Here is a 43,625-nt window from a genome sequence, read left to right on the forward strand (position 1 = left end):
TCATGAGATGCCTGTGTATCGCTTGAACTGAGGATCAGAAAGCTTGTTTGAATCGATGTATTTCATCCGCAGATTATGCACGAATGCTAAGAAATCCGGAGTGCAAATATTAACCAAAAAGAAGATCGTTTTTTGATTTATGAAAGAGATCTAATAGATACCTCTTTCAAACATAAAAAATTAAATTTAATTTATAAAAGCTACTAAGTAAATTAAATTTCTAAAAAGACTTTAATATCTTCTGCGGACTCTGTGTAAAAAATTTCAGTGTAGCCTTCTTTATTTGTTCTACCTTTTTTTGTTCGCCCATTTTTAAACTTTGCCAGATAACCTACATTTTTATATGGCTGACCATTATCATCAGTAAATTTAAATTGTGCATTATATCTTGAACTATCAGGCATGAATGGGAAGTTAGAAATATCAACTCTCTCCCCTCCCACAAACTTATGCTGCCCTGCCTTCACTTCAAACTTACCGCTAGTTGTCGGTAATACACCCGCACTACTAATTTCAATCTGGCTACCACCAGCAGTTAGCACGATTTTTTTGCTCGCTTTAATTTCGACTGTATCTTCAGTGGAAATAATTTGAATACCCTTTCGTGCAATCAGATCCGCCCCATCTCCTTGCGCTTGGATTTCAACTTTGCCTTTACCAGCATAAGCTCTTAAGCCTTCTTGTGCTGCAAATAGACTGATCTTGTTTTGTGCATGGGCAATCAAGGATTTTTGGCTACTGAGGTTGATGCTATCGCCTGCACTTTGGCTGATCTGCCCATCCGCTGAAAGATGAATATCTTCCTGACTACTCACAGCAATGGAGTTTGGTGCAGATAAAATCATTAAGGCTTGTTTAAAGGCATCAGCTTTTTCTTTACTGCCTTTTTCGATTTGGCCAAGGAAGTTTTTCAGATTATCTAAGACTTCAAGCGGGTCAGTTTGCTGGTTTTTCGCCACTTCACTTAAGGCTTTACTGCTGTTTAAGTTGGCTTCGATTTGATCTTTTGCAGCTTGTGCGTCGAGGTGCATTGCTGCTGCTTGTTGTTGTGGGTGTGTGCTGACAAGTAGCCCTTGTCCTGCTCGTACTGCGCCCCATTGGTCGGTTCTCAGTTCAAAGCCTTCCCCTCGTCCTGCACTTGCTGCGGTTTTTTTGGGATGACTGAGGTTACCGAGGTTGAGCTGGGTGGCACCATGGGTACTTTGTAATTGTGTCGAAATTTGTCCTGTGGTGTCATCAAAGCGCAGTTGTCCAAAGCCTTCCCCTTGTACTTCCTTACTTTTTATTCCAGCCAATTTTTTGGTGTCTGGCAGTTTGCCTTTACTATCAAATTGGGTTGGACTGCGCTGTGCTTCATGGATGCGCCCCACCACAAATGGTCGGTCGATATTGCCGTCAAAGAAATCGATGACCACGATTTCATTAATGCGCGGTAAGAAGCGTGCGCCATAGCCTTCACCTGCCCATGGAGTCAGTACATCGACCCATGCAGAATCCATATCATTGTCATTACTGCCTGCACCACCATCATGGCTGTGGTCATCACCACGGGTAAATAAGAAGCGGACTTTGATACGCCCCCATTCATCGACATGTATTTCTTCACCACTTGGCCCGACAACTTTAGCCCGTTGCGGATGCGTGCTTGGACGGTGTTCGAGTGGGTTATATTCAGGAACCGTCGCAATATTGCGGCGTTGCAATGTGAGCTGATTGGCCTGACGCTCGGCCTGTTCATGGATCGGTTTAATGTTCCACTGGCTTTGTTCAATCAGTTGATTGACCTGTTCAATGAGATCTTTGGGTAAGTTATTTTGGTTATAGAATTTCTTTTCTGTGATTAAAAATTGTTTGTCTGCACCACTGTGTTGATCAATTTCTGGGTGTTCATTCAATTCAAACCAATAACCCACTTGTGTATCACGCACGGTCGATTGTGCATTGAATTTTTTAGATTGCAGCTCGTGGTAGCGCGTTAGGTTTTGATTCAGTTTTTCAATTTGGCTATTGGATGAAGCGGTAGCTTGGTCTTCGCCTTTTAAGTCTTGCATCCATGCAGGGCTGATATGCCATGCTTGTTCCAAACTTAAGCTGGCATTGTCTTGGCTTTGGCTATGCTGATGTTTGCTTTGAACTGAACCTGCGCCTTCTTCTTGACTAAGTCCATCGGCTTGCCAGCGCTGCACATGGACCGCAGTCGGTTGAATGCTACGCTCACCGATCAAGCTGGTGATGCTGTCTTGTTTTTCTGTGGCGCTAGAGCGATGAAAGCGGATACTACGACGGCTGAGTGCTTGATATTGGCTATTGTCATCAATCAGGCGGAGTTTTTGTTTTTCAATTGGCGCTGAGGAATGTGACACTTTCAGCTGTGCTTCATCGATGAGCCAATTGATACCCTCACTGCGCCAAAGTCGCGTTAAAAAGTCATAATCGCTTTCATTCGACTGCATGATGAAGGGCCGAACATCATAGTTCTGACTTAAACCGCTTAAATCAAGCATTAGACTGGCAGCAAAGAGCGGACTTTTGCTTTGCCATTCTTTAAAAAGAGTCTCACTGACATCACGCACCGATTTGTTCATAAACACACGGCTGTTGCGGCGCTTATGCCACAGCGATGTTGCATCTTCTAAAGTGAGTTTATACAGCGTGAGTGAACCGTCACTCTGCCCTTGGGTGGCTTCGGTAATAATACCCGTGGTGCGGAAGAGTTCGCCCTGATCGGTTACTTGATCAACGGCAACTTGTGCGCCAATAAATTGTTTTAGCGGAATAAGGGCATTAGTAGATAGGCAAATCAAAGTCGCTTGCACGCCTTGGTTTAAGACATGCTCCCCATCAATACGTTGAATAAAAAGCTCATCATTCAACGCAGGGTTGGAAAATTGCACATGAATGGCACGTTTTTGGGCGGATAAGCCTAATTTTTCAAGTATAAGAGCAATCGAATTTAACATTTTAAAAGTCTGTTTTTTAAACTTTGTATAATTATGCTGCGAATGATATAGGCTAGCCATCAGACTTGACCAGCCTATTTTATTAATAAAAATGTAACATCTTAATAATTATTATTTTTTACAATCTCTTAAATTAACCTTTCTGAACCAAATAATGAAATTCTTTATTTCCATTTTCATCAAGACGTTCTTCTTGAAGCAAAAGCTCATGACCTAAATGCATACAAAATTTCGGAATATCCCAAGAGGTCGAATTATCTGTTGCAAAAACCTCAACAATATCGCCCGATTTTGATTTACGAATGGCTTGATGCAACATCATCACAGGCTCAGGGCAACGTAAGCCACGGGTGTTTAATTGAATTGATGGGGATACAGAAGGCTCAGACATTAGAAAACTCAGTATTAAAATCTAGGGCTATTTTAGCATAATCCTGACGACCGAATGTTAGCTTGAAAAATGCAAACGATAGCGTCTTAAAATGACTTGATCGCTCATCATCTAGATCAACATTAACAATAGACAACTGTATTTTCTACGGTATGATAAAATCATCATTTATTAGATATTAAGAGTCTTTAGGAAAGATCATGCAAGAGGAATCCGGCCCGTCGTGGGGCATGCGCGGCTTACGTAAATGGCTGGGCACTGCACCAGAAACCCGTGACGAACTGTTGAAATTAGTACAAGATTCACGTCGCTTCTTAGAACCCGATACAGTTGCCATGCTCGAAGGGGTACTCGACTTACCTGCAACTAAAATCCGCGAGGTCATGACCCCCCGTACTGCGATGATCAGCTTACAAGAAGATGATGAGCTATTAGATATTTTGCATGTACTTGTTGAATCTGCACACTCACGTTTCCCAGTCTTTTCCTCAGACCAGCCAGACAATGTTGTCGGTATTTTGTTGGCCAAAGATTTGTTGCCATTTTTGACAGAACCGACCACCAAAGTCGATATTCGTGCATTAATGCGTCAACCCTTATTTGTACCCGAGAGCGCGCGTTCTGACCAAGTTTTACGTATGTTGAAAAATACCCAAACCCATATCGCTGTAGTGATTGATGAATATGGCACAACTTCAGGCTTAGTCACTTTAGAGGACATTCTTGAAGAAATTGTGGGTGAAATTGAAGACGAACACGACAAAGTCGATGAAGAAGCTCAATTTATCATTCCAGATGAAGATCCACTAAGTGCAAATACATGGTTGGTTCAAGCACTTACACCAATTGAACACTTTAACAATCTTTTAGATGCTGATTTTTCAGATGATGAAGTAGAAACTGTGGGCGGCTTACTGCTACAAGAAATGGGCTTGGTCAGTGATTTACAAGGTCAAGTGATTGAACTTGAAAACTGGGAGTTTACCATTTTGGAGGCAGATGCACGTACCATTCATCTGATCCGAGCTGTCCATAAATGAGAACCTACTTTGATAAGCTGCTAAACCACTCACAACAAAAAAAACAGCTACCTTTCATCTATCCTTTGCTGATTGCATTATTTTCAGGTGCCATCTTCAGCTTCTCGCTGGCACCTTATCATTATTGGTGGTTGGCAATTTTATCTCCAGCCCTGTTGTATGCCTGCCTAAGTCAACGTGCACCTAAACAATCGTTTTTCATTGGTCTAGCTTATGGCTTCGGCTTATGGTTTGTCGGGGCTTTTTGGCTATATACCTCAATCCATGTCTATGGTGATACCAATTCAGCACTCAGTGTTTTGATGATTGCCATTATGGCGATTGTGATGGGGCTGTTTACCGCAGTTCAGAGTTGGCTCTACCGCCACTTCTTTCCAGAAACACCACTGACCTTTGCGCCACTGTGGGTGTTTTTCGAGTGGAGTAAAACTTGGGTCTTTACCGGTTTTCCATGGCTGTTTGCAGGTTATGCCTTTACTGAACGATTTCTCGATGGCTATGCGCCATTATTCGGGATCTTTGGGGTATCTTTTGCGGTCATTGTATTGGCCTGTGCATTGGTTGAAATCCTGCGTAAACGCATCTTCTGGATTGTTCCCTCTGCCCTTGTTTTGCTCGGTGCATGGGGTGCAGGGCAAGTGCAATTTGTTCAGCCTAAAAATGAAAAACCGCTGAGTGTTTCCTTAATTCAAGGCAATATTCCACAAGATTTAAAATGGTTAACAGAATACCAAGCTCAAACCTTAATGAAATATGCGTCATTAAGTCGGACCGAATGGGGGCGTGATGTCATTGTTTGGCCGGAATCCTCCATTCCTATGTTCCAAACCGATATTGAGCCGTTTCTGGATGCGATGAAAGTCCAAGCCAATAAAACAGGGACGGCTTGGGTGACAGGTATTCCCTATTGGGATTTAGCGGAATCACAGCAAAACCAACACCCTATGTATTACAACACCATCATGGCAACTGGTGATGAATCTTCTGGTCTATACAAGAAGCAACGTCTAGTCCCCTTTGGTGAATACATTCCGCTTTCAGGGATGTTAAGTTGGGTACTACCTGCCCTACAAAATGACCCGTCGATGAGTGGCTTTTCACGTGGCGCAAACAACCAAAAGCCTTTGAATGTTAAAGGTCATGATTTAGGCGCAGCGATTTGCTATGAAGTGGCTTATCCCAACTTAACCCGTCGTAATGCCAGTCAAAGTGACTACCTAGTGACTATTTCCAATGATGCATGGTTTACTGGAACAGCGAGCCCACATCAGCACCTACAAATGGTTCAAATGCGTGCCAAAGAAAATGGCCGTTGGTTTATCCGTGCAACCAATACCGGCATTACCGCCTTTATTGATCATAATGGTCACATTGTGAAACAAGCACCGATGGATAAAGATGCGGTACTTCGTGGTGATTTACCTGCCATGCAAGGCGAGACACTTTACACACGCTTAAGTGATTGGCCTGTGTTGATTTTCTCATTCTTGTTATTGGTTCTCGGTTGGATTTATCGCCCGCGTAAAGTTGATATTTCTTTTAAATCACGCCGTTAATTCCGCTACAAAAGATCAAAAAAACCGAGCCAAAACTCGGTTTTTTATTGATAAACTTTCAGGGTGCCAGTTCACCCTACTTTTTCAAAGTAACTTGGTGCCTAGGGGAATCTCTGCATCAGGCACACAAAGAGCAACATGCCCCTCTGCATTATGAAAACCTGTGACCAAACACTCTGACTGGATCGGACCAATTTGTTTTTTTGGAAAATTTACGACGGCAACGACCAATTTTCCCACTAGATTTTCCGGCTGATATAGCTGTGTAATTTGTGCACTGGACTTTTTAATGCCCAGTTCCTCTCCAAAATCCACATGAAGAATGTACGCGGGTTTACGTGCTTGCTCAAAGACTTCAGCCTGCACAATTTTCCCCACACGTAATTCAACTTTCAAAAAATCTTGCCAATCGATCTGTTGCATTTTTCCCTCTTTCTTTTCTTTGTTGTACTTCATCCAACTATCTAAGATCTGATATCTAAAGATTATAAAAATTTCATTCAGGCTGACCATATGTGAAACAGACATTCGATGCGTCAAAACGGACAAAGCAAGGTTATGTTAGAGCGCGTACCATGTAGAAGTATGCACTGATGTACGCTACGAACTGTTCATTAACACGAGACATAAAAAAACTGGAGCAAGCTCCAGTTTTGAAGGTTTAATTTTGGGGTTATAACTGCGTAACTAAATAGGAAAGCATGGCAGCTAAAGACACCATTGGAATATATCGATAAAGACGAACAACCATTTGTTCGATGGCAGATGCATGTTCTTGTTTTAAATTTGCCACAGTCGCTTTTAATGCAGACCAAAAACTTAAAGCCAGTAATGAACTCATTAAGCTCATGGCAAAGAAGCCCACCATAATTTGGCTACTGCCCTCAGTGCTTTGCCATAAATACACAATGCCTTGACTGATCGGCAGAATACTTAAAATCAAAAGAACAGATTTCAGCATAGACCAATGAAATTGGTTAATTTCATCCGTTAATAATAATGCTTTCATACTATCCTCCATGGCTAAAAAAGTACCATAAAAGATATTATGCGCGGTTTTATTTAAATGAAAAGCCTATATTTATTCATATTTTGCGATTATTGTAATCAATAAAATTGGGAATAATTCTTATTATAAATATCACATATTTCATATTATGTTATTTAAAGTAAATTCAACAACTTAATATTAATTTTATAATTAAGATTTATTATCACTTCACTCAATATTGAAACATCCTATTAAGTGAAGTGATTAATTCCATTAAAACTGAATTTATAATTATTCTCAGTTAGTGTTTATAGTAAATATCGGCATCATTTTCTTCACCGCCAGACTGACCATCCGCACCAAATGAATAAAGATCATAAGGACGGCCTTCAGAACCAGGAATCACATATTGGATGTCATTGTCCCAACTGTCTTTTGGATAGCCACCTTTGATATAGCCACCCGGCAACCAGTTTTTAGCAGACTCAGGTTTAGTGACCAAAGCATTTAATCCACCGTCTTGCATTGAAGGGAATTTACCATTGTCCATTTTGTATTGATCTAATGAGCCAGCGACACTTTTTAAAGTAATCGCTGTGGTATCAACTTTGGCTTTTTCACCACGGCCCATCACGTTCGGTACAATCAGCGCAGCCAAAACACCTAAAATGACAATGACCACCATCACTTCAATTAAAGTAAAACCTTGTTGCTTCATATTTTTTGTCTTCACTTGCATGTTACAAATCTCTGTTCACATCATTGTTCGAATGTCTTAAATCATATTATTCATATTCACGATTGGCAGCATCACAGCAATCACGATCACCAGTACAATGCTCGCCATAAATACCAACATCAGCGGTTCAAGCAACGCCAATAAAGTTGAAATTAAAGTCGTCACTTCTCGGTCTTGCATCGTCGACGCACGTTCTAGCATCCGGTCTAATTCGCCTGAACTTTCACCACTTTTGATCATTTGTACCATCATCGGTGGGAAATAACCACTTCGCTCAAGCTGTGTTGCTAAATTACCACCTTCTGTTACTTTTTCTGCCGCAAGGTTGACCGAATCTCGAATCACCCAATTATTACTGACCGCTGCGCCAATTTTTAAAGCATCGACCAATGGCACGCCAGACTTGGTTAAAATCGACAAGGTACTGGCAAAACGAGCGGCATTAATGCCTTTAGACAGTTTGGAAAATAACGGTAATTTCAAGGTCAATCGGTCAAAGGTATAATGTCCCGCCGCTGTTCTGAGGAATCGAACCAAGAGAAAAATCGAGACTACGCTACCGACCAATAAAAATGGCCAGGCCATTCGAATAAAATCACTGGCTTTCATTAAAGCAATCGTTATCCACGGCAAGGCATCTTTGCTTTGGTCAAAGGTTTTGACAATATCTGGGACCACATAGGTCATGAGTCCCATCACAATACCGAAAGACATTAACATCAGGATGATGGGATAAATCATCGCACCCTGCACTTTTTTTTGCATGGCGAAGCGGTTTTCGGTGTAATCGGCAAGTTGGTCGAGAATGAGATCAAGATGACCTGAACGCTCACCTGCTGCAATCGTGGCAATATACAGTTCAGGAAAGCGTCCCGCTTGTTGTAGTGCGTTGGCTAAAGAATGCCCTTCCAAAACTTTAGAACGCACCGACATCAACAGGTTTTGCACATGGGCTTTTTCGTTTTGTTTTCCCACAGCACGAATCGCTTCTTCTAATGGAATCGCAGCGGCAACCAAAACTGAAAGTTGGCGAGTCAATAAAGCCAAGTCATAGGCATTCAGCCCTTTTTGAAACAAGCGCTGCTGCGCGTGTTTGTCTTTTTGCTCTATCGGATCGACAGCAACTGGAATAAGTGACTGATCTCTGAGCTGTTGACGAATTTGACGCGCAGAATCACCCTCAAGTACACCCTTCTGCTGCTTCCCTGAAGCGTCTATGGCAGTAAACTGATATGCAGGCATTGTAATGCTCTAATTTTCCAAAATTTCTATCAGCGCAGTTGCGTCTGACCATCAAAATCATTCATATTCTTAGATATAAAATATGAGCTCACTCTAACACAACTCCTTTACGATCACGACGAAATTTAATCAGGAACTTATCCACGTTTTATGGCAAATTCAGCGAGCATTGCAACACCTATTTACCGCGTTCGAGTCGCCGTTCCGGTATATTTATACGACTGCTTCGATTACAGCTTAAACCAAGAGCAATACCAACAAGCTGAAGTAGGTGCACGCGTTGCTGTATCTTTTGGTCGGCAAAATTTGACCGGTATCATCGTGGAAAAAATTGCTCCCGATGCACCACTCGATTCAAGCTTTAAACTCAAGGCCATTACCGAACTTCTTGATGATCGTGCCATTTTAGATGAGAAAGTTTTAAATTTATTGACATGGTCTGCACAGTATTACCAATTTCCGATTGGTGAAGTGATGCAAAGTGCCCTTCCGACGCTGTTACGCCAAGGAAAGCCCTATAATTTACTGGCACGGACATGGAATCTGATCGACCATAATGCTGAAGCCAAAATTAAACGTTCAGAGCGTCAGCAAGAAGCGTATAAAATACTAAAATTACATCCTACAGGCACAGGTGAAAATCTTTTAAATTTGTCAGGTGTGGAAACAGCAACACTCAAAGCCTTAGAGAAAAAAGGCATCTGCGAATGTGTGTTAGCAGAACAAGACTTTAGCCCGATGCCGATGAGCATGGCGCAAATGCCTCTTACGGCAAACCCTGACCAAAAAAAAGCGATCGATAGCGTATTAAAAGCACGTAAAAAATATCAGGCCTTCCTGCTCGATGGCTTAACTGGCAGTGGTAAAACTGAAGTCTATTTACAAATCATGCAAGAGGTTCTCAAGCATGGCAAACAGGTCTTGGTTTTAGTTCCTGAGATTGGGCTCACCCCACAGACCATCAGCCGTTTCCAATCACGTTTTCATTGCAATATTGCCCTATTACATTCGGGGTTAAACGATTCAAAACGTATGCAAGCTTGGCAAGCTGCGCAAACGGGCAAGGCTTCAATTATCTTAGGCACACGTTCTGCGATTTATACGCCACTGCCTAATCTAGGTTTAATTGTGATTGATGAAGAGCATGATCTGTCCTTTAAACAACAAGAAGGCTTTCGCTATCACGCTCGGGATGTCGCACTTTACCGTGGGCATCTGGAACAATGCCCTGTAATTTTAGGTTCTGCCACGCCTAGTATCGAGTGCTATGCACTGGCGAAACAAGGCAAAATGACCGTACTGGAATTGAACCAACGTGCGGGCACCGCGGTCATGCCGAAAATGCACATCCTTGATTTAAAAGTGGCACAGAAACAGCATGGAATTAGCCAATTATTAATTGGTGAAATCCGTAAGCGCCTAGAAAAAAAAGAACAGGTGTTAGTGTTCTTAAACCGTCGAGGATATGCCCCAGTTTTAATTTGTGAAAGCTGTGCATGGCAGGCCAAATGTCCGCACTGTGATGCCAATTTCACGGTTCATCGCACACCTTATCAACATTTACATTGTCATCACTGCGGCACCATTCACCGTATGCCAGAGCATTGCCCGCAGTGTAATCACCAAGAACTGAAGTCCGTGGGCATGGGCACAGCGAAGGTTGAAGAAAGCCTGAATGAGCTATTTCCGCAGCATGACGTTATACGCGTCGATCGTGATTCCACCAGTCGCGTCGGCAGCTGGCAAAAAATCTATGACAAGATTCAAAAAAGTGAGCCTGCTATTTTGCTTGGTACGCAAATGCTGGCCAAAGGTCATCATTTCCCTTACGTCACCTTGGTGGCGATTTTAGATATCGATTCAGGTCTGCTGAGTGTGGACTTCCGTGCCATTGAACGTACCGCTCAACTCATTGTGCAAGTCACAGGGCGTGCCGGCCGTGGCGAACGTAAAGGCGATGTGTTTTTACAAACCCTAAGACCCGACCATCCGCTTTTGAATATCTTGGTCAATGAGGACTATCGAAAATTTGCCAAAGAAACCATGAAAGAACGGGAAATGGCACAAATGCCACCGTTTCGCTATGCCGCATTGGTACGCTGTGAGTCAAAAAACCAAGAACTCAATACTGAATTTTTACAGCAACATGCCCAATTGCTGCGTCAGGACTCTGCTGGAATTATTGATATTTGGGGGCCGATTCCTGCCCCGATGGAGCGCAAAGCAGGGCGTTACCAATCCCACATGGTTTTACTGTCTACAGATCGTGCGCGCTTACATTATTATCTGCGTTATTGGTGGCAAAACATCTTGCATAACAAGCCATCAAATATGAAATTGAGCCTCGATATAGACCCACAGGAACTCAGTTAAACGCGTACAATTCAGTCTGAAAATATCAGTCATACTGAATTGCAACTTTCGACCAAAAACACAACTCTAGGACGAGTAAATGTCACTACTGTTACAGATCACAATTTTCCTTGGCGCATCCTTATTGCTTGTCCCTTTGCTCAAGCGCTTTGGTATTGCAACGGTATTGGGATATCTGTTCACTGGTATTTTGCTCGGCCCCGATGTCTTTAACATTGCCAGTGATCCCCAAGCGATCCAAGATCTCGCTGAGTTTGGCGTGATCTTACTGATGTTCCTGATCGGCCTCGAACTGCGTCCACAGCGTCTATGGAGTATGCGTAGTTCTATTTTCGGCATGGGGAGTTTACAAGTCGGTCTGACCGGTCTTGTTTTAGCGCTAGGCAGTTTTTTTGCCTTACAACAAGGCATTGCAGCCAGTATCGTTATCGGTTTCGCTCTCGCTCTTTCTTCTACTGCCTTTGTCTTGCAGATGCTGAGTGAGAAGCAGCAATTAAACACAACCTATGGGCAACAATCCTTTTCGATTTTGCTGTTTCAAGATATGGCCGCGATTCCCCTGATTGCAGTCATCCCCCTGCTCGCAGGGACAGAATCATCACATCACGGAATCGCCTATTTCGCTGCAATCATTGCGACTTTTTCAGGCTTATTTTTATTTAGTCGTTACTTAATGCGACCTTTTTTCCGCTTCGTCGCGAAAAGTGGCGCGCATGAACTGATCACCGCTGTCGGCTTATTTATAGTGCTGGGTGTCGTGGTGTTGATGGATGTACTTGGCATCAGTACCACACTCGGAGCATTTTTGACTGGCGTACTATTGGCAGACTCGGAATTCCGCCATGAACTCGAAGCCAGTATTGCTCCATTTAAGGGGCTTTTACTTGGTCTGTTCTTTATGACCGTGGGCATGACCACGGAACTGTCGTTGTTTGTTGAAATGCCATGGTTCATTATCGGTGGTGCGTTGGCACTGATGCTCATCAAAATGGCGTCACTTACCGCGATTGCGCGTTATCTCAAAAATTCATGGCGCAACAGTATTTTACTGGCGACCTGTTTGGCTCAAGGCGGTGAATTTGCCTTTGTGGTCTTTAGTGTGGCGAAAAGTGAAAATGTCGTACAACAAGCCATTTTGGAGCCATTAACCCTCATCGTCACCTTGTCGATGGTGTTGACCCCTATGTTGTATTGGTTAATACAATCACAAATTTTGCCACGTTTTAATCCAAAAACCATTCCCGAATATGACGACATTCCGGATGAACATAATCCTGTGATTATTGCGGGCTTTGGACGTTTTGGACAAATCATTGCTCGTGTGGCGCATTTACAGCATTTGTCTTTTACCGCCATTGATAGCAACTTAGACAAAGTCGATTTCGTACGTAATTATGGTGGTCATCTGTATTATGGCGATGCCACACAACCAGATATTTTACGCGCTGCGGGCATTGAACATGCCAAAGTGTTTGTCCTTGCCATAGATGATATTGAAGACTCGATGAACGTGGCGCGTCATATTCGTCTGAATTACCCTCAGTTAAAATTATTGGTCCGCGCGCGTGACCGTCATCAGGTGCATTTGCTGCGTGATTTAGGAATTGAGCATATTTGGCGTGAAACCTATTTATCCTCTTTAGGAATGGCCTATCACATGCTGTGCGACTTAGGCATCAGCGATGAAGATGCATATAAAAGTATCGAATTGTTCCGTGATTATGATGAAAAACTGCTGACTCAACAGCAGCAAATCTATACCGATGAACAAAAGATTTATGAAACGCATCGTAACGCTTTAGCTGAACTGGAACATTTGTTTGAAAGCGATGCGCAAGCCCGTGAAAAACCTACAGGTGTTGATTTACAACGCAGCTTACAACGTCATCGTATTGATGTCACAAGAGATGATAATGAATGACTTGTGTTTTACAATATCGTCACCATTAAAGCAGGGTTATGGAGAATTTTATGTCAGATTTACGCCAACGCTTTTTTATTGAAGATAGCCCTGTTCGTGGAGAAGTGGTTCATCTTGAAGAAGCCCTACAAACAATTCTTGCACAGCGTGACTATGCACCTGCTGTACAAATTCTCTTGGGTGAAATGCTCAGCGCGACTGCCTTGTTGGCCAGTACCTTAAAAATTAAAGGTCGTATTAGCTTACAAATTCAGGCAGCTGGCACATTTAAATGGGCAATGGCGGAATGTAATCATCTCGGTGAAGTTCGCGCACTTGCCGATTATGAAGAAGACCCGCACTTTCAAGCCGCTGAAGACAGCAGCACGGTACTGAAAGCCTTGGTAAACCCAGTGCTTTTCATTAATATCGAGCCTGAATTTGGTGAGCGTTATCAAGGGATTGTACCTTTAGACAAACCGACATTAGCGGGTTGCTTGATGCAATATTATGATCTATCTGCACAGATCCCAACACGTATCGTCTTAGCAAGCAGCAACAGCCGTTCAGGTGGTTTGCTGATCCAGTTATTACCACGTAACAACGAAGAAGAACAACGCCGTGTCGATGAAGATCTATGGCCACGTTTAACCATGCTGACTGAGACATTAAAAGCAGAAGAGTTAACGTCTTTATCCGCAAATGAAATCTTATATCGTTTATACAACGAAGAAGAAGTTCGTCTTCCTGAAACTGAGGCCTTAAAATTTGGCTGTACATGTTCAAAAGAACGCTGTGCGACAGCACTTGAACAAATCGGTGTTGCTGCAGTTCGTGAAACCCTAGAGTTTCAAAACCCAATTGAAATGGATTGCCAATTCTGTAATACAAAATATACCTTTACTGCAGAAGAAGCTTTATCCCTTTTTGGTCAACACCTCAGCTAAATCATCGTGATGATTGAAAGCCTAAATCTAAGCATCCTTCGGGGTGCTTTTTTATTATTCCCATTAAATTTAGAACAGTTACTTTCATCCGCTTAGTCGAATGGTTGCGAACTTTATAACCTCAAGATGATCAGCTGTATTTGCGATCAATTTTTTTTCGAGTAGAATCGCGCCAGAAATAAAGTCAAAAAATCAACAGAGCTTTATTTTTAATAGAAAAATAATGTAAAAAAAACTGGATAAAATATGAAACTCAAAATACTCGCTATTCTTTTAGCCATGTTCTGCTTTGGCCTAATAACAGCACATGCAGCAGACCTCGTCGGGACATGGAAAACCATAGATGACAAAACAGGCTATGCCCGTGCAGAGGTCCAAATCACCAAATTAAAAGACGGTAGCTATAGCGGTAAAATCACCAAAGTACATGCCATCCCCAACCGCCCTGTCACCACCATTTGTGAAAAATGCGAAGGTAAACTCAAAAATGCACCTTTAATTGGTTTACCGATCTTCTCTGGCTTTAAACATAATGCAAAAGAGAATGCCTATACCGATGGCAAGGTGATCGACCCACTTTCAGGCAATACTTATCAAGGTAAAGGGCAATTGAATGCACGCGGCAATGTGCTGACACTTCGAGGTTATGTTGGAACCACGCTCCTCGGCCGGACGGTATCTTGGATCCGCGTCAACTAAAGCGGCCTTTTGGCTTTCATTGGCATGATGAAATCAACTCCAGACGAGTTCATCATGCCAATAATAATCTACTTTGAGATGAATTCCGACTATTTTACTAGTGCGTAGACGTTCAGCATAAACCTCATTTAGCGCCAACACGTTCATGTTTTGGCTCAAAATATAAATACCAATCCTTAAAAAATCACTAGAATATTCATATTATTTCAGGCTACATTAAACCCATAATATTTTTATGCCTTTAAGTTTTAGGCATCCGCTTTTTGTGTAATGTGGGTAATTATATGGCTGTTAAATTCCTCCCTTCTATCCTGTGCGGCATGTTCTCCATCTGCAGTTTATCCTCTGCTTTTGCAGCGATTGATCCCTTAGTGGGGACATGGAAAACCATTGATGATCGAACAGGATATTCCCTTGCCGATGTGGTGATTCGCAAAGATAAGCATGACCTGTATTCGGCCACTATTATCCAAAGCCGAAGCGTACCCGGAACAGCAAATGTTTCGACATGCACGCAATGCACCGGTGCTCAGAAAAATAAACCCATGGTCGGTTTAACCACTTTAAGCGGCTTAAGCGCTGATCCAGAAAAGCCCAATGAATTTGTGGGTGGAGTGATGCTCGATCCCAAATCAGGCAAGCACTACAATGCACGCGCTCGTTTGATGAATAATGGCAAGCATTTGATCATCAATGGTCGTACTGAAGGCTCTGCAATTGGACGCAATGTCACTTGGGTCAAAAACTAAGCACGAGGCCTTTAAATCATTAAAGGCCTTTTTTAACTTAAAAATTAGAGTAAAAACTCCATATTAAAGCAGCGTTTTAAGAAATTCTGCCAAATACATCACAAACTATCACATTGATTTTGTAGGGCTTTATATATAAATTAGGCAACTTACTCTAAAAACACAATTCTGAATTTTCAGGGGATGAAATGAAAAAAATATATCAACAATTATTTGCCGGAATACTACTTAGCACTTTGTCAGGATTGTCAATCGCTGCGGAAACCGATCCGCTAGTGGGTAAGTGGAAAACCGTCGATGACCGTACAGGATATTCGCGTGCAGACGTTGAAATTCGCAAAAAAGCCGATGGTAGCTATGAAGGCATCATTGTCACCACTCGTAATGTCCCAGGCACTGAAAAAATGGGCGTCTGCTCGAACTGCCCAGGTGAATTGAAAAATAAACCTTTTATCGGCTTGCCATTTATTTGGGACTTTAAACAAGATCCAAAAAATCCACGTGAATTCCAAAACGGTAAAGTTCTGGACCCGATTGGTGGAAAAATCTATAAAGGCAAAGCAAGACTTAGTGCTTCAGGAAAACATTTAACTATACGTGGGTATGTTGGTGTATCTGTGATTGGTCGTAGTGTCACTTGGATAAAATATTAATTTTAAATGTGTTTTTAAAAGCCTCCTCGTGAGGCTTTTTTATTGTCATGTTTTGAAACAATAAGCTGCAGTTTGCCCCTATGACAGTTTGATGAACCATTCTATATTGATTTAAACATGATCAATATTTATACAGAGAGTATGCCAGACAATCACTATCAAACTTTAGGGATCGCCCGAGATGCTTCGGCAGATCAAATTAAAAAAGCCTATCGAAAATTGGCGCGTAAATATCACCCTGACGTCAGCAAAGAAGCTGATGCTGAAGCGCGTATGCAAGCGATTAATGTTGCATACGACACCTTGAGTGATGCCGAAAAGAAAAAACAATACGATTTTGAACTCGATCATCCTCAAGGATTTGCTGGGTTTAATGCTGGCAACCAAGGTGGTTTTGACCAATCTCAGTTTTATCGCCAATCGACGAGTGATGGTCAGCATGCGGACTTTAGTGGATTTGAAGACTTGTTTGGTCGTTTTGGGCAAGGCTTTGGTGGCGGTGACTATCAGTATCAACGTGCAAACCGCCAAACCAAGAGCTTCCGTGGTGAAGACCAACACGCCAGCTTAGAAGTGGATTTAGATATTGCCTTTCATGGTGCAACGCAGAATATCACCTTACAGATTCCAAGCCTCAATGCCCATGGTGAGCCTGAAGTCCAACGTAAAACCCTGCAAGTCAAAATTCCCGCAGGTATGAAATCAGGTCAACAAATTCGACTCTCCGGCCAAGGGCAAGCTGGCTATAACGGTGGAGCCGCTGGTGATTTATACATTGAAATTTTGTATAAACAAACCGAGCAAACCCGTGTAGAAGGCGTTGATATTTTCCAACAACTGAATATCAGTCCATGGGAAGCCGCATTGGGTCAAAAAATTGCATTTACCAGTCCTGATGGCAAAACATTAGAACTACAAATTCCTAAAAATGCACGTACTGGTCAACAGCTACGATTAAAGGACAAAGGGATACCAAATAAAACACCCGGACACCTTTACCTGATTTTAAATATACAGATACCAGCTGCACAAACCGAACAAGAGCAACAAGCATATGCGGCTTTTGCTCAAGCTTTTCCGTCATTTAATCCACGACAGTCTTAAGGAGAGCACCATGACAACAATTCATTATCGTGAAATTGTCTGTGACGGATGTAAACAGACTGAAATCGTAGACGAAAAAAGTAGTTTTGATCTACAACACTTTGCCTCTGCCTGTGGGCAAAGTCCAGAATGGGTTCTGCAACTACTCGAATACGATATTCTGCCTAGCCGTTCAGAAGACAGGATTCATCAATTTTTTGGCGATGATATATCTCGCGCACGGCGTGCGTATCGGCTTCAACGAGATTTCGATGCCAGTTTTACTGCGGTCGCTATGATGCTTGATTTAATTGACGAAGTTCAACAACTACGTCGCCAAGTCAAACACCAACAGTTTCATTCACATTAAATGTAATCATGAACGCTCTGCCTCGCAGGGCGTTTTTCTTTTCTTGTAGAGTTTGTCTTGTAGAGGAAGTGATCGACAACCATGAAAACACGAGATTGCAATAAAAAAGTCAAAAACATGTTTCCTGAGTACCGTGATTTGGTCTCTCAGTTACGTGATGAAAATCCATATTTTGCACGGATCTTTGAAGAACATGATGAGTTAGATCGTGAAATTATTCAATTGGAATTAAATCCTGTCAATCATCATAACACGGATATTGAGACCATTAAGCGTAAGAAATTAAAGCTAAAAGATGAAATTTATCGCTTGCTGAAAAGTAACGAAAATGATGATATCTCTTGAGATATCGATTCATGTATAGGGGGATTTTTCATGATGCATGTCGTTCGCAGTACAACCCACGAGGCTACGCAATTGAATTACCAAGACCATAAGGATCGGTCAAATCGCGTTGTACTGCAGATTTTTAAAAAACAATAAAATCATGACAAAGGATTCATCATGCAAATACATCATGTGCTATTTGGAGCATTACTCAGTTTCAGCGGTCTGTTGCATGCCAATGATATGACCAGTGTTTGGAAAACAATTGATGACCAAACAGGATATTCACGCGGCGATGTCACCGTCGTTAAAAATGCCGACGGGACGTATAGTGGAACACTCACTGCAATATGCCCATTGCCGTACAAACCCTTGGTTGAAGTATGCTTAAAATGTAATGGCAAACTCAAAAATGGGTTTTGATAGGTTCCGAAATTATCAAAGAATTTAAACCAGACCCACAACATCCAAATCAATATAGCAATGGAACCGTGCTGGATCCCCTCTCGGGCAATGTCTATAAAGGCAAAGCCAAGCTGAGTGCGAATGGCAAACGTTTAACCATGCGCGGCTATATTGGCGTGTCTGCACTCGGACGTAGTACCACATGGATTCGTAATGATTAGCAACTAAACCCACCCATCAGAGAAGCTGACACGAATTATTTGAGTTTCGTCAGCTTCTCAATTTCTTTCATGGTTTTAACCGTACCTTTGACTGTGCCCTTCACCGTCTGTTTGATTGGTTCATAATCCATAAACCAAAACAGATTCATGTGTTGATCGCCGTGCTGCTGTGCCAACATATCAATCACACTTTTTTCACCGCGCCCGACCAAATGCCGTCGATAAAAATAATACAGTAGTAAAATCGTGGTCATCAGCATGATGCCGAGCATGATCCAAAAACCGGTTGGTGACTTAAGTCCAGGAATAAACTCAAAGTTCATACCGTATATACCGGTTAATAAGGTTAATGGTGCGAAAATCGCCGTAATAATCGCCAGAATCCGCATATTTTCATTGGTTTGGTTGGCGACAGCTGAAAAATGCAGATCAATCGCGGCCTGCACAGCACTGCGTAATCGTGTGGTATGTTTTTGAATGCGTTCGATATGGCTGGTTAAATCATCTACCCGAACCAGCATGATATCCTGCTTTTCACTGCGCTTTTTGCCTTTCAAATGTGGGTAATTATCCACAACTTCATCACGCAGTTCTTGCAAAGCTTCAATTTGCTCTTCACACAAATTTTCCACTTGCTGAAAGGCCATATTTTCCTGCAACAACTGATGCCACTTGGTAAAACGCCGATGCCCTTGCAGCAATTCTCGCTGCCAAAACTCGACACGGCGGGTCAATGGAACACGTAAATCGAGGTATCCATCCACCATATTATTCAGTAAACGCAATGCCAAATCTAAGGGTGTAAGGGCTAATTTTCGTGGTTTATTTTGTTCATCAATCGGCCGAGAAATTAAGGTTTCAATTCGTTGGATATAACTTTCAATGGCTTTGTTGCCTTTTTCGCGCACCGTGATCAGCACTTGGGGCGTGAGCAAAAAACTGATCGGGGTGGTCGCCAAACCAAAGACCCGCTCATGCTTTTCAAGCGCATCTGCACCTGCAACAATTTGGTCATCGGGTGTAACCATTTTTCTAAAAATTAATAAATCATAATCATCGAGTGTGTCAAAAGCACACGGATGCTCTAAATTTAAAATATCCCGCAGATGGTATTCATTGACCCGCAAGTCTGATGCCTGAAAAATATCACTCTGCCACTGCTCTGGACGGTTGACGACATCTTCACGGGTACAATCAATCCAAATAAACTCAGGCTCAAGTTCAGGATGATGCTCACATTGCACTTGGTCTTGCACATAGATTTGCGCCGCTGTTGGATGCTGAAAAAAATAATAGGTTTGCATATCTCATTTATTATTGTGTTTACTTTTTGCATGATGCCATAAAAAAAGCCTTGAGCAAGTCAAAGTTCATACTCTGACTGCACTCAAGGCTTTTTAGAATCCATTCACAGAGCCGAAACCCTGTGAATCAACAAACCATTAAGCTTGTTCGATGTCTTTCATGGTTAATTTGATACGACCGCGGTTGTCGACATCAGCAACTTGTACTTTGATCTCTTGACCTTCAGACAATACGTCTGAAACGTTCGCAATGCGTTCGTTAGAAATTTGAGAGATGTGAAGTAAACCATCAGTACCTGGAAGGATGTTTACAAACGCACCAAATTCAACGATACGAATCACTTTACCAGTGTAGATTGTACCTGGTTCGATTTCAGCAGTAAGCGCTTGGATTTTCGCAACAGCAGCAGATGCAGCCGCTTTAGTTTCACCAAATACGCGAACTGTACCGTTGTCTTCGATATCAATTGCCGCTTTAGTTTCTTCAGTGATTTGACGGATTGTTGCACCGCCTTTACCAATCACGTCACGGATCTTATCAGGGTTGATGTTGATCACTTGGAATGTAGGTGCATGCATTGAAATTTCAGGACGAGCACGTGAAATCACTTGGTTCATTGCATTTAAGATGTGCATACGACCTGCATACGCTTGGTTTAATGCAACTTCCATGATTTCTTCAGTGATACCTTCGATTTTGATATCCATTTGAAGTGCAGTAATACCGTTTGCAGAACCGGCTACTTTAAAGTCCATATCACCAAGGTGGTCTTCATCACCCAAGATGTCAGAAAGCACTGCGAAACGTTCGCCTTCTTTCACAAGACCCATCGCGATACCAGCAACTGGTGCTTTAATTGGCACACCTGCATCCATAAGTGATAGTGAAGCACCACATACAGACGCCATTGAAGATGAACCGTTTGATTCAGTAATATCAGATACGATACGAATCACGTACGGGAAGCGGTCAGCTGCAGGAAGAACAGCTTGTACACCACGACGCGCTAGACGACCATGACCGATTTCACGACGTTTAGGACCAGATTCACGACCAGTTTCACCTACAGAGTATGCAGGGAAGTTGTAGTGCAACATGAAGTTGTCAGTTTTCGTACCTGCTAATGTATCCACCATTAACGCATCACGTGTATTACCCAAAGTTGTTGTTACCAACGCCTGAGTTTCACCACGTGTAAATAATGCAGAACCGTGAGCACGGTCTAATACACCAACTTGTACGTCAAGCGCACGAACTGTTTTGGTATCACGGCCATCAATACGTGGCTTACCTGACAAGATGTTGTCACGTACTGTACGGTATTTAAGGTCTTCGAATAATTCAGCTAAGTCGTCAGCGATACCATCAACGTCTTCTTCTGGAACGAATTGAGCAACAGCTTCAGCTTGAAGCGCATCAAGTGCTGCATAACGATCGTGTTTAACAGCGATTGTGTATGCTTCAGAGATTTTCGCTTCAAACGCTTCTTTTAATTTCGCACGAAGCTCTTCGTTTTTCGCAGGTGCAGTCCAAGTAGACTCTGTTGCACCAGCAGCTGCAGCAAATTCTTTAATCGCTTGGATCGCGATTTGCATTTCGTCATGACCGAACAATACAGCGCCAAGCATTTGGTCTTCAGAAAGCTCTTTCGCTTCTGATTCAACCATCAATACCGCAGATTCTGTACCTGCAACCACAAGGTCAAGGTCAGATTCTTTTAGCTGTTCGTGATTCGGGTTAAGGATGTATTCACCGTTGATTAAACCAACGCGAGCACCACCGATTGGACCACGGAAAGGTGTACCCGCAATTGCAAGTGCAGCTGAAGTACCTAACATTGCAGCAATGTCAGCTTCCATTGTCTTATCAGAAGAAATAACAGTCGCAGTCACTTGGATTTCGTTGTAGTAACCTTCTGGGAACAATGGACGAATTGGACGGTCAATTAAGCGTGAAATAAGCGTTTCAGCTTCAGATGCACGGCCTTCACGTTTACCATAACCACCCGGAATACGACCTGCAGCATATTGTTTTTCTTGGTAGTTAACAGTCAATGGGAAGAAGTCTTGACCTGCTTTCGCTGTTGGCTGAGCAACAACAGCAACAAGAACTTGTACACCACCCATAGTGATGATCACAGTATTCGCTTGACGCGCAATACGACCTGTTTCTAGGACAACTTGATGCTGACCATATTGGAATTCTTTACGAATAATATTAAACATCGACATGTTTTATTTTTTCCTGATTTTATTCTAGTGGAGACCCCTAAGGTTTGGCATTCATTCAACGCCCCAAACGCTGTAACATAAATGACAAAGCTTAGAAGCCGACCTCACTAGAGATTAAAAACATTAATTTAAAATACTAATTTAAGACACAAAGAAGGAGCGAATCATCGCCCCTTCCCCATTATCCAACCAAGGTTGGATAGACTTTAATTTTCAGTAATACGGCACTTAGCATGCAATAGTCCGAAAATAAAAGCTTAAATCGAATTAACGACGTAAACCTAAAGCAGCAATCAATGCGCTGTAACGAGTAGCGTCTTTACCTTTAAGGTAGTCAAGAAGCTTACGACGTTGGTTAACCATACGAATAAGACCGCGACGGCTATGGTGGTCGTGTTTGTGCTCTTTGAAGTGACCTTGTAAATCATTGATTTGAGCAGTTAAAAGAGCTACTTGAACTTCTGGTGAACCAGTGTCGTTTTCAGCGCGAGCGAATTTTGCAATGATCTCTGCGCGATCTGCGTTTGTTAAAGCCATTCGATTTCTCCGAGATGCTTATAAAGTTAACTTTTGATACGAATCAACCAATAAATCAGCTGACTGCCGTGCATCACTACAGCAAGTGCATTATATTAAGGGAAAATCGTCTTAATTGCAAAAAGAGATAGCCGACTTCGTCAGGTTTTCTTAATGACAATAACGCCTTATTTTTCCTCTCGATTCCATTATAAATTTTTTATATGCTTCGACACCCTATACGACATAAAACTGCATATTTCCAACACATTGAATTCCAGATTATTGAATGAATTTTAAACTTATTTTTGATACATTTTGCCACTCGATGTTTAGGATACAAAACTCGAACTGGAATAATTAAAAAAAAGCCCGAGCTGGGCTCGGGCTTTTTTGCGCTGTAGTTTCTTCTTTTTTAGTTATTGTTTTATTATTTATTGTTTTATGTGGCGCTTTTCCGCGTCCTTATGTTAAACATTCCATGTTTTAACTTGCACTTCCTTATGTGGTAGATTTTGCCACAACGGCTGTTAGATAAAAGTCGTATTTTTCGTATCTATATGTAAGCTTTTTCGTACATCGGTTAAGCTCTATTTCTTTTCTGTTACAGCATATAGGCATTTCTTATTTTCTATACATAAAAAAGCCTTGTAGTCTCTCCCAAAACTACAAGGCTTAGCGGCTGTAAGTTTCCTATTTCCTTACTTCACTGTAAGTTCGCTGTCTTTTGACGTTATTCTTATACTTTTGCGATTTTACTCAACCATCCGTGTTGAGTTCTTTTTCTGTGAAGTCATCTTCTCAAAAAGCTCTAAGAAGCTCTATGCGCAAATCTCCTGAATCAATGTAAGCTATTTCTTACAAAATACGGCACATTTAGCCCAGGCTTTACAAAGACAGGTGATTGTTAATTTTTTCTAACAAACCACTAACTCGTGCTGTTCTTTTTATAAGCGCTTTTGCCAATGCATCTTTTGCAACAAGTAAACTCACCACTTTTTTTGCACGAGTGATAGCAGTATAAATCAGCTCTTTACTCATCATTTCAGTTGCATGATTTTCCAAAACTACCGCCGTATGGGTAAATTCAGAACCTTGAGACTTATGTATGGTCAAGGCATAGGCGGTTTCTATACTTTTAGGTAGCCGTGTTGCCACAACCCATTTATCCAAACTTGGAAAATAAACCTCAAACTGCGACTTTTCCGTCATCGGTCGTTTTAAGCAAATCCCGATATCACCATTTGATAGTCCAAGTTGATAATCGTTATAGGTCATCATGACTGGACGACCGACATACCAATCCCCTTGTTTCAACACACCCAAGGCATTTAAGACCCGTAGTTCAATCTGCTGATTGAGTTCGTGTAAGCCTAATTTTCCATGTCGAATGGCCGATAGAATCCGATAATCATCAAAATAGCGAATCAATTGGGCTAACCAATCTGTATATTCAGCGGGTTGCTCTGGCCATTGTTTTAACCATGCCACATAGGGCTGAAAACCATACATCAGTTGATCATAATATTTTGCCCAATGTGCCGCACTGTTCGTGGCTTCGGGGAGATATTGCAACTGAATCACATCGCTCATATTCGGTGTCAGTTGAATCGGCTGAAGTTCGGATGCAGATACCACCTGATGTTCGAATTTCACCAGAACTTCTGTGGTTGTCTGCTGTTGTTCTTGTTGTTGAATAAAACGAGCAAACTCACCAATGGCTGCACCCTGTACAAAACGGCGGCTGGTCTGTAAATGGGTACGGTTGGCTTGTAAGGCATCGACATCCTGAAGATTGGCCAAAACAGCGCCAACATCGACCGAAGCCAACTGTTCTGCATCCCCTAAGAGAATCAGCTTACTGTTCTGAGGGATTGCCGCGAATAGCATCTGCGCCAAACTTAAGTCCAACATAGAGGCTTCATCGACCACAATGACGTCATAGGGTAAGCGTTGACGTTCATTAAACCGCGGGATAGCGCGCGTCCCTAATCCCAATAGACGATGCAAAGTCACGGGTTTCAAATGTTTGTGAATAATCGAATAATGCTGCAATGCAGGATCTTTAAACGCTGCTTGTAAGGCTTCTTCCATGCGCTGCGCCGCTTTTCCTGTCGGCGCTGCCATGGCAATTCTTAAATTTGGATTTTGCTCATTCAACACGGCAATAATCCGAGCCAAGGTATAGGTTTTACCTGTCCCAGGCCCACCGGTAATGATATTAAAATTGTGCTGACACACCATGTGCAGTGCTTGGATCTGATGAGGATCGGTCAGTAAATCCTTTTCAATATTAAGCATCTGCGTTTGATTGAGATTTTGCTCTGTTTGCTGTTTTAAACGTGCAACTTGCTTGGCTAAAGCATTTTCTAGTGCCCAATAGCGATAAAGATAAAGTCGCTGTGAATCAAAAATAAAAGGCGCAACAGGTGTTTTTTCAGCTTGCTCGTGCTGAACCATCTGAGCCAAACATTGAATCTGCGCATCTTCGGCCAAAATACAACTATCGCCTTTTTCCACGGCTTGCATCAATTGTTGAATTAACTGATTTGCAGCAGGATGACTGGCCTGATTGGGTAAATAATGTTGGATTAAATAGTCAATCCAATCCGGCAAAACCGCATCTAAATCAGCTTTTTCTTGGGTATTTTGGGGAACTAAAACCTGCGTTTCTACAGTATTTTCTTGTCCCGCGTGCAAAGGCTGGGCTGATAAGGCTTTTTGATCATTTTCCACACAGTTATCCTCAAACTTATCCACAATGCAACTTGTTGTTTCAGCGTGAATATTTTTATCTTTTTCGTGCTTATTCACGTTTTAGCCACAACCTTTTCGCTCAATATTGCATCGAGGTTTTGAATGAATGTATCCGCCGGCTTCCAGTGATATACCCCACGATCGGACTGTCCATCCATACCGCGAAGATACAAATAACTCGCCCCACCCAAATGCTGCTTCATGTCATAGTCTTTCATCACGGCTTTCAAATAACGATGTAGGGCCACCAAATATAAAGCCGCCTGCAACCAGTAACTAGAATGACTCATACTTTCTCGAATATAGGCATGATTATAATGTGCGGTCTGATCGCCTAAGAAATTACTTTTATAATCGGCAATGTGATAACGCTGACCATCAAAATATACCAAGTCAATCGACCCCGTCAGATAGCGTGCCGTAAACACATCATTCAAATCTTGTATCTGTAAATCTGGCTCATTTAGGCTTTCAAATAGCATGCGTATTTTACGTATTGCCAATGCACGATCCGCCATACTTAAATGAAAGTCCATTTCTGAACGGTATTCACCATCGTTTAACTGATGCAGCCTAAAACCATCATGCAACGGTGTATGAATGATTTGACTGTACCATTCCTGCATTTCTTCAATCAGTTCAGCTTCGTCTTGTTCAGGGTTCGCCGTTTGCCCAAACTGTTTAATCAAATTTTGCAATATTTGCGGCGAATCAAACTCAACATCACTATGAAAGCGCGATGCGATGGCTTTGGCCAACTTATCTTCTGGGGTGCTAAATCGAACTTTTTCCATCAACTTGTGCAAGAAACTTCCGGGCTTGGTTCCCTTTGGAAAATGCCGTTTAATCCAGCTAATTTTCTCTGCAGTTTCTGCTTCAATAATTTCAAGCTGTTCCACTTCATCGGCAGCACTGGCTTCTGGCTCGGTCATTGCCGCCGCCAATTGGTCACGTTGTATGTGCGCCTTATGTGCCGTGCGCGTGAGCGCGGTAAAACTGGTGGTTTCCCGTGGATAAAAATGGCTGTTGGGAATTTCTTCCGCGTCTAATACAACAGCTTCAACCTGAGTCTGGGTCAAAATCGGTGGTGCTGCACGCAGGACATCGGCATCCACACTTTCTGCATGTTGGAACAGATCAGGTGCGCTTCCACGCCAAAAAGTCAGTCCTGAACGCGCTTCTGCCATTTGTTTCTTTTCTACTTCATGATGACGCAGCACGGCATAGACACGATAACTGGCACGGGTCAACGCCACGTACCACAAACGATGGTGCTCTGCTTCATTGCGTGCTTCATTTTGTTGAATATCATCTTCGGGTAAGTCCGAAGACTTCACAGCAATCACACGTTCTAACCCAAGGCTTTTTTGCTGATTGTCTTTAAGGGAAAAATTCAAATTGCCTTTTTCACTTAAGCCGGCATTTGCTCCCAATAAAAATACACAACCAAACTCTAAGCCTTTGGATGCATGGATCGTCATCAATTGCACCCCCAATTGCCCAGTCAATTTTCGCTCTTGGGTGCTTTCATTATTGATGCCTAAATTGATTTGGCGAATAAACCATTGATAAAGCTTATGTGCACCTGTGTAATGTTCACTTTGCTGACTTAATAATTCTGCGATATGGCGTAAATTCACCACTGTGCGTTCATTATCTCGACTTTGCCCAGCCACCAAACGCGTCCACACCTGAAAGACCGTCATGCAGCTATTCCACGCGCTGCGGAATCCTTGCTCATTCCAAATTTGTCGGATCTGTTCGAGTTTTTCGATAATTTCGCTCAGTCCATCTGCCTGCTGTTCGAGTGCGACCAGTTGTTTCAGATCAAAACCCAATAAACGGCTCAGCAGCGCACGTTTCACCTTGGCTTCTTGATAAGGATTTAAAATTGCGGTCAGCAAAGCGGCAACGTCTTGTGCGACGGAACTTTTATAGACGCTGTCCCGTGATGCTTTATAACAAGGAACACCCAGTTGCAATAAACATTGTTGCACTTGCTCTAAGTCGAAATGGTTTTGCCCTAAGACCGCAATATCGTTTGCTGTCAGTGCTCGCTGGATATTGTTGTCTTGAAAATATAAATGTCCTTGCTGAGCTTGGTTGAGTAATGACTGAATCTGCCAAGCCACTTGCTCTGCTTCATTCAGCGTTTCATCCAAAGCCAACCAACGCAGCGGTTGTGGATTGACTTGATCATGATCAATCAACGGTGGATGCTCACGCTCACCTGCTTGAATCGGGGTGTATTCAACTTGCTCACCAAAGTCCATTTGCCGATGAAACAAGGCATCCACCACTTCAACCAAGTTTTTGACTGAACGATGGTTTTTGTTCAAGGTATAACAACGCCCTCCCTTGGCATGAATGTCATGACGCGCTTTACGATAGGTCAGCATGTCACCGCCACGGAACCCATAAATCGCCTGTTTGGGGTCGCCGACCATAATCATACAACCCTGATGTAAGCGCTCCTTGACCCGCCAAATGCTAGAAAGCATGTCATCTTGATCTTGGTTGGTGTCTTGAAATTCATCGACTAAAATCAGCGGATATCGTGCCAAAACATGAGCGGCAAAACTGTCTTTCCCTGCTGCTGAGCTTTGCTGTAAGGCTTCCGATAAGGTCCTAATTTGTTGTGAAAAGGTGGTTTCGCCAGCGTGGGACAACACTTGAGGCAAACGCTTTTTAACTTCCTGCGCCAAATAAAAATTTAGATATTGTTCTGCTTGATTGATATGTTCATAAGCGCTGAGTACCGCTCGGAGTTGTTGAATAAAAGCATGTTGATAAAATTCTTTTGAGACATCCGGCTGTTCCTCAACGATTTTGTCTTTAAAGACACGTGGCTTAAATTCAGTTTTATTCGGATCATAAAACAATGAACGAATGGCTTTCATCGTCGGTTGTAACACGTCGGACTGAGTCAAAACCCCTTGGCTACCCGCAGCTTCAAAGTGCTGTAAAAACTCGGGAATGCGTGTGTTAAAGGTGACAAAGAATGCCCCTTTATTAAAACGTCGAGCGTCGACAAGGTTCTTATAATGACTTGCGGCATCAAAACACGCTGCAAGTTCTACACGAGCAGCAGGCAGCATCTGCGCAAGCTGATGAATCATCGCCTCAAAATGTGCCAAAGCATTTTCGGGTAATTCAGGGACGCGTAAATCCACCGATGGGAAATTTAGACTTTCCTTTACCACGCCCAGATAGTATTCAGGACCTTTCAACAGATGATTCAACATCAAATATTCAATCAAATGTGCAGGCTGCTGCTGAATCCAATCTCTTAATAAATCATGAATAATACGTTCAATATGTAGATCTTCATCTTCACTGATTTGCACCTGTTCGATACGACCACTTTCAAAGGCAAATTCACGTAATAACTTTTGACTAAAGCTGTCTAAAGTTCCGACAAAGAGTTCTTCATATTGTTGTAAGACCATGTTCAGCCGATTGTAGGCATAATCTAAATGATGCCCATGATCTTTCAACACCTGCTGATATAAAGGGTCACTCAAACTCTGCTGAAGTTCGGCCAGCTCATCTTGAGGTGCCGCGAGCAGGCCATAAATAAAGTCACGGGTTTCTTCAATCCGCAGTCGTACCCGCGCTTTGAGTTCCGCTGTGGCTTTACGAGTAAAAGTGGTGGCAATGACCTGATTCGGCATATAGCGATCGAGAAAAATCCGCACCATTAGACTGGAAAGCGTATAGGTTTTCCCTGTACCCGCAGAAGCCTCTATCCAATGCAGTCCCGTAAAGCTCATGTCTGCAATCGGGTTGGTGGACATATTCATCGTTTGCTGTGGCATATTCATTTTTTGACCTCAGGCTTGATGACATTAAGTTTTTTTAGGCCGTCATATGCCTCGGTATCCATCACATGATATAAACGTTCTGCATAATAACGACAGGACAATGCCAGAAGCTCATCTGCCGCTTGTTGCTGTAAAATAAAGCTCCAATCACGATGGTGGCTATTGGCTTCATTCGACTCCAACTCCACACCACCAAAACTATGATTTTTCAACCATTCCTCTTGAAGCTTTGCAAAATTATCTGGCATGAGTTGGCCTGTTTCATTTTCCACCCAAGTGCATTTTTCTTGGCGAATTAAAGCAGCAGGCAGCACCACAGGACGTTTTTGTGCATGTTTCCACATCGCCAGCCATTCACTGAGCTGCAGCTTGGCTTGTGCAGAGCTTAAACCACAACAAACTATACTTTTATCATTACAAATTACTTCACGACGATACGTCGCGCCCTCATCGCCTAAGTCTAAATAGCTCAACCACAGTAGATATTCGAGCCACGTTTGCGTCTGACGTTTAGGCTTTGCCCCAGACGCCATACAGCTTAACCAATGCATACTCTGAGAGTCTTCAGGCACAGTGATACTCAGTATCAAATGTGGTTCAAGCTGTAGATTTTGTAAGGTGGTCGCGGTTACACGGCGTCCATCCAAACGCTCTAATAACTGTGTCTGCTCTTGCAAACTAAGCTTCCACGTTGCTATTTGGCTATGTCCTACAGGCAGTACATCTTGGAATAATGCTATATCTGGTTCAGTTGGAGTCGTAGAGTTCTGATCCTCAGCTTGATTGACACGAGATGCAGGCTGCACATAATGCTTTTGCAATAATTCACGGACATGGTATTGCTGTAAACGGTCAAGTAATAAAGGCTCTTTCTGTGGTAACTGATCACCGGTATACACACTGGCCACACCAAGCGTTTTCAAATATGCCCGAGCTGGGAATACCACATCTTTAATCCATTCCTGACCATCTAACACCCTTACTTCTTGTGCATCATGCACTGGATAATCAAGGTTAATCCAGGGTTGGCGTTGTCCAGACTGATTTAAAATATGTTCCGCCACAGCAAACCATTGATCTTTATATCGTACGTTTTTCGACTGCTGAAATCCTGTCGGGTCAAATGGCTGCAAAGGATAAATATGATAGAGCGGTTCGAGTTGCTCTGGAATTCGTAACCCATCCAAATCCAACATGGCATCATGTGGCTGATCTAACTGCTGGGGTTGAATCATTCGAGCGAGGAATTGGCTAAACTCATAAATGACAGATGATGGTTCACGACTTTCACCTCCATTGACATCAAAGCCATTATAGAAAATCCATAAGGACTTTCGGGCAAATAACAAGGCATCTAAAAATGCACCTTTATCATCTTCCAAACGTGAGCGATCACCCAATACTGGCTTAAACACATCCATTAAATCAAAAGGTACTTTCTGATCACGACGTGGGAATTTTCCACTATCCATGTTCAACAACACCACCAGTGAAAATGGGACTTGACGGATTTTACCCATGTCTGCAAAGGTCACTGAACCAGTTGGTTCGATCTGATCAACAGAACCATCGATGCCTTGTTGTATCTCCTTGAGCAATAAAGATAGCGGTAAATTAAAGCTATTTGGTAGCGACTCAACTTTTTCACTTTGGGCATTTTTCAGTCGTTGTGTCATTGCGCGCATCACACCGCGTATGGTTTCAAATGCTCGACCACTGGCTTCAACAAAAGGTTTTAAATCTGCATCTAGCTGTTGCAACCACGCTTTGACAGTCTGTGCACTGAGGTTCGGATTAAGCCAATCTCGACGCGCACTGATATCTTGATAGATCAGAATTAAGGTTTGCACCAACTCAAAATCACTACTCTGCACCCCTGCGAAACTTAAGGTATTCTCAAATACGGCATGCTGTGGAATCGCAATCCCTAACGCCAAACGGTCTAAAGCAAATTTAAAGGTATAACGATAATCTCGGTCTTGCTCAGACAAATAAGCCAACATGTGCTGTTCATCTAAACCACGACGGAAACCGGCTTGAATTAGCAGTTCCATCATACGTTCCATTTGTACATGGTCGAGCTGATACAGTTCTTGCACCGCATTCAAATTCAACCAATCGTGAAAATCTTCTGCGGTAAAACGACCTTGGCTAATTTCAATGCGTCCAACAAAGGCTTTCCATGCATTTTGAATATCTTGACTAACCACTCCTGCAATTTTTACTGGGATATAAGGTAAATCCACAGCACTGCGACCCATGCCTCGAGTCGTCGAAAAGACCGTCCGAATATGCGGTTCCAGTTCTTTTAAATTTGGCACCAATACCAAGATATCACTCGGATGGCGTGGCTCTTGTTCCGAGCCTTCGGCCAACCAATGTACCAACTGCTCACGTAAAACTTCTAACTGACGCAGGCTAGAATGACAGACATGAAATTGAATCGATTCATCTGAACCCGCGAGTGCATATTGATGCTGTTCGGGCTCTTCTAGAGTCATGATGTCATATTGAATTTGAGCGAGCAGCGTTGTCGGCTCAGTATCTGGAAAAATATCTTCCCAGCCTTCGCCACCAGACATATTCACCAATAATGCAAAGTTATCCCGCGCACGTTTGCCTAAACGAGTCAATAATGAATGCTGTGATTCACGAAATTCCGCATTGGTCGTACTCAGATAGGCCTGAATTTGCGCTGTGCTGACATTAGGATTTCGTTCAATATAACGCTGTTGCAATTTTAGGTTATAACGATCTTTCCAAACAGGATCGACCATGTCTGCCCAATACTCACGCGATGGGTTGAAATACAACAAATGTACTTCGGTATACGCCGCCAAACGATATAAAAATTTGAGTTGTGCAGGTGGTAGTTCTAAGGTAGTAAAGACGAAAATCTGTTCAGGTAAACCGTTATAGGTTTGATGACGCTCATCATCATCGCGTTCATCATCCTCAGCATCCAAATCAAACTGCTGCTGCCGATTTTGCTCAGCATGCGCCAAGGCAAACCAAAATTTATTGTCTATTTCCTGACGGTCATTAAAATCTTTTTTGAATACTTGATGCCACAGCCAACGCTGCCACTGCTCTAGTTGTCGAGCCTGCGTCGGTAAATATTCATCAGCTTGTTCAGGTTTCAGACCTATGAGTTGCATAATATTTAATGGCTGGTTATGACTCCACGCTTTTAGCCAGTCGGTATCGCAATGTGGACAAATCCATTGCTCAACACCTTCATCCGGGGTATGAATACAACTGCCACGAAAGGCCATGTAGTTGGTAAAAAGCCGGGTGACTTGAGCAGCGATCCAGTACAACATTTCTTGGCGCTTTTGCTCACGTTTTTTTCGATCTGAGAGTTGTGCTGTGCTATCAAAAATACGCTGAACTAAGGGCTGCACGTCTGTCGGAATCTGAGCAGCATCAAACTTATCAGCCGCAATAAAACCGGCTAGAGCATTATAAATACGCCATTGCATAATCAATGGCGGCATGTTGATACCTTTAATTCGCTCACGGTCTTGTTTGTTCGGCAAGGCCCAATCGTAGGCTTTCCACTGCAACCCTAAAATTTTACGATGATGCTTAATATTGGCACTAATACTGATTTTTTCAGCAACTTGTTTTTCTAACCATGCTGCAATGGCTTGATCGGGTACCACGATATGCCGTTCTTGCAAGACAGATAATGCATTAGTCGACTGATTTGATTTTAATTTTTTGATTAGACAATCCACCAAAACTTCGATTCTTTGACTCTGAATTACATGTATTGCCATGGATTACCTTTACAGCCTGAGTGACCAACTACTACAAAACAACAATGATTATTTACTATACATCTTGGGCTGTCTATGCGACTTTGACAAGAGAATAGATTGCAAAAAATGCTTTTAAACAAGTATCTTAATGATACTTTATGAGAAAAAAACCAATCCAGTATCAAGGGTATCTGCTTATGAAAATTGATAACATTCCTGATTCCATCGACCCTAACTTAAATCTGGACATTATTCGCGCTGAATGCTTAGAGCTCGTTAAAAAACGTGCTTATTTTTCAGCAGGTGCAGCCATTATTCCTGTGCCATTTTTGGATGTGGTGATTGACGTCGGAATTTTGTCACAGCTCATTCCAGAAATTAATGCGCGTTTTGGTTTAGCACCAGATCAAATTAGTGTGTATGATCCAAAAACCAAACAAATTCATTGGACAGAACTGCGTAAACGTGGTGTCGAATTTTCTGGTTTAGTGGTTGCACGAACCGCGATGAAAAAATCGCTAAATAACATTGCTGCAAAATATATTACCAAACAAGTCACTAAATTTATTCCATTAGGTGGACAATTGGTGGCAGCCAGTTTGGGTTATATTGTGATGAAAAAAGTCGCTGAAACCCATGTAGAAGAAAGCTACCAATTGGCGAAGCGTATTCAACAGAAATTTCCGAACCAACCTGTCCCGACACCAAACAATGCTTAATGCAGCGACGTTTAGTTTATGAACAGGTTTAAAACATTAAAGCGCTCTAAATCATAGGCCTGAAGATCCAGTAAATTTGAAAATGAGCGAGTTTTGAAAATGAAGAAAAAAGCCACGAATTGCGTGGCTTTTTTCATAAAGTCAATCTGCTTTCAACTGCGCTAAAATCGTTTTTAGCACTTGTAAACGAGCACTATGCTTATCATTGGTCGCAATCACATGCCACGGCGCATATTCTGTATTCGTGCGTTGCAACATATCTGCAGCAGCTTTGAGATAGTCATCCCAACGGTCACGATTCCGCCAGTCATCTGGAGTGATTTTAAAACGTTTATGCGCGGTTTCTTCGCGGGCTTTAAACCGCGCAGCTTGCTCATCCTTATCTATGGCTAACCAGAACTTGATGACAACCGTTTGACTGTTATATAGGTCCTTTTCAAAGCGATTAATTTCATCATATGCCCTCTGCCATTCAACGGTATTAGCAAATCCTTCAATCCGCTCAACCAAAACACGACCATACCAACTGCGATCAAAAATCGTGATTTTCTCTTCAGGGACAATTTTATTCCAAAAGCGCCATAAGTAAGGACGGCGTAGTTCATATTTTTCAGGTGCTGCTATGGTATGAATTTCATATTCGCGTGGGTCTAACTTTTTAACAATACGTTTAATTGCTCCGCCTTTCCCTGCGGCATCCATCCCTTCAAACACGATCACCACGTTGCGTGAATCAAAACGTAAAGCTTCAGCCACCTTACGGCTTAATTTTTTTAATTCTTTTTTATAATCGGCTTCATCAGCGACGGCTGTACTTGGCTCCAATAAAGCCTGTGGTGTTTTGGCTTGTTTCCAACGCCCTACCGCTTTAGTTTCATGTGTTGGACAATGTTTTAAAGTGCGTAAAATATACTGTGCAAATTGCTGATCACGGACTTGCTCATCTTCACAGTCGATAATGATCCAGTCATGACTAAAACGCTGACGTAAACGTTGCAAGTTGTCATATTGTTTTTTATTGCGCCAATCTAAACCATGCAATTTATGCCAACGCGCTTCACTCGGGTCCATTTCATCCAAACGTTTTTGTAAAGATTTCCAAGATAAATCGAACCAGACCTTAATCACATCGACATGATTATTTTTTAGGTCTCGTTCATAAGCCCGCATGTTCTCGACATATTCATCAAATAAGGTTTCATCCAAAGGCTTTGACACATGCATGGCGGTACTCAGTAAGTCACTGTACCAGTTTCCAAACATCACCATGATTTGCCCTTCGGCAGGAATAAACCGTGCATAAGACTGCCAAAAGGTTTGTTTTGGATTAAATATGATCGGGGCATCCGCTTTCACCCTTAAGTAACGTGGATCAACCCATTCACGGAGCTGTTTGACGGCCTCCCCCTTACCCGCAAGCTCTATTCCGCTGACTAAAATCAACACGCTTTTGGCATTGGGCTGACGGCTGGTATTTTTCAGTTGATATTGCGCTTCAATTAGCTCAACCGAGAGTTGTTCTTCATCCATCAATTGAAATTCTGTTTCTTTTAAGCTCATGGCGGACCCTTGGTTTTATTCTGTTTTGAGTATAACCATGCCGTTCATCACACAACAATGCTTTCATGTATATGCTGAAATGCAAAATATGACCATTTCTGCAACAAACTGACTCAGATTAACCTGTAATTTCGTCACTTTGTCATAGCCCTAAGCTACAACACCCACTAAGATTCAAACATCTAAAAAATAATTGAGACACTCAATGTCCAAACTTGCAGTATTAGATGATTTACTTGAACTGTATTACCAGTTGAACTACCACAAAAAGCCAGAAATTTTACAGCGTTTACAAGATGTCCAGCAGTGGCAAAAACAGCGTATGCAACGCACACATGCCATACAATTTGCTGAAAAACACAATGTGCTGATGTCTGAATATTTTATTAATCGTTTATATGGCGGTCCTGATTTTGATGCATTAGCAGCACAAATTGCTCGTCTCACGCGCTATGCACACAAAGCTGAAAAATTGATTCCAGACAATGCTATAAAGACTGGTACTTCGGGCGTACAACTTGCGATATTGGCCGTACAGCTTGATGAACAAGTGGCCATGCAATTATTAGAAGATTATCCATCCAATCTGACCCTAACCGATGAAATGATGCGCCAGACTTATCTTAAGCTTGATCAGGGCAAGGACCGTATGTTACAGCTGCAACTATTGGACGATTTAGGTCGTAATTTAGATAAATATATGCGCTCATTTATGGTCTATACCGCCTTTAAGATGTGCAAAGGTGCAGCAATAAAATATAACTTCGAAGTGATGTATGACTTTATGCAAGATGGCTTTCTCGCAATGAAACCACTTAAGTCAGCAGAAAAATTTGTGCGTGAATTTACCACTGTAGAACGTCAAATCATTGACCGTGTACATGCTGGAGACCCGAACCCGTTTCAGCCGGCGGCTTAACAAAATTATCATCCCATAAAGCCCATGTTTGATATAAAACAGACAAGGCTTGCAAGGCTGAATTCAGATTTTTTATAGGGGATTTGCAAAGCAATTACAGCAGACCCTTATTTTTTCTGTATATTATTCACAACAAATGCAAATGACTGCTGTATAACAACAGAGAATCTGTCATCATGCTTGCAAAGCAACATTAACCCTATTTATAAGTTAGGAGTGACTCTAATGTCTAACGAGAATCAAACGCCTGCCCCTACACCTGAGTCGGCACAAAATACAGACAAAGCGAGTCCATTCTTAACTGAACCTTTACCACAAGGGACAGCGCAAGGTCAGCAACAATCTTTAGAACAACGTCTGACCGACACACCTGTGACAGGTTCAGTACCCAAATATAATCTGCCACGTGGCGCGAACACAGGTAATGTTGGGCCAACCACACACTTTGGTTATCAGACCGTGAGCAGCGAAGATAAAGCGCAAAAAGTCGCGGAAGTTTTCCACTCAGTGGCTGCGAAATACGACATCATGAATGATTTGATGTCATTTGGTATTCACCGTCTATGGAAACGTTTTGCCATTAACATGTCAGGTGTTCGTCGCGGTCAGCACGTACTGGATATTGCAGGCGGTACAGGTGACCTTGCTAAAGTGTTCAGTCGTGAAGTTGGTCCGACAGGTCATGTGGTGCTTTCAGACATTAACGAATCGATGCTCAATGTCGGTCGTGACCGCCTCATTGATGCTGGTTGTACCAATGTCGATTTCGTTTTGGCCAATGCTGAAACTTTAGAACCTTTTGCAGACAACAGTTTTGACCTATTAACCATTTCATTTGGTCTACGTAACGTGACTGACAAAGATGCTGCTCTTGCTGCAATGTACCGCGTTCTTAAGCCAGGTGGTCGTTTACTGATTTTAGAATTCTCTAAACCGGTATTTGAACCATTCTCAAAACTGTATGACTTATACTCATTCACTGCATTACCAATTATGGGAAAAATCGTAGCAAATGACTCTGAAAGTTATAAATACCTTGCAGAATCAATTCGTATGCACCCAGACCAACGTACTCTTAAAGGTATGATGGAAAATGCAGGCTTCCAAAACTGTGATTATCACAACTTAACGGGTGGTATCGTAGCCGTACATCGTGGTTTCAAACTTTAATACTGCAGGCTGAACTATGTGGTCGATTCTCGCACTTGGTGCAGTTGAACGCTTAATTCATCATGTCATTGATCTGGATGCTATTACTCGCATCCAACTGAATGAATTGCAAGGCAAAATGCTTCGTGTGGTGATCGATTCACCACAGTTGTCGGTGGATGTGTTTTTTGACAATCAGAAAGTTCGCTTAGAACCGACGCCAACAGGACACTCTGAAACCGCATCTATCTTTGAGCAACGCCCTTACGAGCAGCAGTCAAGTACGACCGAAGCAACGGCGACCTTGCATGTCAAAACGGTCGTCGAGCTCCTTAAACTGCTGTTGGCTGAAGATGTCGGCAATATCCCATTGCAAGGTGATTATCATTTATTGCAGGATATCCAACGCATTATGCAGCAAGCTGAGCCCGATTTAGCTTCGCATTTAAGCCCTTGGATAGGTCCAAGCCTTGCGCATGAAATTGGTAAGTTGCAACTTGCCCCCAAATATCTCAAACGTACTTTACAAAGCCATTTGTTCTTTGCTGAAGACGCGTTAAAAGAAGATTCTGGCTTGTTTGCCCCACGTTGGCAAATGGATGACCTGAATCAAGACACCCGAATTTTGAATCAAAATCTGGACCGTGCAGAAGCAAAAATTCAGCAGCTGCATAGCCAAATTGACTCATTACAAGACAACACTTAAGACTAGGTAATTGCACATATGATTCCGCACGTTTCACGTTTACTCGACCTTTGGCGCATCGCTGCGCACTATAGACTCGACACGTTGTTTCCTGCGGAAGAATTACCGGAAAAAGCCCGTCATATTCTTTCTCTCATTCGCATGCACCCTGCGGCATGGTCAAGCCGCGAGCGTAAAAATCCGCTCAAGCTCAAAGAAGCCATGGAAGAGATGGGCCCGCTGGCCATTAAAATGGGGCAATTACTGTCTACCCGTCGTGACTTGATTCCACCTGAAGTTTTACAGCAATTGGTACTACTACAAGACCGTGTAAAACCTTTTTCGAATGACGTTGCCAAAATGCGCATTCAGGAATCACTCAAAGCGGATGTGAATACATTATTTGCACGCTTTGACGAGCAACCATTAGCCGCAGCATCTATTGCACAAGTGCATACTGCTGCCCTGCATGATGGTCGCGAAGTCGTGGTAAAAGTGACTCGCCCAAATATTCGCAATCAAATTCTGGAAGATTTTGAAATATTAGAGTGGCTTGGTCAGTTCCTTGAAAAACGTCTAGAAGCCGCTCGTGCCCTGCATTTATCTGAAATTATTCAGGACTACCGTCAAATTATTCTCAATGAGTTGGATTTGACTTTAGAAGCGGATAACACCCGTCGTATGCGTCATTACTTCACCGGTTCAAGCATGATGTACGTGCCTGAAGTCTACATGGACAGCCGTGATGTCATGGTCGAAGAACGTATTACCGGTGTGCCTATTTCAGATATTGCGACCTTTGATCGCTTGGGTATGGATCGTAAAGATTTAGCCGAAAAAGGGCTCACCATTTTCTTTACCCAAGTGTTCCGCGATAACTTCTTCCATGCAGACATGCATCCGGGGAATGTCTTCGTCGAAACCATCAATCCTAGCAATCCACGCTTTATTGCCTTGGACTGCGCGATTATGGGTGAGCTTTCAAAGCACGACCAAATGACCGTAGCACGCATGCTACTTGCGGTTATGAACAGCGACTTTATGCAGCTGATTCAAATCGTGCATCAAGCGGGTTGGATTCCACCGGGTACAGATCAAGATGCCTTAGCACGTGAAATGCGTCGCACTGTTGGCCCAATGGTCTCTAAACCAATGCATGAATTGGACTTCGCCGGCATTCTGATTCAAGTGATGGATATTGCGCGTCGTTTCCATTTAGAGATTCCGCCACAACTGATGTTGCTGCTCAAAACCTTGGTCCATGTCGAAGGCTTAGGAACGGATCTCTATCCTGAATTGGATATTTGGAGTTTAGCAAAACCAATCCTCACCGATTGGATTAAAGCGCAAATGAATCCGCAGAAAAACTTAAAAGAACTCGGACAAAAAATTCCAGACTTACTTTTAGGTGCGCAAGATTTACCAACGCTGATGATCGACAGTCTGAATGGTTTAAAAAATCAGTCGGCTTGGCATGCTAAACAACTCAATGAACTGCAAAGCATGCGCTTGCAAATGGAACATCAGCAAAAGCGTAGTTGGGTCTTTGGCAGTGTTATGGCCATCTTCCTCTCCATTGCGATAATTGCGCCATGGTACGTTTCCATCGTATTAATTGCACTTTCAAGCTTACTTGCCATTTGGCGTGTGTTTAAATAATCTGTATTTAAATGATCTTGATGTATCCATAAATCCTTTAAGCCTTTTGGCAATAAAGGGCTTAAAGCTATAAAAACAAAAAATTTAAATAAGGCTGAACGCCATGTCATACAGTTATTTAGGGGTACTGTATGGTCGAAATCCACTCAGAGCGTGCGCCACTGCATTGCTATATAGTTTTTCGACCCTGCTTGATGTGTTGGTTCAATTAAATATACACATGCCGTTTCTAAACTGGCAACCGTCAGCCAACACCATCCTGTATCGGATGCAGCTTAGCGCTGCATTTTGGTGGATCATTCTCTTTAATGCACTTCCCTGTTTATTCCTACTTTGTTTGCGACAGCAAAAACTGATAGCCGGGTTAAATTATTGGTTATTAGCTGGGGCCGTGGTTTTTATCATTAATCTACTTGCTTGGGCGGTCTTTCCAATGGCGACATGGGCAATCGTCTGCCTCAGTTTGTTTCAATTGCATCGGCATAATGAACAATTATTACAGCATTCCTGAGTGACACCCTGATATGACTGAGAAGTCATTTGTCGTAAGTTTCAGCCATTGGGTCTGTGCAAAAACGCACTAGAATAATTCTACGACTGTATTTTAAGCGACTGCCATGACTCAAATTTTGCAAAAAAAACCGCCTGCGCTCAATATCCGTGCTGGCCATTTAGCCCGCCAACTGATTGAACAAGAAGGTTTAAACGCTGCTCAAGTGGATATCCTGCCCGGTGCTGCTGGTGGCCCGAAAGGCATTGGTATTCAAGGTTTAGATCAGGCGATTTTTGCTGACTTTTTGCCACGTGCGCAACAAAAGCGTACTTTAATTGGTTCATCGATTGGCAGTTGGCGCTTTGCCAGTATTGCTGCTTGGGGAGCTATCGAAGGCACGAAACGCCTCTCTGAGCTGTATACCAATCTGAGCTTTCATAAAAAGATGAGTCGTCAAGAAGTCAGCGATGTGTGTCGTGGCATGCTGATCGATTTGATTCAAGGTCAAGCAGCGGCACTGGTTAATCACCCGGATTATCACCTCACTGTGCTTTCAGTCAAAGCTCAGCATATTTTCCAAAGTGATAAAGCTCTGCCTCTATTAGCCTCTGTCGCAGGAATCGTGGGAACGACAGCGCTCGCACGTAAACACAGTCGTTATTTCATGCAGCGTGTAATTAGTCAGCCTGTGTCAGGTCATCAATTTACCGTGGCGGATGATGGCTTTACCACGCATTATCATGCATTGACTCAAGACAGTGTCATGCCGTGGCTTATGGCTTCTGCATCTATTCCCGGTGTCATGGCCGCGATACGTGATATCCCTGATGCGCCACAAGGCAGTTACCGCGATGGCGGCCTGATTGACTATCATATTGACCTACCCTTCCAAAGTCAGGGCATCGTGCTGTATCCGCATTTCACGGATAGCATCACCCCAGGTTGGTTTGATAAATTATTTAAACGTCAGGCTAATCCAGACAATCAAGCGCGTACCCTGTTACTATCACCTTCACAAGAGTACCTTGCAAGCTTGCCGCTTGGCCGACTGCCTGACCGTAAAGACTTTACCCTCAAAGGCTTAGACAACCAACAACGCATTAAAATGTGGAACCAATGTGTGGCTGAAAGTCAGCGTATGGGCGATGAGTTTTTGGAAATGGTTGAGAAGCAACACTTCCCAGCAGTCATGCAAGCACTCTAAGCGTTACAGTAATCTCTTGCGAGGGACGCTATAATCCTGTTTCAGAATTTTGAGCTTATTTAGTATAGATTTATGCGGATATTTTTAACTGTTTTGCAGTATGCCTGCATCGCTTTTGCACTTTTCCTTGTTTATCAAGTGTCAACCGCCTTGATCAGCGGCCAATACGATTTAATGGAAGTGGTAGCAGATGTCGGTACCATTTTAATTTGTATCGATTTGGCGGTGTTTTTATTTACCAGTAATGCAAAACAAGGCATTAGCATCGAAGACTATGCGAAACAATTGGAACAAAAGCCGTCAAAATTGGTATATGTCACCCGTAAATTGGGACATTTCGGTATTTTGCTGATCATTACCAGTTGGATTGTACCGATGATTCGCTAATGTATTTTAGTTCAATAAAAAGGATCATCATGTGTTCATGATGATCCTTTTTTATGTCATCGGATTTTATTTATCCGAAGAAATTAACCCGTCCAGTTTTTACATCATACACTGCACCAACAATCGCCACTTTACCTTCTTGCACCAACTGCTGTAGCACTTCACTATTTTGCAAAATATAGCGGATGTTGTAATGTACATTCATTTGCGTCACTTGCTCTAAAAATGCCGGACTCAGCGTTTGTGGTTGCATCAATTCGGCAACACGCGATACAGACTCATTGAGTGGCCCCAGCACATATTGAATATGCGGCATACGCGTCAAGCTCTGAATCGATTGACCGGCTAAATGCAACTGACAAGCACTGCTAACCGCACCACAGTCCGTATGACCAAGCACTACGATCACTTTGGCGCCTTTGGCTTCGCAGGCAAATTCTAAAGAACCCAATACTTTTTGCCCTGCGACATTCCCCGCTATGCGTAAACTAAATAAATCGCCAATTCCAACATCAAAGATCATTTCAGTCGGCGCACGAGAATCCATGCAACCTAACACTGCCGCAATCGGATGCTGCCCTTCTTCAGCGGTCACCCGCAGTTGCCGATAGATATCTCGTTGCAAACGCTCATTTTGTACAAAACGTTCATTGCCTGCTTTAAGCAAAGCGAGCACGTCCTCTGGGTTCAAACGTTGCTGTAAAGCTGCTGTACTAATATCTATATCTAATGCCGCCTCCTGCGCATCGGCATAGTGTGTCTTGAAACCAATCAACTGCACTTGCACTTTACGCTGTGCTGCCTTTTCCTGTTGGTACTCTTGAATGAGTTGGAAAATATCAGCATCCATATCACTCACATGTGTGGCATCAATCACCACTTGTTCGCCGCGATGGATATGTTCCAATGCAGATATTAATGCCGAACGGTTGAGAAAACTGACTTGTGAAGGCAATTCAATCCGTGTAATCACCCCATGTAAATGATGCTCTTTATACACCTTCAGTCCCTTATTAAAATTGGCATATAAAATAAAGGCCGCACTACTGGCTAAACCAATCAAGATTCCGAGCAATAAGTCTGTGAATAAAATCGCCAGTAAGGTAATGATAAAAGGAATAAATTGTTTCCAACCTTTTAAATACAACTGTTTAAACAATTTGGGATGTGTCAGTTTAAACCCAGTGAGGATTAAAATTGCGGCTAATGCTGAAAGCGGAATCATGTTCATCAAAGGCACTAAACACAGTACGGCAAACAAGAGCAATACGCCATGAAAGATGGCAGAACATTTACTTTTAGCTCCAGCACTGGCATTGACCGAACTACGAACAATTACTGACGTTAGCGGCATCCCGCCTATAGCACCCGAAACGACATTACCGATGCCTTGCGCCCATAACTCTCGGTTGGGGGGTGAAGAGCGCTTATGCGGATCTAATTTATCTGCTGCTTCTAAATTCAATAAAGTTTCTAATGACGCCACAACCGCCAAAGTAATTGCACCCGTATAAATCAGAGGATTATTTAAAGCGGTCCAATCCGGAAAGATCATCACATTTTGTGGCTGATCCCAAAGGTTAGGAAGTTGGATGAGATTTGATGGATGAACTGCAAAAGACGAGCCACTAAGCACCAACATGGCATTACATAGTGCAGCGAGGACTACAGCAACCAAGGCTGAAGGCAGAACCCAGTTTTTGCATGGACTCCTCTCCCAAAGCAACATCAAGACAATGCTACCTATACCGATCAGAACGGCACCGATATCCCATTGCAAATCGAGCGGCTGTGACTGCCACAGCAC

33 protein-coding genes and 1 pseudogene are annotated in these 43,625 nt (G+C 42.7%); 20 read left to right on the forward strand and 14 right to left on the reverse strand.

Translation table 11 applies throughout. From position 1 onward, the window contains the following. Nucleotides 1-212 precede the first annotated feature (212 nt). Both AVJ20_RS13720 and tusA read right to left on the reverse strand, forming a co-directional pair. Nucleotides 213-2,960: a type VI secretion system Vgr family protein gene (locus tag AVJ20_RS13720; RefSeq protein ID WP_111885637.1), complete on the reverse strand. Its 2,748-nt coding sequence runs from the start codon at nt 2,958-2,960 to the stop codon at nt 213-215. Nucleotides 2,961-3,093: 133 nt separating this feature from the next. Then, nucleotides 3,094-3,351, reverse strand: coding sequence for a sulfurtransferase TusA (gene tusA / locus AVJ20_RS13725; RefSeq protein WP_111885617.1), 258 nt, complete (start codon nt 3,349-3,351; stop codon nt 3,094-3,096). Nucleotides 3,352-3,551: 200 nt separating this feature from the next. Between tusA and AVJ20_RS13730 the strand changes: the two genes are divergently transcribed. Both AVJ20_RS13730 and lnt read left to right on the forward strand, forming a co-directional pair. Continuing rightward, nucleotides 3,552-4,391 (forward strand): HlyC/CorC family transporter, encoded by an 840-nt coding sequence (locus tag AVJ20_RS13730; protein WP_111885618.1) that lies wholly within the window; start codon nt 3,552-3,554, stop codon nt 4,389-4,391. Beyond that, complete coding sequence (gene lnt, locus AVJ20_RS13735) at nt 4,388-5,947, forward strand: apolipoprotein N-acyltransferase (RefSeq protein WP_111885619.1); 1,560 nt, start codon at nt 4,388-4,390, stop codon at nt 5,945-5,947. The genes AVJ20_RS13730 and lnt overlap by 4 nt, the downstream gene beginning before the upstream one ends. An 84-nt stretch (nt 5,948-6,031) precedes the next feature. Here the strand turns inward: lnt and AVJ20_RS13740 are convergent, their stop codons facing one another. The 4 genes from AVJ20_RS13740 to gspF form a co-directional block, all read right to left on the reverse strand. Further along, a complete protein-coding gene (locus AVJ20_RS13740) occupies nt 6,032-6,370 on the reverse strand; it encodes a tRNA-binding protein (protein ID WP_111885638.1) in 339 nt (112 codons plus the stop codon). Between the two features lie 250 nt (nt 6,371-6,620). Continuing rightward, nucleotides 6,621-6,956 (reverse strand): hypothetical protein, encoded by a 336-nt coding sequence (locus AVJ20_RS13745; RefSeq protein WP_078189783.1) that lies wholly within the window; start codon nt 6,954-6,956, stop codon nt 6,621-6,623. A 283-nt stretch (nt 6,957-7,239) separates the two neighbouring features. Next, on the reverse strand, nt 7,240-7,656 hold the full coding sequence (gspG, locus tag AVJ20_RS13750; protein WP_373683025.1) for a type II secretion system major pseudopilin GspG: 417 nt from the start codon (nt 7,654-7,656) through the stop codon (nt 7,240-7,242). Nucleotides 7,657-7,713: 57 nt separating this feature from the next. Beyond that, a complete protein-coding gene (gene gspF / locus AVJ20_RS13755; protein WP_111885620.1) occupies nt 7,714-8,919 on the reverse strand; it encodes a type II secretion system inner membrane protein GspF in 1,206 nt (401 codons plus the stop codon). 150 nt (nt 8,920-9,069) lie between these two features. Between gspF and AVJ20_RS13760 the strand changes: the two genes are divergently transcribed. The 10 genes and pseudogenes from AVJ20_RS13760 (at nt 9,070) to AVJ20_RS19015 (ending at nt 18,646) form a co-directional block, all read left to right on the forward strand. Further along, the gene (locus AVJ20_RS13760; protein ID WP_111885621.1) at nt 9,070-11,292 is read left to right on the forward strand and encodes a primosomal protein N'; all 2,223 of its coding nucleotides are present in this window, start codon (nt 9,070-9,072) and stop codon (nt 11,290-11,292) included. A 79-nt stretch (nt 11,293-11,371) separates the two neighbouring features. Beyond that, a complete protein-coding gene (locus tag AVJ20_RS13765) occupies nt 11,372-13,213 on the forward strand; it encodes a monovalent cation:proton antiporter-2 (CPA2) family protein (RefSeq protein ID WP_111885622.1) in 1,842 nt (613 codons plus the stop codon). 50 nt (nt 13,214-13,263) lie between these two features. Further along, on the forward strand, nt 13,264-14,139 hold the full coding sequence (hslO, locus tag AVJ20_RS13770) for an Hsp33 family molecular chaperone HslO (RefSeq protein WP_111885623.1): 876 nt from the start codon (nt 13,264-13,266) through the stop codon (nt 14,137-14,139). Nucleotides 14,140-14,385: 246 nt separating this feature from the next. Continuing rightward, nucleotides 14,386-14,838, forward strand: a complete 453-nt coding sequence (locus AVJ20_RS13775) for a DUF2147 domain-containing protein (RefSeq protein WP_111885624.1) — start codon at nt 14,386-14,388, stop codon at nt 14,836-14,838. A 284-nt stretch (nt 14,839-15,122) separates the two neighbouring features. Continuing rightward, a complete protein-coding gene (locus AVJ20_RS13780; protein ID WP_111885625.1) occupies nt 15,123-15,587 on the forward strand; it encodes a DUF2147 domain-containing protein in 465 nt (154 codons plus the stop codon). Between the two features lie 188 nt (nt 15,588-15,775). Continuing rightward, the gene (locus AVJ20_RS13785; RefSeq protein ID WP_078192815.1) at nt 15,776-16,240 is read left to right on the forward strand and encodes a DUF2147 domain-containing protein; all 465 of its coding nucleotides are present in this window, start codon (nt 15,776-15,778) and stop codon (nt 16,238-16,240) included. 141 nt (nt 16,241-16,381) lie between these two features. Then, the gene (locus AVJ20_RS13790) at nt 16,382-17,344 is read left to right on the forward strand and encodes a DnaJ C-terminal domain-containing protein (protein WP_111885639.1); all 963 of its coding nucleotides are present in this window, start codon (nt 16,382-16,384) and stop codon (nt 17,342-17,344) included. A gap of 10 nt (nt 17,345-17,354) precedes the next feature. Then, complete coding sequence (locus AVJ20_RS13795) at nt 17,355-17,693, forward strand: chaperone modulator CbpM (protein ID WP_111885626.1); 339 nt, start codon at nt 17,355-17,357, stop codon at nt 17,691-17,693. 81 nt (nt 17,694-17,774) lie between these two features. Further along, nucleotides 17,775-18,038, forward strand: coding sequence for a YdcH family protein (locus AVJ20_RS13800; protein WP_078192816.1), 264 nt, complete (start codon nt 17,775-17,777; stop codon nt 18,036-18,038). 159 nt (nt 18,039-18,197) lie between these two features. After that, a pseudogene (locus AVJ20_RS19015) lies at nt 18,198-18,646 on the forward strand (DUF2147 domain-containing protein). A 35-nt stretch (nt 18,647-18,681) separates the two neighbouring features. Here the strand turns inward: AVJ20_RS19015 and AVJ20_RS13810 are convergent. The 6 genes from AVJ20_RS13810 to AVJ20_RS13835 all read right to left on the reverse strand — a co-directional run bounded on the left by AVJ20_RS13810 (nt 18,682) and on the right by AVJ20_RS13835 (nt 33,061). After that, complete coding sequence (locus AVJ20_RS13810; RefSeq protein WP_111885627.1) at nt 18,682-19,950, reverse strand: magnesium transporter CorA family protein; 1,269 nt, start codon at nt 19,948-19,950, stop codon at nt 18,682-18,684. A 138-nt stretch (nt 19,951-20,088) separates the two neighbouring features. Next, nucleotides 20,089-22,176 (reverse strand): polyribonucleotide nucleotidyltransferase, encoded by a 2,088-nt coding sequence (gene pnp / locus AVJ20_RS13815; protein ID WP_111885640.1) that lies wholly within the window; start codon nt 22,174-22,176, stop codon nt 20,089-20,091. A gap of 273 nt (nt 22,177-22,449) precedes the next feature. Then, on the reverse strand, nt 22,450-22,719 hold the full coding sequence (gene rpsO, locus AVJ20_RS13820; RefSeq protein ID WP_067761248.1) for a 30S ribosomal protein S15: 270 nt from the start codon (nt 22,717-22,719) through the stop codon (nt 22,450-22,452). An 867-nt stretch (nt 22,720-23,586) separates the two neighbouring features. Then, on the reverse strand, nt 23,587-25,314 hold the full coding sequence (gene recD, locus AVJ20_RS13825) for an exodeoxyribonuclease V subunit alpha (protein WP_416240552.1): 1,728 nt from the start codon (nt 25,312-25,314) through the stop codon (nt 23,587-23,589). Between the two features lie 194 nt (nt 25,315-25,508). Beyond that, nucleotides 25,509-29,279, reverse strand: a complete 3,771-nt coding sequence (locus AVJ20_RS13830; RefSeq protein ID WP_228157215.1) for a UvrD-helicase domain-containing protein — start codon at nt 29,277-29,279, stop codon at nt 25,509-25,511. Continuing rightward, nucleotides 29,276-33,061 (reverse strand): exodeoxyribonuclease V subunit gamma, encoded by a 3,786-nt coding sequence (locus tag AVJ20_RS13835; RefSeq protein WP_111885628.1) that lies wholly within the window; start codon nt 33,059-33,061, stop codon nt 29,276-29,278. Before AVJ20_RS13835 ends, AVJ20_RS13830 begins: the two co-directional genes overlap by 4 nt. Nucleotides 33,062-33,240: 179 nt before the next feature. Here AVJ20_RS13835 and AVJ20_RS13840 point away from each other — a divergent pair, with 179 nt between their 5' ends. Further along, nucleotides 33,241-33,762, forward strand: coding sequence for a hypothetical protein (locus AVJ20_RS13840; RefSeq protein WP_078192820.1), 522 nt, complete (start codon nt 33,241-33,243; stop codon nt 33,760-33,762). 141 nt (nt 33,763-33,903) lie between these two features. On the opposite strand, the gene AVJ20_RS13845 is transcribed toward AVJ20_RS13840, so the two are convergent. Then, nucleotides 33,904-35,322, reverse strand: coding sequence for a phosphate--AMP phosphotransferase (locus AVJ20_RS13845; protein ID WP_111885629.1), 1,419 nt, complete (start codon nt 35,320-35,322; stop codon nt 33,904-33,906). 205 nt (nt 35,323-35,527) lie between these two features. On the opposite strand from AVJ20_RS13845, the gene AVJ20_RS13850 reads away from it, so the two are divergent. From AVJ20_RS13850 to AVJ20_RS13880, 7 genes are all read left to right on the forward strand, one after another. Further along, the gene (locus AVJ20_RS13850; RefSeq protein ID WP_111885630.1) at nt 35,528-36,241 is read left to right on the forward strand and encodes an FFLEELY motif protein; all 714 of its coding nucleotides are present in this window, start codon (nt 35,528-35,530) and stop codon (nt 36,239-36,241) included. A gap of 225 nt (nt 36,242-36,466) precedes the next feature. Further along, the gene (gene ubiE / locus AVJ20_RS13855; RefSeq protein WP_111885631.1) at nt 36,467-37,411 is read left to right on the forward strand and encodes a bifunctional demethylmenaquinone methyltransferase/2-methoxy-6-polyprenyl-1,4-benzoquinol methylase UbiE; all 945 of its coding nucleotides are present in this window, start codon (nt 36,467-36,469) and stop codon (nt 37,409-37,411) included. Between the two features lie 16 nt (nt 37,412-37,427). After that, nucleotides 37,428-38,096 carry a ubiquinone biosynthesis accessory factor UbiJ gene (locus AVJ20_RS13860; protein WP_111885632.1) on the forward strand — a complete coding sequence of 223 codons (669 nt, stop codon included), beginning with the start codon at nt 37,428-37,430 and terminating at the stop codon, nt 38,094-38,096. An 18-nt stretch (nt 38,097-38,114) separates the two neighbouring features. Next, the gene (locus AVJ20_RS13865; RefSeq protein ID WP_111885633.1) at nt 38,115-39,734 is read left to right on the forward strand and encodes an ABC1 kinase family protein; all 1,620 of its coding nucleotides are present in this window, start codon (nt 38,115-38,117) and stop codon (nt 39,732-39,734) included. A 103-nt stretch (nt 39,735-39,837) separates the two neighbouring features. Next, nucleotides 39,838-40,245 carry a hypothetical protein gene (locus AVJ20_RS13870; protein WP_111885634.1) on the forward strand — a complete coding sequence of 136 codons (408 nt, stop codon included), beginning with the start codon at nt 39,838-39,840 and terminating at the stop codon, nt 40,243-40,245. 106 nt (nt 40,246-40,351) lie between these two features. Continuing rightward, nucleotides 40,352-41,431, forward strand: coding sequence for a patatin-like phospholipase family protein (locus AVJ20_RS13875; protein WP_111885635.1), 1,080 nt, complete (start codon nt 40,352-40,354; stop codon nt 41,429-41,431). A gap of 72 nt (nt 41,432-41,503) precedes the next feature. Next, nucleotides 41,504-41,818, forward strand: coding sequence for a hypothetical protein (locus AVJ20_RS13880; RefSeq protein ID WP_078189807.1), 315 nt, complete (start codon nt 41,504-41,506; stop codon nt 41,816-41,818). Nucleotides 41,819-41,888: 70 nt separating this feature from the next. On the opposite strand, the gene AVJ20_RS13885 is transcribed toward AVJ20_RS13880, so the two are convergent. Continuing rightward, a partial coding sequence (locus tag AVJ20_RS13885) for a carbonic anhydrase (protein ID WP_111885636.1) occupies nt 41,889-43,625 on the reverse strand: 1,737 nt, incomplete at its 5' end.

Origin of the sequence: Acinetobacter sp. CFCC 11171 (genome assembly GCF_003268405.1) — a bacterium.
GTDB classification, from domain to species: domain Bacteria; phylum Pseudomonadota; class Gammaproteobacteria; order Pseudomonadales; family Moraxellaceae; genus Acinetobacter; species Acinetobacter amyesii.

What these genes read in the sequence shown, in the direction of transcription:
- AVJ20_RS13830 (WP_228157215.1), bottom strand. Translation starts at nt 29,279, where the DNA reads ATGAATATGCCACAGCAAACGATGAATATGTCCACCAACCCGATTGCA.
- AVJ20_RS13810 (WP_111885627.1), bottom strand. Translation starts at nt 19,950, where the DNA reads ATGCAAACCTATTATTTTTTTCAGCATCCAACAGCGGCGCAAATCTAT.
- AVJ20_RS13780 (WP_111885625.1), top strand. Translation starts at nt 15,123, where the DNA reads ATGGCTGTTAAATTCCTCCCTTCTATCCTGTGCGGCATGTTCTCCATC.
- AVJ20_RS13795 (WP_111885626.1), top strand. Translation starts at nt 17,355, where the DNA reads ATGACAACAATTCATTATCGTGAAATTGTCTGTGACGGATGTAAACAG.
- AVJ20_RS13800 (WP_078192816.1), top strand. Translation starts at nt 17,775, where the DNA reads ATGAAAACACGAGATTGCAATAAAAAAGTCAAAAACATGTTTCCTGAG.
- AVJ20_RS13880 (WP_078189807.1), top strand. Translation starts at nt 41,504, where the DNA reads ATGCGGATATTTTTAACTGTTTTGCAGTATGCCTGCATCGCTTTTGCA.
- AVJ20_RS13845 (WP_111885629.1), bottom strand. Translation starts at nt 35,322, where the DNA reads ATGAGCTTAAAAGAAACAGAATTTCAATTGATGGATGAAGAACAACTC.
- gspF (WP_111885620.1), bottom strand. Translation starts at nt 8,919, where the DNA reads ATGCCTGCATATCAGTTTACTGCCATAGACGCTTCAGGGAAGCAGCAG.
- AVJ20_RS13870 (WP_111885634.1), top strand. Translation starts at nt 39,838, where the DNA reads ATGTCATACAGTTATTTAGGGGTACTGTATGGTCGAAATCCACTCAGA.
- lnt (WP_111885619.1), top strand. Translation starts at nt 4,388, where the DNA reads ATGAGAACCTACTTTGATAAGCTGCTAAACCACTCACAACAAAAAAAA.
- AVJ20_RS13840 (WP_078192820.1), top strand. Translation starts at nt 33,241, where the DNA reads ATGAAAATTGATAACATTCCTGATTCCATCGACCCTAACTTAAATCTG.
- ubiE (WP_111885631.1), top strand. Translation starts at nt 36,467, where the DNA reads ATGTCTAACGAGAATCAAACGCCTGCCCCTACACCTGAGTCGGCACAA.
- AVJ20_RS13765 (WP_111885622.1), top strand. Translation starts at nt 11,372, where the DNA reads ATGTCACTACTGTTACAGATCACAATTTTCCTTGGCGCATCCTTATTG.
- AVJ20_RS13745 (WP_078189783.1), bottom strand. Translation starts at nt 6,956, where the DNA reads ATGAAAGCATTATTATTAACGGATGAAATTAACCAATTTCATTGGTCT.
- AVJ20_RS13875 (WP_111885635.1), top strand. Translation starts at nt 40,352, where the DNA reads ATGACTCAAATTTTGCAAAAAAAACCGCCTGCGCTCAATATCCGTGCT.
- AVJ20_RS13860 (WP_111885632.1), top strand. Translation starts at nt 37,428, where the DNA reads ATGTGGTCGATTCTCGCACTTGGTGCAGTTGAACGCTTAATTCATCAT.
- AVJ20_RS13720 (WP_111885637.1), bottom strand. Translation starts at nt 2,960, where the DNA reads ATGTTAAATTCGATTGCTCTTATACTTGAAAAATTAGGCTTATCCGCC.
- AVJ20_RS13785 (WP_078192815.1), top strand. Translation starts at nt 15,776, where the DNA reads ATGAAAAAAATATATCAACAATTATTTGCCGGAATACTACTTAGCACT.
- hslO (WP_111885623.1), top strand. Translation starts at nt 13,264, where the DNA reads ATGTCAGATTTACGCCAACGCTTTTTTATTGAAGATAGCCCTGTTCGT.
- AVJ20_RS13835 (WP_111885628.1), bottom strand. Translation starts at nt 33,061, where the DNA reads ATGGCAATACATGTAATTCAGAGTCAAAGAATCGAAGTTTTGGTGGAT.
- rpsO (WP_067761248.1), bottom strand. Translation starts at nt 22,719, where the DNA reads ATGGCTTTAACAAACGCAGATCGCGCAGAGATCATTGCAAAATTCGCT.
- gspG (WP_373683025.1), bottom strand. Translation starts at nt 7,656, where the DNA reads ATGAAGCAACAAGGTTTTACTTTAATTGAAGTGATGGTGGTCATTGTC.
- pnp (WP_111885640.1), bottom strand. Translation starts at nt 22,176, where the DNA reads ATGTTTAATATTATTCGTAAAGAATTCCAATATGGTCAGCATCAAGTT.
- AVJ20_RS13775 (WP_111885624.1), top strand. Translation starts at nt 14,386, where the DNA reads ATGAAACTCAAAATACTCGCTATTCTTTTAGCCATGTTCTGCTTTGGC.
- AVJ20_RS13865 (WP_111885633.1), top strand. Translation starts at nt 38,115, where the DNA reads ATGATTCCGCACGTTTCACGTTTACTCGACCTTTGGCGCATCGCTGCG.
- AVJ20_RS13730 (WP_111885618.1), top strand. Translation starts at nt 3,552, where the DNA reads ATGCAAGAGGAATCCGGCCCGTCGTGGGGCATGCGCGGCTTACGTAAA.
- AVJ20_RS13740 (WP_111885638.1), bottom strand. Translation starts at nt 6,370, where the DNA reads ATGCAACAGATCGATTGGCAAGATTTTTTGAAAGTTGAATTACGTGTG.
- AVJ20_RS13850 (WP_111885630.1), top strand. Translation starts at nt 35,528, where the DNA reads ATGTCCAAACTTGCAGTATTAGATGATTTACTTGAACTGTATTACCAG.
- AVJ20_RS13760 (WP_111885621.1), top strand. Translation starts at nt 9,070, where the DNA reads ATGGCAAATTCAGCGAGCATTGCAACACCTATTTACCGCGTTCGAGTC.
- tusA (WP_111885617.1), bottom strand. Translation starts at nt 3,351, where the DNA reads ATGTCTGAGCCTTCTGTATCCCCATCAATTCAATTAAACACCCGTGGC.
- AVJ20_RS13790 (WP_111885639.1), top strand. Translation starts at nt 16,382, where the DNA reads ATGCCAGACAATCACTATCAAACTTTAGGGATCGCCCGAGATGCTTCG.